Here is a 57671-nt window from a genome sequence, read left to right on the forward strand (position 1 = left end):
TCCGCCTCCACCCATACGCGATCATCATCATGAACAGCCGTTCGTTTGGGCGGTCGGTTCCTCGCGCCTAAAGCATTGACAACGGACATCAGAGCGCTGTCGCCCTAGCACATTGGCAATGATGCATTCTGCCGTTTGAAGGTCGCCGCGACGTCAGGCAATTTGAGTGTTTACCTGGATCTCGTATCGGCGATGTTAGTGTTGACCTTCATGCCGGTTTGGCGGTCACAATGAGTTGCCGACAGGCAATGGCCTGTTGCGCCGGCGCAATGGCTGTCCGTCGGATTGGAGGAGGCCGAAGCTTTGGCAGCTAATGCCGGGTGTCCAGAAGCGGTTTGTCGTCGTCGAAATTGCCGTTGCTGAATGCGGTGAGGCCACGGCCCCACCTCGGGTTCCGTATGCGGTCAACTGCACCATCACGGCCTTCGCTCTTTCGAGGGCTTCATCAGCGCTGACTGCGTGCTCGTCGGCGACCTTTACAGAGACGGCGTGGCCGTCATCTCCGATGAAATCGATCTTCCAGCCGCCGGCGTGGTGCTCGATCCTCGTATCTGCCAGATGCATGTCATCCCGCCCTCTTGTTTTTGAGATCTGTTGCCACCGACTTGCGAAGTGCCTCCATGATGTTCACCACGTTCGAAGCAGGAGCGGCTTCCTCCTTCCTACCCCTGGCGGCCTTCTTCGGCTTGAGGAGCTTCTTCTTCTCGTCGATGAGCCGCAGCAGGCTCTCCTGGATTGGATCGCTGACCATGTCCGGAGACCAACGCGCGGCCTTCTGCTTGATGAGCTGCTGCACAAGGGGAATGAGATCCGGATCGGCCTGCTCGTCGATGTCTTCGAAATAGTTCTGTTCCGGCCGAACCTCGTCGCCGAAACGCAGCGTCCAGAGCACGATGCCTTCACCGCGCGGTTCCAGGACGACCGCCCGCTCTCGGCGGCCCATCACGAGCTTCGACACGCCGAAAACCTTGTCGGCCTTCATGGCATCCCTGATCACCGCGAAGGCCTCGTTGCCGACGGCGTCGTCCGGCATCAGGTAATGCGGCTTCTCAAGGTAGATCCACTCGATGCTGTCGGCCGGGACGAACTTGTCGATGTCGATCGTCTTTACCGTGTCGAGCGCAACGGCATCCAGGTCGTCCTCGGTGAGAATAACGTAGTCGTTCTCCCCGCGGGCGTAGCCCTTGGCTTCGTTCTCGTCCTTGACGGGCTTGCCCGTGACGGAATCGATGTACCGAGAGACGACGCGGTTGCCCGTCTCCTTGTTGAGTGTATGGAAGCGAACCTTCTCGCTCTCGCTGGTGGCCGGGGTCATGGCCACGGGGCAGGTGACGAGGGAAAGTTTGAGATAGCCTTTCCAGTAATATTTCGGAGCCATGATCTATCCCCCTAGCTGGCCTTGCGCCGCGGAGCGGCCCCGGAAGAGGCGGCTTTCGAAGCCACTCCGCGCGCGGCGCGCTGCCTGCCAGTGCCTTGATTGGCATTGGCCGCAGTGCGTTTCGGTTTGTCGTCAGCGGCCCTCATCATGCCAGCACTCTCGCGGAGCGCGGCCAGCAGATCGTTGGGCTTCGAGACCTGCACCTTCTTCGGCTTCGGAAGCGACTTGCCTTCCAGCTTCGCCTTCACCAGGTCCGCAAGGGCGGCTTCGTAGCGGTCGTCGAAGGTCGCCGGATCGAACTCGCCCTTCTTGGTGCTGATGATGTGCTTGGCCAGATCGAGCATCTCGCCCTGGATCTTCAGCTTGGGCATCTCCTCGAAAGCCTTCTCGGAGGAACGAACCTCGTAGTCGTAGTTGAGCGTGCTGGCGATCAGGCCCTTGCCATGCGGCCGTATCAGCACCGTACGCATTCGACGGAATAGGACGGTGCGGGCGATGGCCGCGACCATCGACTTCTTCATCGCATCGCGGAGAGCCGCGAACGCGTCTCCGCCCATCTTGTCGGGCGTGAGGTAGTAAGGCTTGTCGAAGTAGACGTCGTCGACGTCGGAGCAGGGGATGAACGCCTCAATCTCGAGCGTCTTGTTGCTCTCAGGGATCGCGGCGGAAACTTCCTCAGGATCGATGATGATGTACTGGCCGTTCTCGATCTCGAAGCCCTTGGTCTGGGCTTCCTTCGGCACCGGATCCTCGGTCTCGCTGTCGATGAAGATGCGGTTGACGCGGTTGCCCGTGGCCTTGTTGATGGTGTTGAAGGTGATGCGGTCGCTAGTCGAGGCTGCCGTGTAGAGAGCGACGCCGCAGCTTACCTCGCCGAACTTCAGAAAGCCTTTCCACTGTGCACGCTGTCCTGACGGCATGACAAATACTCCGAATCATTAATCCGCGACTCAAAGACGTGTCAGGGTGATTCGTTCCGACTCAAAACGAATCATTTTTCAATACTTTACAGAATTTCTCTCCCAAATTGATTCCACCGTCTCCGCTGCGTCGAATTGCGCCCGGCAGTAGTGGAAAGCGGTGGAGATTGTTTAGTTCGAGAGCCACAGCAACCTGCTTCCTCCAGCACCATGCCGGGGACCTCGCTTAGGGAATTCCTCAGCTGGTTCAAGCGCAATCATCATTCACTATCTCTCGGGAACCGCCGAAATCGTTGTGAGTTTCTACTGCGGACGTTTCACTCGAAGGAGAAGCCCGATGGCACAGACACCGACATCCCGAGGCCGCGCACAGGATCGAGCCCGCGTGGCCGGCGGCCAGGATCACGAGGTCGAGTACGAAGCAAAGAAGGAGGGCGTCTCGAAAGATGCCGTCAAGAAGGCCGTGAAGAGCGCTGGCAACTCAAGGCAGAAGGCCGAGGCCGAGATTGACCGCCGTTAGGCGGCCGAACGACGTTGCTCCGTCCACGGAGGAGGCAGGTCCCGGGGGTCTCCTGGCTTTCCTAAACTGGGATCATGGCGACGCCGCTATCTCGTAACGAACAGTCATAGCCACGCAAGCCTGCCGCCTCCATGTCTGGGGTAACGCATGTCCAAGTGCATAGAGAACGACCACCTGCTGATGTCGAAGGCGGTCCGTGAATGGTATCGGTACTACGAGGTGGAGTGGGACGATCAAGCGTCCTCGTTTTTGTGTGATGCCGCCATTGAACTCTACAACGAGGGCTGTCGCTCGGTAGAGGAGATGGCGACCGTCCTGATCGGCACTTACGTCGGGCTGGCCGCCACGCGCGTAAACGCGCCATCTTCGAGCTCAGTGCATTGACGGGCCAAATCAGATCGGGCTGAAGTCGATGAATTCGCACTGCGTGTGATCCGACCGCGTGTTCTTGCAGTCGTCGACATATTCCCCTTGGTCGATTGCCGAGCAGCTCATTCCAGGCAACATGGTACCGGCGGGATTGGTCGCTAGCCTCAGGATACGCCGCATCTTGTGACCTACTAAGCGTGCAAAGAATCCTTGCTACGACTCGTTCTGGTGCCTAGCTTTTCAGTGCTCGCGCTGTCGCGCCGTTGCATAGGCCGCTTCGCTGCCGCAACATTGTCTCCGGGCATGCTCTTCCTGAACTGACGAGGATCCGACATGCTTGCTGAACGTCATATGACACCGGAATCAACCCCATCGACGCAGCTATGGCCTGGCACGGGTGATCCACGCGCAACCATCGATGCTCTGCTCCAGGATCGTGAACGGCTGTGCTAACAGCTCGCAATCGCTCGGGCATGCATCAGCAAAGGCTATACGCGCGGTTGGCTGCCCGGCGCTGAATTCGAGGGACGATGACGATAACCGCGGAGACGAGCAGAGTCCCCGGGGTTCGTCCAGAACTCGTAAGGGAGGCGAATGAAGTCGACCGCCTGACCGCGGTCGAAATCGAGAGTTTATTACTTCGTGCGATCACCACGGTACGCGCTCTGCGCGAGCAAGCTGGCATCCCTGGCAGTGGTACCGAAGATGATGCGATCGTCCGCCTGGACATCGTGGCAAAAGGCGTCGTCACATTTTCCCAAGCGAATATCTCGGCAACCCTTCGCGAAGTGGCAGATATTGATCGATCCCAGTAACGATGGGCCTGACGGATGGGGCAATCTCTCGACGCCATCACGCGCTTCAACGGCGTAGCCTGCCCGTCTGGGGATAGCTGGAAACTGAGCGGGCAATAGGAGTAGTGCTCGACGTCCGGTCTCACGCCGGCGGTCTTGCCCTATTTCTACGCCAGCGCGGTGACCGCCTGATAGCGAAGCGGGTCCTGCGGATCCTGGCCTTCCTGCACCCAGTGGCGCTTGACGCCGCCGATCGGCGCCCATGCCTGGGTGACGATGCCGAGCTTGCGGTGCGCTCGGTTAGAGCCTTCGGGACGAAGAAGGATGCAGTTCGACCTGTAGAGCCGACGACCAGTCAGGGGCCGTGAACTCCCTGTTCGCCAGCGCGATCAGGCATTGGGCGATATCAGCGGCAACAGCAGTTCACATTTGTTCAACAAATGTTGCAATGCAATATGCTGTGGGGCTCTTCTTTTGCTCTCGTCTTGTCCTTTATTGTGCACGTGCGAACAGATCGCTTCTGCAACCCGCCGGACGAGACAATCCTCCCACTGTCCGGCCAGAAAGAGGATCCGAATATGGGTGATCTCCTGAAAGGCATCTCCAGCTTTCGCGGCGCCGTGTTCCCGAGTCATTCGGCGCTTTACCGCAAGCTGGCGCGCGAGGGCCAGCAGCCACATGCCCTGATGATATCTTGTGCCGACAGCCGCGTGATGCCGGAAACCATAACGCAGTCCGGACCCGGCGATCTCTTCGTCTGCCGTAATGCCGGCAATATCGTTCCCCCCTTCTCGACCCTCAATGGTGGGGTCTCTTCCGCAATCGAATATGCCATCCTGGCGCTCGGCGTCAGCGACATTGTTGTCTGCGGTCACTCCGATTGCGGGGCGAAGAAAGGGCTGTGCCACCCACAAATGCTGGAACCAATGCCGAATGTCGCGGCCTGGCTGCGGCACAGCCACGCCGCTTATTCGATTGTTTGCCAGGCCTATCCCGACGATCTCTCCGAAGGTGACCGCGTGCGAGCGGTAGCAATGGAAAACGTCCTTGTGCAGCTCGACCATCTAAAGACCCATCCGTCGGTAGCTGCGAAGCTTGCGACCAACGAGATCACGCTGCACGGCTGGTTCTTCGACATCGGGACGGGCGAGGTCCTAGTCTATGACGGGGTTCTGGCGAGGTTCACGGAGGCTCAGGAGGGGGAACCGCTGCCGGTCGCCTTCACAGGACGGGGCCATCCGCATGTCATGCCGCGGATTGCCGCAGCGCTTGCCGGGGAGTAGCGCCATGACAAAAAACGTTTCTGAATTCGCGCGCGACCTCGCTTCGTCTCTGGTGGTTTTCCTTGTCGCCATTCCGCTCTGCTTGGGAATTGCGATCGCCTCCGGGGTTCCAGTGGCCATGGGGCTTATCTCCGGTATCATAGGAGGGCTGTTCGTGGGCCTGCTGGCAGGCTCGCCTCTTCAGGTCTCCGGGCCGGCCGCCGGTCTAGCCGTCATCGTCTTCGGCTTCGTCGAACAGCATGGCATTGCCATGCTCGGTCCTGTGCTGCTCGTTGTCGGACTTCTGCAGATCGTGGCGGGGTTCCTGAGAGTTGGCTCCTGGTTCAGAGCGATTTCTCCGGCGGTGGTTCATGGGATGCTGGCCGGCATCGGCATTTTGATCATCCTGGGACAGATCCATGTTCTCATGGGTGCCATGCCCGCAGCAGGTGGCATAGAGAACGTCACCGCCATCGACGAGAGCGTCAGCCGGTTAACAGGCCCCAATGTCACCAGCGAGGCCCTCGCACTGTTGGTCGGCCTTATCGCTCTCCTTGCGATGGTGTGTTGGGAGAAATTCCGCCCGAAATCACTGTCGCTCGTCCCGGGAGCTCTTGTCGGTGTTGCTGCCGCTACAATCTTGACAACCACGCTTGCACTCCCGATCGCCCGCGTGGACTTGCCCGCCTCTCTAGTTGATAGCATATCCTTTCCGACGGCCGGGAATATGGCCCAGCTTGTGCAGCCGGGCATTATTTTAATGACGTTGATGATTGCCGTCATTGCAAGCGCCGAAACCCTTCTTTCCGCGGCCGCCGTCGACCGAATGCACGATGGAGAACGTACCCGCTTCAACAAGGAACTATTCGCCCAAGGCGTCGGTAACGGCCTTTGTGGATTGCTCGGGGCATTGCCGATCACGGGTGTCATTGTTCGATCATCGGCCAATATCCAGGCCGGAGCTCGCACGCGCACCTCGGCAATATTACATGGCGTTTGGATCCTGGCGTTGGTCGCGCTTTTACCGGGCGTGTTGGGAATGGTGCCGTTGACGGCGCTTGCCGCCGTACTGCTCGTCACTGGCTGGAGGCTGATCAGTCTCCACCATGTGCGTCACTTGTTCGAGCACCATGGTCTTGTACCGGTCGGGATCTGGGCAGTGACGGTGGCAATGGTCGTCCTGCAGGATTTGCTGGTCGGCGTGGCGCTGGGCCTTGCGCTGTCGATTCTGGAAATTCTCCCCTATCTGCGCCGAAAGCTTGTGATCAGGCATGCTGAGATCGACGACGAAATTCATATCCGTTTGCGCGGAGCGGTAACCTGCAAAGACGTGCCGGCGCTCCTCAGCACGTTCGAAGGGCTACCCGACGGCCGCAAAGTAAATATCATCGGCAAACACCTATTTTACATGGATCACACGAGTGCTGAGACGATTAGCGAATGGCTCCGGCGCGAGACGAAATCTGGCCGAATCGTCGAGATCCACCCGCCCCGGGCCGCCCGTCATCCCCGCCTCAAGCCGCTGTTTGACCGATTCTCAGCCGAAGCCGCCTGAACCTGCGAGGAGGGCAAATCCAATGCCCTTCCGCCCAGCAGCGTGGAAATCAATTCCTTAGCGCGACTCGTCACGTAGACGATTACTTTGACTTCAAGGGAAATCGACAAGCCTCCGGCAATCGTCTCCGGCGCGACCTCGCTATCTGATGTTAACATCTCGATGAGCGGCACGCGGCACCCCACTCGAACCTCATATGACGAATTGAGGCGGCAATGAACGAGGTCAGCACCAAAATTCGTGACATTCGTCGCCAAGGAAGAAATTGGGGCGCCCCACCGGTCGGCGGCTTGCCGTGCAAACATGCCCGCCGCATCGCTTTTCAACAAGAATACCTGCCGGAATACTCATGACCGGGGCACTGGACATCCTTCATTGAGCAGATATACGGCCGGGCGAAAATCGATCTCCCTTCGGGCCTGCCTTGTCGAACGATCACGATCAAATGTTAGCGAAACTGCGTCTGATCTAATATTTGCACGCCCGGAACACACCTAGCCAATCGTGGACAGGCCGGCAGTTCAAATCCACTGGCAAGGCGGAGCGCAGACGGCTTTGCGAGAGCGGGCCTATTCAGCGCCTATCCGTCATCCGAGCACCGAAAAGCCCATCTGCCAAGCTGGACCCATACGTACAATTGGCATCGCCCGCGCGGCATAAACACCCATCAGTCGCCTCGACCTCAACCGAGACAACTTCTTGAGCATGCCGCCCACTAGTGCCTCACCGCTCTCGCTGCCCTATCAAGTCGAGCACCGGCTTCTGCGACACAATCAATGAAGCTGCGACGAGGCGCATCGAGTAAAGACCTCTCACGGAAGAACACGGCTATATCTCGGCTTAGAATTCGCGATGTGATCGGAAGAGCGACAAGCCTGCCTTCAAGGAGTTCCGTCGCGACAGCATGTTCAGGAAGCATGCCGAGATTGTCGGAATTTTCAATCATCGTTATCATAAAGCTCACGGAATTGCATTCGCTAAGCTGATTTGGAACGCTCACACCTTCATCAAAGGTAACCTGTTCCACCGGCGAGATGTTACGACCGACGAGGTGGGTCACCCACGGATACTTGATCAACTCTGGCCAAGCAATAAGCCCTCTTAGGGCAGGATGGTTCGGTCTGCAGAGGACAACGAGGCGATCCCTGAACAAGACGCGTTGCTTGATGCCTTCGACGTTTTCGAAACAGCCCGTTTGTGCGATGATAAAATCAAGTTCCGTACGCTGCAGTCCGACCAACAGCTCGGGATGCGCGTTTTCGAAAATTCTGAGTGGAACTGAAGGATACTGGGCGCGCCACTTGCAGACGGCGCGGGGAACGACGTTGGCGACAAGGCTGACAATTGCACCAACGGTGAGACGTCGTGGGATCCCACATCGATCTTCGAGGATCTGCTTTTCTGCCACATCCATCTCGTCTTGGATAAACCAGGCTCGAGAATAAAGCAGCTCACCGGCGGACGTCGGAATCACACCCATCGGACCACGTTCGAGGAGCTTAACGCCAAGCGAAGCTTCCAACCTGTCCATTGAAGAACAGAGTGCTGGTTGGGATAATTGCAGCTCTTTGGCTGCTTTTCTGAAACTGCCGTGCTCAACAACGGACTTCATATATAGAAGCTTTTTGGGATCCATTGTGTTTCTCCTCCATACACAATGAGCTCTGTCAAACTGCACTTCCTTATTTTGTTTGCTATCCCACAATATGGGACTACTCATATTCCTCGTACGGGCTCGTTGCAGTGGAACACAACATCAGTGTTGGTGACGCTCCATTTGAATGGAGCGTCACGTCTGTCATTCCCCAAGATGCGGACGGAGCAGAGAGAGGTCTGCTTCGCTGAGACGGTCACGCGCATTTAGCTGGTGCCAGTAAGGATAGATCAGTGGCTGCTGACTGATGAGATCCAATCTGGCGCGTTCTTCAACGGAAAGTTTGAAGTCAGCCGCCGCGAGGTTGTCGGCAAACTGGGCTTCAGTTCGCCCGCCCGCGATCACCGAGGTGACGCCAGGTCGTCCAAGCGTCCAAGCGAGGGCCACCTGAGCGGCCGAGACGCCTCGACTTTCACCAATATTGACCAGTTCATCGACGATATTCCAGAGGCGATTTTCGTCGCGGATCGGCGGTTCTGTCCAGCCGGCAAATTGCCGCGTGCCCGCCGGCGTTTCCTGATTTCGCCGATGCTTACCTGAAAGCAAGCCTCCGGCAATCGGCGCCCACACAAGGACACCTAGACCTTGATCGATACTAATCGGGAGAAGCTCATATTCCGCATCGCGGGACTCAAGAGTGTAGTGGATTTGCTGGCTGGCAAATCGGGCTCGCCTATCGCGCTCACTGATACCAAGAGCCTTCATGATATGCCAGCCGGAGAAGTTGGAGCAGCCGATATAGCGCACCTTGCCCTGGCGAACGAGTGTATCCAGAGCCTCCATCGTTTCTTCCAGAGGCGTCAATCCGTCCCGTTCGTGCAACTGGTAGAGATCGATAACATCCGTTTTCAGGCGCTTCAGACTGGCTTCGCATGCGTTAATAAGGTGATATCGAGAAGCCCCAGCGTCGTTCGGACTTGCTCCCATTTGGAACCGCGCCTTTGTTGCAATCAACACGCCGTTCTTGCGGGGGCCGCCAATAATTTCACCCAGGATCTCTTCGCACGTTCCATCGGAGTAGATATCGGCCGTGTCAATTAAGTTCACACCCGCATCCAAGCACATATCGACCAGACGGCGTGCCTCATTGACACCAAGATCGCCCGTCATTTTGGCCCAGTTCTTCCCGCCGATAGTCATCGTGCCCATTGTAATGGTCGAGACTTTGAGACCTGTTTGTCCAAGTAATCGGTATTCCATAAGAACCTCCCTTTCTTCCCACCTATTTAGATCGCGTTACTGCCCAGTTACACTCTCATTAGATCAACACCCTTTATCGGATGTATGCCAAGAGCACGGATATGGCACTTGTCACACAGCCTTTACCGAGATGGATCCCCCAAATTCACTTTGAGCTTCCGACGGTTCCTTCGGCGCGCGGCAGCTCTTCGCTTGTCTGGAAAGCATGAACGCTAAAAGTCGCCCGTACGGGTTCTGTAGTTAATCTCTTATTATGGGATATAATGTTAAGTCAAGCCGCGGTCGAGACAAACGAGCATTTTCATCACGCCTAGTGCAAGCCAGTGCACACGGCTATTAGCGGATGAGGCTGTTACTGCACATGTTCTATGAAAAATCTAATGGCGGGCCGATTATGAGGGATGAGATGAAAGTACCGGGCTACAAGTCGATCCGAACAAAGATCGTAATTGCGATGAGTCTTTTGCTTGCCGTGACCCTGGTTCCGGCTGGCAGTTTTGTATGGCTCAGCTCCAAATCTAACTTGGAAAGCATGTCCGGCGAAATAATGAGGCAGGAGGCTGCGCAAGCGTCCAATCAGGTCAAAGCGCTTATCGCTGAATATAAAGGCCTTACCGCCGCTACGGTTGCGTTGCTCGGCATGCAATACGAACAAGGAATTCTTGATCCAGTTTCAATAAGAAACGCCATGCAAGCACAGATGGAAACCTTCCCCGAGCGATACAATGCCTGGTTCCTGTCCTTGCCGGGCTCGAAGTTTGCTCAAAGCCCGGGCAATACTACGGAGCATGCGCCCATTAACAAAGAAGGCCTGGTTTCCATCGCTATAAGCCGTGAAGAAAGCGGCTCTCTAACTTATACCGTATTCGAGCGCGTAGAGAGCGCGGACTGGTATCGGATCCCAGTTGAGACGCCGCAGAAATGGATTCTGACCGAGCCGTGGATTTCTCCAATTGCGAGCCATCCGGTCATCATCACGTCCGGGCGGGTGATTGTCGCTAACGATCGCAAAGTAGCACTGCAGGGCTACGATTTAAATTTGGCACAACTGTCCAGCAACATCGCACAAATGGCCCCAATGGGAACCGGCAGAATTTCCCTCCTGTCGCAAACAGGCAATTGGGTGGTTAATTCTGATAATGGTCTCCTAGCGAAACCGTACGAAGAGGCGCAAGGACGCGCTCAACTGGACGCCGCTCTGGCCACGGGCTCTCCACAATTTGTGGAGGATTACATGTGGAAAGACGGGACGGCAGTACGGCGCATGTTCTTCCCATTTAAAATACCAGATTTCAACACCAGTTGGGTTGCTGTCGTGGATGTACCGGTAGCGACGATCAATGCACCACTCCATCGGCAGCTTGTTGCCATAGGCATAGCCTTCCTAGCAGTCCTCGTTCTTGTTCTTCTTCTCGGATGGCTCATTAACAGGATGGTGGTGAAGCCCATTCAGAGACTTTCATCCACTATGGGAAGTTTGGCAAATGGAGTTTTGAATGAAGATTTCGATGCTAATACGAGAAGAGACGAGATTGGAGATATGGTGAAAGCCGTCCAAGTCTTTCGCTCCAATGCGATCGAACGCCAAACGTTGCAGGAGGGAGCGGATGCCAGCCGTAAGCTGGCCGATAAACAGCGGGTAGATCGTGAGGAGCAAAAGGCGAGAGAGGCATCCGAACTGCAATTCGCCGTTGAGAACCTCGCCGTTGGACTTCTGCAATTGTCGGAAGGCAATCTAGCATATCGGATAAGCGACTCCTTCGTAGAAAGCCTAGTCTCGGCCCGTGACAACTTCAATATCACCGCCGAAAAACTGGAGGCAGCTCTCTCACAGGTCGTGCAAAGCACCATGAACATTGATGGGGAGGCGAAGGATATTCGATCCGCAGCTGATAATCTTGCGAGGCGCACGGAACAGCAAGCCGCCGCTGTTGAACAAACCGCAGCCGCGCTCGAAGAAGTCACGACGACCGTAAAGACATCAGCGGCAAGCGCACAGGGGGCCGGTCGCCTTGTTTTACGCACGAAGAATAACGCTGAGAATTCTGGAGAAATCGTGCGCCACGCTGTCACCGCGATGGAGCGGATTGAGAAATCCTCTTCAGAGATTTCAAATATCATTGGCGTGATCGATGAGATTGCGTTTCAAACGAACCTTTTGGCGTTGAATGCTGGGGTCGAAGCTGCGCGCGCCGGAGATGCGGGTAAAGGGTTTGCCGTCGTTGCACAGGAGGTGCGGGAGCTGGCACAGAGATCGGCCAATGCAGCCAAAGAAATCAAGATCTTGATCAATACATCAAATGAGCAAGTCGGGCAGGGGGTGCACCTTGTGCGCGAAACGGGACATGCACTCGAGAATATCGTGTCTGAGGTACAGGAAATTAGTTTTCATGTTGCCGCGATCGTAGAAACTGCTCAGGAGCAGTCCTCTGGCCTTCAGCAAATAAACATCGCTGTGAACCAGATGGATCAAGATACTCAGCAAAACGCCGCAATGGTTGAAGAGACTACGGCGGCCACCCATGGCCTGGCTCAGGAAGTGGCTGCTTTGCACGAACTGGTGTCCCAGTTCCGGTTGTCCCACCGCCGCACCGAGGGGCCTACGATCTCGCAAAGCCTCGGTAGAGAGGGAGCCAAGCGTCGGTACGGATGACGTCACGCTGGCGCCAATCGAGAAGCTGTTGGTGGGCCTTCTTGCTCATCAACTATAATGGCTTATCCCGTTCGCACAGGTGGCCACAATTAGTTGTGCCGGTGTGCCTGTCGAAGAAATCGACAGCGAAAATGAATTTGCTGTCTTTGATCCGAACTCTTGAAGCACTAACGAGCCGATTCTCTCCAAAGAGTCTCTGTTGGCGTTCCGCAGAATATTTGCATTCACAGGTGGTTCAGCTTGATGTGGCGCTTAACGTGCCGTTGCCGATTCAGCGCATGCAGTGGTTGAAATTTTACATGCACTACGAAGACACCCCTGCAGGAGGAGTGTTAGATGCCTCAGGTTGCGGACTATCGGCACCATCAAAATTTCGGTCCAATTATAGCTGTTCGGACATGGAATGCGTGGTGGAAAGACGCGGGTCTTCATCTTTCCGACATTACACATCATCTGACCGAAATGGTCGGTGATCGCTCTTCCGACGGCGCTCGTTGCTCATGACGAAAGCGGCTATCTCGGATCAGCCTTCCTCATCGATTGCGATTTGGAGGAGCGGCAACAATACAAGCCATGGATAGCGGCCGTTTGGGTGGAGGAGAATTAACGCAAACGTGGGGGAGGAAAATCACTCGTCGATGCAGCGGCAAAAGCTGCTGCCGATCTGGGATATCGGGTCTCGTACATATGCTGCCATCAAGAGTTGGAAACCTTTTACACCGCTTTTGGCTGGAGCGTTTTGGAACGTGATGTCGGCCCGCATAAGTTAAGCGTATTGTCCTCTGAGGCCTAAAGCATAGTGTCGGCCGTGTGCGGTGAGGCGGTCCGACCACCCGTGATCTTCGAGCCAACGGGAATATGGCGGAGATAGCCTTTCGCGATCTCCGTTGGTGCTAGGCGTGGTGGGTGGACGTACCGCCTCGTGTTCCTCTCCTCGCCCATCCGCCTCGGCGGGAACGCGGAGCGCTTCGGTTTCCTTCGTCCGTACCGCCAACGCTTCTCCTGCCGTCTGACCTCGTCGAGGGCGTCTAAATACCGCAACCGTGTTCCACGGCGTAGTCCTTGGCGCGGTCGAGCCTCTCGGGCCGGACCATGTCGAGAATCTGGTCCTCGTGTGCGGCCTTCCATTCCCGCGTGTCGCCGACGATATCGCGCCAGGTTGATCGGCCGATTCGCTGTCCGAGACCAAGGCTGGTATCGACGTTGGTCTGGAAATGCCGTCGGCGATTCCGACGTAAGACGAACTCGTTGGCGTAGATGTCGACGTGCTTATCGCGGACGCCATGGTAGGTTCCGTAGCTCCATCTCTTGAAGTTGGAGAAGAGCCGATGCACCCAGGGTAGGACTTCATGCGCAAGTGGTGCATCCACTGCGCTCAGGTTGATCGCTTGATGACCCCGATCTTCCGTACACGGTGGGGAGCGCGGACAATGGCACACTGATCATCAATCCGGTCGTCTACCCTAAAATCCAATACGACCCTGACCGAGATTTCCGCCCGGTCGGAATGTACGCCGGCATCAATCTCTTGCTTTGCGTTCCAAACAACTCGCCGATTAAACGCCGAATATCTGATAAAGCTAGGGGTGCGCCAGAACCGATCCTTCACGCAAGCCCCGGGATCGGCACGCCACTCCACCTCGCGATGGAGCGTCTCGCCCGCGACGCAAACGCGCATCTCAAGCACGTGGCATACAAGGGCATAGCTCCCGCGTTGAATGACGTCCTAGCCGGTATTGTTGACAGTATCGTGATCGACTACACGACGGCCAATTCGCAAATCAAGGATGGCAAAATCCGAGCGATCGCCGTCTTCTCGGAAAAGCGCCTGACGGTGCTTCCTGACGTTCCGACGATGGCGGAGCAGGGCGTGCCCGGCTTCAGGCTGGGGCTTGGCACTCGCTGATTGTGCCCAAGGCTACGCCGGACGACGTGGTCGCAACCCTGTCTCAGGCACTCGGCAAGGCTTTGCAGGACCCGTTGGTGAAGACCCGCTATGCCGAGCTTGGTCTCGACATGCCTCCGAGCTACCCCGAAACCATGGCTCAGCGATGGGCAAGCGATAAAGCCACCTGGCAGCCTCTGATCCGTTCGCTGAACATCAAGCTCGACGGCTGAATTCAAATGGTGTGTCCGGGCATCTGGCCCGGGCACACGCTCACGCCACACGAACTCAGTTAATCGATCTCGTGCGTTGCCGATCCATCTCAGGAACACCATGAACGCTGACGCGCCGGCGGGCAGGATGGCTAAAGCTTCCGAAATTGCGAGCGTCGCGCTCGGCCTCGCAGGTTGTGAGGCGAGCCTCGTCCATTGGTTGGTCTATACCGCTGACGGGGGTGGCTCATCCGATGAGCATGCCGGGCACGTGGTCAGCGAATTTATGCCGTCGCCGGTTGCTCGTTATCGCGTCCGATTGATGAGCGTGTTCGATAACCGTTAGCAAGATATCGTACCTAATCATTTTTTTCAGCAGCCCTACCTTGGGAGACGGCGTTTCTCGGAATGCGCCAGGCCATCAGCAACGAATGGAGCTGGAGATGAGAGATCACTCACATTTGGAACTTTCACGTCGAGACTTGCTTGTCTCTTCGGCGGCGGCACTCGCCGTTACTGGAGTTGCTGCAAAAGGGGCAGCGGCACAATCCTCGGGGAAAGAAATGAATTTCAACACAAGCGTTTCCTTCAAGGTGAACGGCGAGCTGCGCGATCTCAAGGTCGACAATCGTACGACCTTGCTCGATGCCTTACGCGAGCACCTTCATCTGACAGGCACGAAGAAGGGCTGCGATCACGGCCAGTGCGGCGCATGCACCGTAATGGTGGACGGACGTCGGATCAATTCCTGCCTGACATTGGCCGTCATGCACGAGGGTGACGAGGTCACAACCATCGAAGGCCTCGGACATCCCGGCGACCTTCACCCGATGCAAGCCGCATTCGTCAAACACGACGGCTTCCAGTGTGGTTACTGCACCCCCGGACAGATCTGTTCCTCCGTGGCGGTGTTGGAGGAAATCAAATCGAATATCCCTAGCCACGTGACCCAAGACATCTCGGCAAAGGTTGAACTCACCGCTGCGGAAGTCAGGGAGCGTATGAGCGGAAACATCTGTCGATGCGGCGCGTACTCCAACATTCTAGACGCAATCTCTGAAGTTGGGGGGATTAAGGCATGAGACCCTTCACCTATGAACGCGCCACGACGGTGCAGGCGGCAGCGACAGCAGCCGCAGCCAATCCGGAAGCGAAATTCATCGCTGGCGGCACCAATCTTCTGGACTTGATGAAGCTCGAAATCGAGCAGCCCCCGCATCTCATTGACGTAAACGGCATTGGCCTCGATAAAATTGTACCGACGTCCGAAGGGGGGCTGCGCATCGGCGCTTTGGTTCGCAACACTGATCTGGCAAGTGACGCAAGCGTCCGCCGGGATTACGGTTTGCTTACGCGCGCTCTTGTCGCTGGGGCATCCGGCCAGCTGCGCAACAAAGCCACTACGGCAGGCAACCTCCTGCAACGCACACGCTGTCCGTATTTCTACGACACCAATCAACCCTGCAACAAAAGGCAGCCGGGCAGTGGATGTTCTGCAATCGGTGGGTTCTCCCGCCAACATGCAGTCGTTGGAAGCAGCCAATCCTGTATTGCCACCCATCCCAGCGACATGGCGGTCGCAATGCGGGCGCTCGACGCGACGGTCGAAACAGTCAAAAGACACGGCGGTAGCCGATCGATCCCAATCGCAGACTTCCACAGGCTTCCGGGCGATACGCCTCACATCGAGACAGTGCTTGAGCCCGGCGAGTTCATAACTGCAGTAACGCTTCCCAAGCCGATTGGCGGCAAGCATATCTATCGTAAAGTGCGCGATCGCGCCTCTTACGCGTTTGCGCTCGTATCCGTCGCCGCAGTGATCGAACCGGATGGAACCGGCCGCGTTGCTGTCGGCGGCATCGCTCACAAGCCATGGCGGACAGAGTCAGGGGACCAGCAGCTGAAGAGCGGGGCAAAAGCCGCGAGCGCAGCACTGCTCGCCGACGCACGCCCAACGGAGCAAAATCGCTTCAAGGTGACCCTTGTGGAACGAACGATCGGCTCGGTGATCGCAGAGGCAAGGGGATAACGACCATGAAATTCGACACACCAGCAGTCAACAATCCCATCGATCAAATGAAGGTCGTCGGACAGCCCATCCCCCGCATTGACGGTCAACTGAAGACGACCGGCCGAGCGATGTATGCCTATGAGTGGCATGATCCGAAGGTCCCCTATGCCTACGGTTATCCAGTCGGTTCCTCGATCGCTAAGGGCCGAATCCGGTCAATGAACATCGATGCCGCAAAGCGGTCCCCCGGCGTTCTAGCGGTTGTGACCACTTTGGACGTGGGAAAGCGCGAAAAGGGCAAGTTCAACACGGCCAATCTCTTCGGAGGCGATGAAGTCCAGCACTATCACCAGGCGGTGGCGGTGGTGGTCGCCGAAACCTTTGAGCAGGCGCGCTTTGCCGCTTCGCTCATCAAGATCGATTACGAAACCGCGATGGGGAGTTTCGACCTGGCGAAGGCCAAGGACAGCGCCGTCAAGCCCGACGAGAAGCAGCAGCCCGACACAGCCGTCGGCGATTTCGAGGGGGCCTTCACGAACGCCTCCGTGACCTTGGACCAGTCCTACACGACCCCCGACCAGTCCCACTCGATGATGGAGCCGCACGCTTCGATCGCCGCTTGGGACGGCGACAAGGTGACCGTGTGGACTTCCAGCCAGATGATTGATTGGTGGCGATCCGATCTGGCGACCACTCTTGGCATAGACAAGGACAATATTCATCTGATGTCGCCGTTCATCGGCGGCGGGTTCGGGGGCAAGCTGTTTCTGCGAGCCGATGCCGTGCTGGCCGCCTTCGGAGCAAAGGCCGCAGGCAGACCGGTCAAGGTCGCGCTGCCGCGTCCTTTCATGCCGAACAACACGACCCATCGGCCAGCGACCATCCAGCGTATCCGCATCGGCACGTCCCGGGATGGAAAGATCACCGCGATTGCCCATGAAAGCTGGTCTGGCGACCAGAAGGGAGGCCAGCTGGAAACGGCAGTCAATCAAACCCGGCTGCTTTACGCCGGCGAGAACCGCATGACGGCGATGAGGTTGGCGACACTTGATCTGCCGGAAGGCAATGCGATGCGAGCGCCGGGCGAAGCACCCGGATTGATGGCGCTCGAGATCGCAATCGACGAGATCGCCGAAAAGGTGGGCGTCGACCCTGTCGAATTCCGCATTCTCAACGATACTCAGGTCGATCCTGAGAAGCCCGAACGACCATTCACACAGCGGAACCTGGTCGGTTGTCTCAAGCTCGGCGCGGAACGCTTCGGTTGGAGCCAACGCGGGAAGCCAGGTTCGCGTCGGGAAGGAAATTGGCTCATCGGCTTGGGTGTCGCAGCGGCTTTCCGGAACAATCTTCTACTCCCGTCTGCGGCCCGGGTTCGGCTCGGCGCGGACGGAATAGCAACGGTCGAAACCGATATGACGGATATAGGTACAGGCAGTTACACCATCATCGCGCAGACGGCGGCTGAGATGCTGGGTCTCCCGGTGGATCGGGTGGCCGTTCAGCTCGGCGACTCGCGGTTTCCGGTTTCAGCGGGTTCCGGCGGGCAGTTCGGGGCGAACTGTTCCACCTCGGGCGTCTATGCCGCGTGCGTGAAGCTCCGTGAGGCGGTAGCACAGAAACTCGGCTTCAACACGGATGACGCGGTGTTCGAGAATGGACAGGTACGATCGGGCGACCGTTCGGTCGCACTCGCCGAAGCAGCCGGTCCCGACGGGCTGATTGGCGAAGACAATATGGAATGGGGTGATCTGGCTGACACGCATCAACAGTCGACCTTTGGTGCCCACTTCGTGGAAGTCGGCGTCGACGTCGCCACGGGTGAAACGCGCATTCGGCGTATGCTGGCAGTCTGCGCCGCCGGCCGAATCCTCAACCCCATAACTGCTCGCAGCCAGGTCATCGGTGCCATGACGATGGGGGTAGGTGGAGCCCTGTCCGAGGAACTGGCGGTCGATACCAAGCAGGGTTTCTTCGTCAACCACGATCTTGCGGGCTATGAAGTTCCTGTCCATGCCGACATTCCCCACCAGGAAGTGGTGTTCATGGATGAGGCAGATCCGATGTCGTCGCCGATGAAGGCCAAGGGCGTTGGCGAACTCGGACTTTGTGGTGTTTCGGCCGCCGTCGCGAACGCGATCTATAACGCTACCGGGGTGAGAGTGCGTCACTATCCTATGACCCTCGACAAAATCATAGGCGGGTTGCCGGATGTTGCATGAGGATATCACCGCACTCCCGGATATCCATCCGCACGAGGTCAGCGAAGCTGTAGTAAGGCCGACGCCGGTCCGATCGTTGCTCACTGATGATGTGGAAGAGATATTTCGCTTTGCGATCAGGGAGCTTGCTCGGGGCAGGGTGGCGCTTGCCACCCTGGTCGAAATCAGGGGAGGAGCCGCGCGCGCACTCGGATCCCACGTCGTCATTGCGGCTGATGGACGTTTCTGTGGCTATGTGTCCGGTGGCTGCATAGAAGCGGCGGTTGCTGCCGAGGCGCTCGACGCGCTCAGTGAAAACAAAGACCGGGAGGTTAAGTACGGAGAAGGCTCTCCCTTTTTCGATATTGTCCTGCCGTGTGGTGGCGGGATCACGGTGTCGATTCACGTGCTGCACGGCACTAAGGTGCTGAGCCAGGTCATTGCAGAGCTTGACCAACGCCGGAGTGCGGGCCTGCGCTACACGAGATCACGAGAACAGCTTGAGATTATTGAACCGCCGGAAAGGGCCGGCTGTGTCGATGACGCCTTCGAAACAATTTATCGGCCCCGCACGCGTGTTTTGATCTCCGGTCAGAGCGTCGAGGCCGAGCGGGTCGCTTCTATCGCCAATTCATCCGGGCATGAGGTCGTCGCATACACGACAAGGGAAAGTGGCCTGCCCGATATCGATCAGTACACCGCCGTAGTTCTTCTCCACCACGACCTCGATGCGGAGCAGAGGGTTCTCCACGCAGCACTGCGCTCGAACGCGTTTTACATCGGTGCGTTGGGAAGTACTCGCACCCACCGCAAAAGAGTAGATAGGCTCGACAGTTCCGGGTTCTCGAAGGCGCAAATCCGTCGGATAAAAGCGCCGATCGGTGTGTTCGGACCAACTCGTGACGCCAACTCACTTGGCCTGTCCGTCTTGGCCGATGTTGCAGCTACGCGCTTGTCCATCTACGCGTGAGGCACCATGGCACCGCTCCAGAATGCGCTGATTTCGGTTGCGGTCGTTGTCCTAGCGGCAGGGAGATCGAGCAGAATGGAGCGCTCCGGACACAAGCTCCTGGCGCGATTTCGTGGCGTGACCCTAGTTCGCTTGGCTGCTTTGGCCGCGACCGGTTGCGAGAGTGGCTCGGTCGTGATGGTGACCGGATATCGAGGTACTGACATCGAGGCCGAAATTGCGGGGCTCGAATTGAGCGTTGTAAGAAATCTCCACTACGCTGATGGCATGGCAAGTTCGATCGTGCTCGGCGTCAGGCGCGCCGCCGATTTCGATCCCGATGGCATCATGATCATGCTTGCAGACATGCCGCTACTCAAAACAAAGGACCTCGTCACGCTCATTGGTGCTTTTCGGACGAGCAGTGCCAAGGCCATCGTCCGAGCGGCATGCGACGGGGTCCCGGGCAATCCTGTTATTTTCCCACGCTCGGCCTTTGCGGCACTCCAAGGTCTTCGCGGTGACAACGGCGCTCGTGCGATAATTTCGCAGTTTGCTCTCGACGTAATCGACGTTGAGATCGGCGTGAGCGCAAAGATGGACATCGACACCGCAGAGCAACTATTTGCTTTTGGCGCGCAGCCGGAAGCCAACTAATGGACGAGATTTCTTCTCGTCCGAGCGCCTCTGCGTATTCGCTGCCGATTGATGAAATACCCTCATAACGTCAAACGGTTGTGGGCTCTAATCCCAGCCTGTCGTCTTTGCTATTTGTTGTCTGGCCGCCTCCTGATCGCAGATCTTCCAAGCTCCTGTAAGCAGTGTTTCCATCCGTAACGAGCAGGCTGCCGACAACGGTGTTGTCCCGGATGAAGGCGTGTAGGCTCTCGCGATTGATGTTGACGATTCGCTGCAGACGGCATCGTGCTGGATATTTTCCAGCCTCAACTTCAACCGCCCCAATCATGAAAATCTTGCCGATGGACTGCGTCCCTGACCACCGCCTTCTGGCTCATCCTTACGGCGGAACGGAACATTCGTCTCGTCGATCTCGATCATGCCGCGAAGTGGACGCCTGTCCGGATCGATCATCGCCCTGCGGAGCTTGTTCTACGTCCATGGAAAAGAGCGAGAAGCGAACTGCCATCTTCGATGGTCGCGCGCGGCGGAGTTATCGATGGCAAGCCGGCTGGAACCTGGGAGGCGATGATCAGGGAGCATCACGAAGGTTACATCACCTGGGACGACTGCGAGCGCAACCCAACAGCAACTCGCGCTCAATAATTATGGCCCGCGCCGGCGGGGTCAAATCGGGCCGCGGCGGCAAAGCGCTTCGGGATGCCGCGACTCGGGACTGTTCTGGAAATAAGATACGGCACCATGCATATCGATCGCAGAAGCGACTAGCTCTGCGATCAATTTTACAGGTGGCCAAGAGCGCCGACGTAGCGTAGTGCGGTAGACGCAAGTGGCCTGCTTACGCCACCCCTATCCCGCCGTAGCTATGCCGCGCCTCAGCTTCCTTACTTGGCAAGTCGTTGGCTGAAACGCCGATCGAATATGAACTCTGCCATTCGATTCTTCATCATCTCAACCGAACCGCCCGCAATCATCCACCCCTTTGTGCGCAGCATGCAGTATTCGGCGAGAGTCTCTCGGCTATACCCCATCCCACCCATGATCTGGACTGCCTCACAGGCGACCTCGAAGCCGACCTGATTGCACGCCAATTTTGCAAGCGTCGTGTCATATGCCGACGGTAATCCCGTATCTGCCCCGACCGCTGCCTTATATAAGAGTAACTGTGCGGACTCGAGCTTCATAGCCATATCGGCGAATTTCCATTGCATACCCTGGAATTCGCACAGTGGGCGGCCAAATTGCTTTCGTTCGATGGCATAATCCCGCGCAAGATTGTAGGCATGGCGGCCAATCGCGAGCGAGCGCGCGGTGTTGCCAATCCGCTCTACATTGAATGCCGCAATCTGCTGTTTGAAGCCGCCGGGCCCAAGAAGAAGGTTCTTCTTTGGCACCCTAGCATTCTCGAAATAGAGTGGGCACCATTCTTCCCCGCTCATGAACTGCGACGGCTCACCGACAGTGAACCCGGGCGCGTCGCGCTCTACGATAATCGAGCCGATACCATCAAGCCCGGGGGCAAAACGGCAGTAGACGAGAAACAAGGACGCATCTCGGCTGTGCGTGCCAAAAACCTTCTGACCATTGATGAGATAATCGTCGCCGTCTTCTTTCACTGATGTCCGAAGGTCAGTGGCGGCCGAACCGGCCTCGGGCTCACTCATGCCGAGTGAAATGACCATTTCCCCCGACAACAGCTTCCCCAGCCATTTCTTCTTTTGATCATTATTCGCATATTCGGCGAAGGTACGGATCGCCCCGAAGTTGCCGGCCTGAATGATGTCGGCGCTTTTCGGGCATATGAGCGCCATCTGCTCAATAGCAATAACAGCATCCATCAGCGTTCCGCCCATTCCGCCGTCTTCGGGCTTAATGGTAATGCCGAGAAGTCCCTGGTTGGCGATCATTTTCGCCTCCTCCCAAGGATATTCGTTTGAATGAGCGCGCTTAAGAGCGCCCTCCTTGAATTTGTCGGTCGCAAACCGTCTTACACTATCTGCAAAAAGCTGCTGCTCATCCGTCAGGGCGAAATCCATCGTTCCTCCAATTCGCTACATCCTGATGTTGCATCAGGATTTAAGGAAAAATTAAACAGGGTCCGCATTAATCTAATACAAACTTATCCCAGATGATAGGACAGGTTTACAAAACTCCGAACATTTTTATTGTAAAGGATTGAAACCAGTCCCTGTCCTACCTCCCCACGCATCGTGGCAAAGTTCCGCAGAGCCCCATAACTCCCTCAAAACACGCTTCGAAACGCAATCAACGGCGCCGATCATCCTACGACCGCCGCGGAATATCAGACTTTTCAATTTGACAAAAATCCGGAATGGTGGGAACTCTTTATTGCATATGTGGGATTCGTCGGCGTGCTGGTTGATGTTGTCGCAAAGAAAAGTCATTTGAAGCCTGACATGTCGTGGCTACCGAGGCAAAGCTTCAAGCGAATGGACAGGACACAAAGGCTACCACCGCAAAACATCAGACGCGGTGTCGGAGAAGATGGACGCCAATAGAATAAGCGTCGGTTATGATTGGGAGTGTCAAATGGATCTGGGAATAGCAGGCAAGCGAGCGGTCGTGATAGGCGGGAGTTCAGGGCTAGGCTACGCGGTTTGCGAGAGATTGGCCGCGGAAGGAGTCGAGCTAGTCATATTCGCACGTAATGCGGAAAAGCTGCACAAGGCTCGTGAAGAGCTGCTCCAGATCCCCGGCGCGAAAGTGGAAACGGTTGAAGGCGACATTACAAACTCCGACGACGTCGAACGGCTTAGGGATGAACTCGTAAAAGGTGGTGGGATGCAAATCCTGGTGCTCAATACGCCGCCTCCGCCGCGACCGATGTTTGATTTCCTGGCAGAGCAAGACGACCAGCGTTGGGAGGATGCCTATCAGGGACAGCTAAAAGGTGCCCTGCTGATACTGCGTAAACTCGCTCCATTGCTTATTGGTCCGGGGTGGGGGCGCATTGTGGCCATCACATCAGCATCTATCAAACAACCTCTACCAAATCACGCTCTTTCAACTGTCTATCGTGCGGGAGTGCTGGCGGCTCTGAAACATCTGTCCATGGAAATGGCCGAACATGGCGTAACCGTCAATTCGGTTGCGCCGGCTGTGGTAGTGACATCTACTTACCACACTGTCCATAATATCGAAGAAAGAGTTAGCCGAATTCCTCTAAAAAGGGCCGGCAAACCCGAGGAGCTAGCCGCCACCGTTGCGTTTTTTGCGTCCGATCTCGCTGGTTTTATTACAGGCGAGAATGTGCAGGTGGACGGTGGCTTCACTAGATCACTTTACTAACCAGGGATCCGAAGCCTGGGCAGGTCTAATTGATTTTTCGATGGGACCTGACCAACGCGATTCTAAAGCCGCGGCGACGTCGCGTGCGCACTAGCAAGTCCAATACGAACGCTTCCTTGTAGGATCCTTGGATAATTTATGCCGCGCGCCCAATCCCCATTCGCGCTACTCAGGAGACGCCCGTTTCTTGTCTATTGGCTCGCGGGGTTGTCAGCAAATTTCGGATGGCAAATCCAATTGGTTGCGGCTTCCTGGCTTATGACTACCCTCGATGGCTCGCCCGAGCTTGTCGCTTCGGTTCAAGCATCCGTTGCCCTTCCCGTCATGTTGCTATCGCTCCCGGGAGGAGCCATTTCTGACATGATTGGCGAGCGCAAGCTGGTTCTTTGGTCGCAATCTTTCCTGATGTCGGTATGTATTGTTCTTGCGATATGCGCTTACCTGGAAATACTCACACCGCTGCTCCTCTTAACCTGTACTTTTCTTATCGGCAGCGGGAGGGCGTTGTATTACCCAGGGTGGCAAGCGATGATCTTTGAGTTCGTCTCGAAGACTGACGCTGTCCCGGCAATCGCCTTGAATTCGAGCAGCCTGAATATTGCGCGCAGTCTTGGGCCAGCCATAGGCGGTGCTTTAGTTACGATAGCTGGTGCCTTTGTGGCCTTCGTCATCAGTGCCCTGAGCAATCTAAGCGTGGTAGACGTCGCCAGGCGATGGCCCGCCCATAGAAAATCAGGCACGCTGCCGCCCGAGCCGTTCGCCAGCGCCATGTTGGCGGGGGTACGATATGTCGCGCTTTCGCCGATGCTAGTGGTGATCATGCTGCGCTCGGCGGTCTTCAATGTAGCCGCGATAGCAGTCCTCGCCCTGTTGCCGCTCGTCGCAAAGGATTTGTTGCACGGAGGGCCTGAGTCATTCGGCATTCTATTGGGTGCCTTCGGGGCCGGTGCGGTAGCAGGTGCAGTCGTCATCGATGACTTGAGGCAAAAGGTATCGATTGAGCCATTCATAGCAATTGGTTTCTTGGGTTTTGCCCTCTCGGCTGCAACTTTGGCCTGGAGCCACTTCCTTCCTTTGTCGATGGCCGGCGCCGCGATTGGGGGCCTATCCTGGGTCCTCGTGCAGGTAACGCTATACTCCACGGCTCAGGTTTCCTCACCGCGGTGGGTACTCAGCCGTAGCATAGCTATATATCAGATGTTCGTTTTCGGCGGAAATGCCCTCGGCAGCGTAATTTGGGGACTTGTCGCAGGGCAGTCCGGAACCAGTGTTGCCTTGCTGGCTTCGGCGGTCGTGATGGCAATTGGCTCCAGTTTCGGCCTAGCTTTCCGAATTCGAGAACCTGACAGCGATAAACTCGATCAAGATTCGGAATGGTCAGCGCCACAACCAAACCTCGATATGGTACTAACGAGCGGGCCGATCATGACGACCGTTACATACCGGATTAGGGAGGAGGATGCTTCTCAGTTCGTCGACGCGATGCGAGAAAAGCGACGAAACCGGATCCGGGATGGTGCCTTTCGATGGACTCTATCAAGAGATATACAAGATCCTACCGTCTGGTTCGAGCGGTTTAAGGTCGCAACTTGGGCAGAGGCGCAGCGTCTTCACGCCCGCCGCACTGTCGCCGGTGCACAAGTTATCGCGTACCTGCGCAACTTGCATCAGGGTCCAGGACTGCCCGAGGTGCATTATGAACTCATCCGTGATCCAAGCGCCGGCACCTGGCGAAGTTCTTTTCCTCCGCGAATGGATCACTAGAGAACATGCCCAAAGCCACTTCGTTGGGCTGAGCAGCGCCGGTTAGCGCGATTCCGCCAGTGCGACATAAAAGAGCTAAGGATACTAGCCTACTGCACGCGCCGGCCGGTCGGTTCCAACCGCGATGACACCAACGCGATCAGTGACTTGCCGACCAGCGTCCTTTACGATCGCGACAACGCGTTCGACATCGTCCCGGTTAAACTTCGATTCGGCTCCAGCAACGCCGATACTACCCAAAATTTGCCCCGCTTTATTGAAAATTGGCGCTGCAATACCAATCACATCAGGATTAAACTCGCCAACCGACTTGGCAAAGCCGGCTCGTCTAATCTCCGCCAGGTTCTCTCGAAAAGAGTCCCAATCTGCCCCAAGTCCCGAGGTTGCGATTGTTCCTTTGTGCTTGGCGTAGATGCTGCGCAGTTGATGAGGACCCAAATGCGCCAGAATGATTTTCGACGCGGCGCCTCGAAAGAGCGGCCGCCGCTGGCCCCTTGAAAACAAGTGCGCAGGGCTATCTGGAGCAAGTTCCTCCCTGACGCAGAGCACCGAGCCACTGAACAAGGCGCACAAAATCGCCGAAAGTGCTGATTCACTCGCCATTTTCTTAAGCACCGGACCAGCGGCCTTATAGAGAGGATCACAATGCCGAATCTGAAGATCCAGCTCAATAATTCGAGGTCCTAGCGTGTAATAACCATTTGCTACAGGCGCCAGCATTCCGATATCAGCCAGCGCCTTAATGTAGCGATAGCCCGTGGATCGCGATGTTCCCAACGCAAGGATTAGAGCATCGCTGGACCAAGCTGGTGCAGCAGCCGTGAAAAGATCTAAAAGGCTGAGCATTCGCACGAGACTGTTCGATCCCATGTCGTCGGTGGCAGCCTTGGCGCTCTGTTTCGATGGAACTGCTGAGGGGCGGTTCGCGAGGGGATTAGATGGGGTTTTCGCCATTGCACTCGGATCTTAGGAAAACGGTTCTCGCGGCTTCTGCCGAAAGTTTTCTGCTAGTATAAAGAGTGTCACATTATTAGAAAATCCACGGGTCTGTCCAGAACCCCAGACGCGCGAACTGGCAAATCTCTGTACTTTTCCATTGTCTTTCCGTACCTTGAGGCCGCGCACAACTAGGGGTGCGCCAGGAAAAGACAATTCCATATCATTCATCGACAATCTCCGACCAGCTCCCAAAACGCTAGGACAATGCCGGGGTAAATCGCAGCAAACGCGTTAAAGACGAGATCGGGGTTTCTGGGTCAAGGAGATCGATAAGATCAAAAAGCTCAGCCGCACGCCCTGCGCCCATGACGTCTTGAGTCAGTTCGTCTAGTTTCGCGCGATGTTCTTTTTCGGTAAAGGGATTATTTGGCATCCCCTTCGCGCCCTCCATGAAGATACTTTGCTTGGTGCCACCCTTGTAGGTCACAGTAACTTCTCCGACGAAATTAAAAGGATAGCGCTCATCGAGTTCTGGCGAGTGAATGACGCGAACGCGTCGCGCGAAAGCCACGACGTCTGTATCGCCGCGAAGTTCGAATGCACCATCAAGAAAGGCCCGGTGCGTTGCGTAACCGTTGCCTTTTCCCAGCGCGGCAAGTGCCATCTGCAGGGCGAGACTGAACTGCAGTTCTTCAATGTTGGTCGTACCATTCTCTTGCGCTTGCGGATTGTCGCCAAGGGTGCGGGTCATTGCCTGGACAATAGCGTCAACAGATTCGATCTCGCTAACGCGGTGACGAAGACTGTTCATCGCGTCGATATAGGCATGATGAGCGCCACAGCAGCAATAGGCCTTGAGCCAGATGTCCTTTAGTCGTTGATTCCTCACGGACTGGAATGCTTCAACCGCAGCGGATTCGACTACCGGCCGACGAATGAAGTTTAGAAAGAAGCCTTTCGGCCCGGTCAGATACCGTCGTGGTCCAGTAATACCCACACGTGCAAGATTGACGGCTTCGATGCCGTTGCGTACCGCGATGCCAGCATGCACACGTTTGATAGACCCACCACTTTTCGTGTACTCGGTTGTTCCAGACGCATGGCTGAGCGCAATGGCCATCGCGTGCCGGACCTCATCCGCTTTGAGTCGATGCAGTTTTGCTGCAACTGCCGCGGCTCCGAAATTCGCCAGCACTGAATGTGCGTGCCAACCCGCATTGACGAGGTCCGGAGCAGCAAGGCGGCCCAGCCGCGCGTACACCTCATAGCCCGTCACGATGGCCTCGACGACCTCGCCGAGCGTCGCTCCCACCTCCTCACCCACCGCAATCGCGGTGGGAATAACGCAACATCCTGGATGACCATTGCTTGCTACGTCGTCGTATTCGAAGCCATGGCCATATGTAGCATTGATATAGGCAGCATCTGCTGCATCGATTGTTTGTTCTTCAGAAACAACCGTCGAGGTTCCCGAGCGAGGCTTGCTCAAAAAGCGTCTGGCATCGCGAGACCACGGCAAGTCTACCGCCCCGACCTGTAGCGCGAACTGGTCCTTCAGGAGTGCCTTTACAGCAGCCTGGGACGATGGCTCGATATCCGACCATTTAAAGTCGACTACGAACTTCGCAACTGCCATTTCAAGGTCACTGCTGGTCTCGGGTTGATGGGGCATTTCGTTCCTCTAGATTGGGCGGCTGGCACGCCTCTTCGCCGGGCGTGTGAAAGGCTTAACCGCAGTCGTAAACGAACAGTCACAGCTGCAGCGCGCGGTTTTCGGCAAATTATCCTGTCATACGGGATTATGCAATACATCGAGAACGGAATGCTGATAGCATTTCTGCGGTTGTCACGTTTATGTCCACACGGGTCATGCTTTTCTTTAACTTGAGCGGAAACTCATTTGCCGACTCCAGCGTTTGCGGAGTGAGACGCGCTCTCCCACATTGACAATTATCTCACAATGTCGGACTAGTTTACATGGTCATGTTGGGTGGCCCCTCGGTAACACGACTGACCGTTCGCATAATTGCTCATCCGATCTGCCTTGACGGTGCGCGCGCCACATAACGCAAAGGAAAACTCCATGACTGAGATTGGAACCGACGTTGTGCTGATGAAGGAAACGGCGAGCGGTGTGTTTCTCGTCACAATTAATCGGCCAGACCGTCGAAACGCATTGAATTTCGAAATCAAAACTAGGCTCGCGGAAATACTGGAGACCCTGGATCACGATCCCGCGGTGCGCGTCATTGTACTGACCGGTGCAAATAAATGTTTCGTGGCAGGGACAGATCTGGGCGAGATGGCCTCGATGACACCGACGGACCATACCATCCTTGTCACTGATCGCGTTTTCACGGTGATGCGCCGATGCTCAAAGCCGCTAATCGCTGCTGTTGAAGGTTTTGCGCTTGGAGGCGGCTGCGAGATTGCACTGGCGTGCGATATGATCGTGGCAGGAGAGGGGGCCAAGTTTGCCTTGCCGGAAGTTCGTGTGGGTGTCATGCCTGGAGCTGGTGGCACACAGCGTCTACTGAGAACTATTGGTAAGTACCTCACCATGCGCATGGTTCTGACAGGAGAGCATATTGGTGCACGCGAAGCCTTTTCCATGGGCTTTCTGTCACTCGTTACAAGTGACGGTAGCGCACTGCAGGGCGCGCTCGACCTCGCCGACAAAATTGTCGCTATGCCGCCGCTTGCGATAAAGGCGATCAAGGAGGTTATGCAAATCGGGGGCGATGCGTCGCTAGAGACCGCGCTGCTTCTCGAGCGCAAGGCATTTCAGGTTCTCTTTGATTCGCAGGACCAATCCGAAGGTATGCGCGCGTTTATGGAAAAGCGGACTCCGGAGTTTTCAGGACACTGAATTGTCAAACTTGTTCATGGTCGGAAAAGACCTGGCAACCGGTAGGGCTACGCGTCCAAGCACCTGAATCTGGGCAGATCCGTGTCAGTTTTTAAAAGCTAGCTTCGCCACATACGGTGCTCGAAGTCAACTTGCGCGCGTCGGTATGAAACCCCTCCCAAATTTCGACCTGTTGCACCCTTGCGACGCTCAACTTTGTCACGCTTGGCACATGATGGGGCTTCTTTTACCGCGAAAGCGCTTGACAAACACCGCCTGATACCAATTAATGTCAATATATGGGATTAACTTACGCCGTCAGAATGATAGATGAGTTAGTTTGCCGAAGCCTTCCCACGGAAGTCCAGAACCACGGAGAATGGCGCGATCGCGCTGGCATGGGGCAAGTCATTTCCGGCTTGTATTTGACTGAGGACAACACGGGGCCGGGCTTGGATCGTCGTGTGAAAGAGAGAATCCGAGATGGTAGAACTTACTGCAGACGTGGGCCGCTTCCTCGCAAATATCAGGTTTGAGCACCTGCCCCCCGATACGATACAAGTCGTAAGGGACGCGTTTGCAGATACGGTCGGCGTTGTTATGGCCGGCGTAGATCAGCGCTTATCTGTCATCCTGCGCAAGACGTTGGTGGAACCGTCAGGCCGGCAAGAATCCCGCGCCTGTCTTTCGACAAGGCTGGTGGCCGGACCCGACGCGGCACTTTTGGCTGGAGCTATCGCGCACGCACTGGACTATGGGTGCCAGACGATGTCGGGCCATCCCGGAGGCGTGATCATCCCGGCAATTCTTGCCGAGGCTGAAGTCCTCGGATCCACGGGCGAGGAGATGGTCACAGCGTTCGTTGCCGGCTACGAGGTGTGGTGCGAGGTTTGGCGGCGCAACAAATCGTATCACCAAGCCGGTTGGCATCCGACCGCTCTGCTCGGTCCCCTAGCCACGGCTTCAGCCTGTGCGGTTTTGCGAAAACTATCGGCCGAAAAGGCGCAGATGGCTGTCGCTATAGCGGCCAGCCACTCTGGCGGCCTATTTTCGAACTTTGGCTCCATGACCAAGGGCTATCATTCAGGCATGGCATCGAGGAGCGGCGTCATCGCAGCGCGCCTTGCAGAAGCCGGCATGACGGGTGGAGCAGATGCGCTTGAAAATGAGCAAGGCTTTCTAACCGCCTTTTCGTCGGGCGGAACGCCTGATCGGGACTCTCCCTCGCAGCTGGGAAAAGAATGGTACCTGCCGCGCTACAAGCTGCAGTTCAAGATGCATCCAAGCTGTTTCTTTATGCATCGCTCGTTCGAAGGCACTCTTAAGATGCTCGGAGACCGAAAAATTGATCCCGATGAGGTGGAATCGGTCGAAGTCGAAATGGGACGCGGTCAAGTGACCGTACTTGTTCATAATCAACCAAAGAATCAGTACCAAGCTCAGTTCAGCGGGCAGTTTGGAATCGCTGCGGCCGTCATCCTCGGCAAATTTGGTGTTCCGGAAATCGCCGACGAGGTTGTGCAACGACCGGATATGCAAGCCTTCTACCCGAAAGTGAAGCTGAAAGCGGTCGAAGCATTCGATCCGCGGGATCCGGTTTTTTCACCAACGGAATCGGTGGTCATGAAGCTGAAGAGCGGAGAGATCATCGAGAGTGGCCCGATCGCCACGATCCCGGGCTATGCCGCCGAGCCACTCACGCACGATGAGCTGTGGGGCAAGTTTCGCGAGTGCACGCAACAGACACACACTAATGCGCAAGCGTTCGAGCTGTTCGATCTTCTTCAACAGATAGAGAAGCTACCTTCGGCACACGCACTTCCGACCTGCACCACCATATTCCAAGATTAAATACCCAGTGACCCGCGCCGCGCGGGACAAAACGAACACATGAGGAGGACATATCCATGGAAAAGAAAATGATCACCGTCTCACAGGCGATCGCGAAATTGCTCGAACAAATGGGCACGGAATTCGTCTACGGGTTGAATGGCCATGGAAACTGGGGGCTGCTCGATGCCCTGGTCTATGACACCAAGATTAGCTGCATCGGCGCCCGCATGGAAGATCAGGCAGTGGAGTTGGCAGACGGCTATTGGCGCTACAAGCGCGGCGGCCCGCTGCCAATTGTGACCACAAGCGTCGGTCCCGGCAATGCCAACATCATGCCGGCTGTCGCCACCGCCTTCTACGAATCTATCGCTATGCTGGTCCTGGTCGGTGTAGGTGCAACACATTGGTTCGACCGCGGCGGAATCGAGGAGGCTTATCGACAAGGCCCTGAGGATTTTTCCGGCGCCATCAGGCCGATGTGCAAAAGATCAGTCATGGCGACGCGACCCGACACCTGCATCGATATGTTCCTGCGCGCCTATAAAACTGCACTCACGGGGCGTCCGGGTCCAGTTGTCATGGCCATTCCTTTCGATATCCAGCATGCATTGATTCCAGAAGATAGCCTTCCTGACCCCCGCCCTTACATGCGTGTACGCCGCCCAGGCCCAGATCCAGAGGGTGTGACCGTTGCAGTCGAGCTTCTGAAGTCCGCCGAGCGACCACTCGTCGTTTTCGGTAGCGGTATCGCTAACAGCGGCGCGCATCAGGCGCTCCTGGATTTCGCCGAGGCGACAGGCACCCCGGTCGTCGCGACTTCGGCCGGGAAGGCTGCCTTCCCTGAGACACATAGACTATCGGCTGGTACAGTCGGGCGAGCTGGGACATTGCATGGGAATCACCTTGCAAGACGTTCTGACCTTATCATTGGGGTCGGCACACACTTTACGGACATTGACTCGGGCGGCTGGACCTTATTCGACATTCCTGGAAACGCAAAGCTGATCCACATCGATATCGATGAGAATGAGCTAGGGCGCGCTTATCCGACCGAGGTCGCTCTTAACTCGGACGCACGACTAGCTCTGGAGGCGTTGACCAAGGAAGCGAAAGCCTCAGGGGTCGCGGAGAAGGCCGCCTGGACGGCCGAACTCGGTCGCGAACGTATCGCGTTCAATGAAGCGGTAGAGCCCCTTCGCACTTCGAACATCTCTCCTCTCCACTATGCCCGGGTGTGCGAGGATGTCAGCCAAGTCGTCGAAGAGAGGTGCCCTGACGCTATCCTCACTTTCGATACGGGCCACATGCTCAGCTTTGGTCCTGGGTTCTTGCGGGCTTCTTCGCGCAACATCTACCACAGCAGTTTCATGCATCGCATGGGGTGGAGCGCGTCAGCCGCCATCGGCGCCAGCATGGCAAGTGGGGGCAAGCCAGCGATTGCACTATTGGGCGATGGTGCTTTCATTATGCGCGCCACTGTCATGCTGACGGCAGTTGAGCAAAAATTGCCCGTTATTGCCATCGTCTTCGACAACAAATCCTTGCAGATCGAACGCGAGGCGATGCTGAAAATCTACGGCCGTGAATCCCTTTGCGACTATCGAAAGAAGGATGAGGAAGAGCTGTGGGGACCGGATTTCGTCAAAATGGCTGAAGGAATGGGCTGCGTCGGCGTGCGGGTCGACAAAGCTGAGGACTTCAAGCAGGCATTCGAGACCGCCTTGGCGAGTGGACAGCCCACGGTAATCAGTGTTGCGACTGAAATCGAAACCCCACAATACCGTTCTGCCTGGTATCCATACCCGAAGAATTGGAACGAAACTTGGACCCCAGGTCCGGTTACTGGCCCAGAAGCAGCCAAAGGCTTTGTCATGCCGACATTCGAAAAGAACGAAAGCTAGTGAGGTTTTGACTATGGACGGCTTAAATCTCAAAGACCCACAGTTGCTACGCTCCCAAGCGTTTGTGAATGGAGAATGGATCGACGCAGACAGCGGTGGCACCATTGCGGTGAATAATCCCGCGACAGGACAACCTGTCGGAACCGTACCGATGATGGGTGCCGCCGAGGCGCGTAGAGCGATCGAAGGTGCAGACATAGCGCTGTCCACCTGGCGAAAGACGCTTGCAAAGGAACGCGGGCGTTTGCTTCGCAAGTGGTTCGACTTGATTATCGACAACGCCGATGACCTGGCCCTAATTTTGACCTCCGAGCAGGGAAAAACCCTTGCGGAGGCGAAAAGCGAAGTCGTTGGGGGTGCCGCATTTATTGAATGGTTTGCCGAAGAAGCGCGGCGAACCTATGGCGAAACGATCCCAACGCCAGCCCAGGACCGGCGAGTCGTCGTAATCAAACAGCCTATCGGTGTTTGCGTCGCGATCACTCCATGGAACTTTCCAAATACGATTATCACTCGCAAGGCCGGCGCAGCTCTTGCTGCGGGCTGCACCATCGTCGTAAGGCCCGCAAGCACGACACCATTTACTGCCCTTGCCCTGGCGCATTTGGCAGCGCGCGCTGGAATTCCGCCGGGTGTATTCAGCGTCGTGACAGGAGGATCACGAGACATAGGAGCGGAATTTACATCCAACCCGATTGTGCGAAAGATCTCCTTCACCGGCTCGACGCAAGTCGGCCGTGCCTTGATGGCCCAGTCCGCAGGAACGATCAAGAAACTCGCCCTCGAACTGGGGGGTAATGCTCCGTTCATTGTGTTCGAAGATGCGGACATCGACGCAGCTGTAACAGGCGCCATGGGTTCCAAATTCCGCAACTCGGGCCAAGCCTGCGTCGGCACAAACAGGTTCTATATTCACGACAGCGTTTACGACGCCTTCGTGTCGAAGTTTCTCGCCGAAGTCGCAAAGTTGAAGGTTGGAAACGGCGTCGAGCCGGATGTCACGTTCGGGCCGGTCCATGACATTGGCGGAGTACGCAAAACAGAGGACCATATCGCCGACGCGCTAGCGAAGGGTGCTCAACTTCTTGCAGGGGGGAAGCGACACGCCCTTGGAGGAACATTCTTCGAGCCGACAGTGATTGGCGAAGCCAATGCTTCTATGAAAGTAGCAAGCGAAGAGACTTTTGGTCCCCTCGCATCCATCTTCCGCTTTCACGACGAAGACGAGTTGATCAAAGCCGCAAACGACACGGAACTTGGGCTTGCATCATACTTTTACAGCCGGGACATTGGACGGATCTGGCGTGTTGCGGAGGCGCTGGAAACTGGAATGGTCGGCGTGAATATAGGGCTGATGGCCAACGAGGCGGTCCCCTTTGGCGGTATCAAGGAATCGGGAGTCGGACGGGAAGGGTCCCACTATGGCATCGAAGACTATATGGAAGTGAAATACATCTGTATGGCCGGGATCTGATCGAAGCGATAAGCCGACATGCGCCCCTAAACCGGACGCATTGGCTGATCCAGGCGTTGGGAAGCCTCAAGTCTCTAGGACCTGTGTCGGACGCTCGACCGCAGACGGGATCGCGTAGCATCCCACAATATGACATATCTTTTGAGAATTGAGAGATGCTTGCGCGTGTTGCTTTCACGCTTGCCGGGCAACGAGGACATAGAGGAGGAGCCACTGTGAACCCACAGGACAAGCGGCAGTTCGAAGCACTGTTCGCACCAACCACCATTGCGCTTATCGGTGCCTCCGGGGACCAATCCAAACATACGTCGCGGCCGCAAAGGACATTGCGCAAGCACGGCTATCAGGGCACGATCATCCCTATCAACCCAAATCGTGATGAGGTTGGTGGGGACAAGGCATACCCGTCCGTATTGGACGTACCAGGTAAAGTTGACCATGCGTTCATAATGGTGCCACGCAACGCGGTCGCAGACGCTATTGCACAGTGTGCCGAAAAAGGGGTTGCGGTCGCGACCATTTTTACAGATGGATTCGCCGAAACCGGCGATGACGGGCGTCGGCTCCAAGAGGAAATTGTGACCACAGCGCGAAATGGTGGTGTGCGGTTACTCGGACCAAACTGTAGCGGTATTTACAGTAGTAAGCCGTCCGTTGCTTTGTCTATCAACGCCGCTGTTGAGAAACTCGATATCGTCCCTGGCCCCTTGGCAATAATTTCGCAATCGGGAAGTATGACCGGCGGGCTGATGTCCCGTGGCCTTGGCCGCGGCGTCGGTTTCTCGAGAATCGTATCGATAGGCAATGAGTGCGATCTCTCGGTCGGGGAAATTTCAGAATGGCTTGTCGAAGACCCTGAGACAGGCGCGATTCTTCTATTTCTTGAAACATTTCGCATGGCCCCGCGCTTGGCACAAGCTGCCCGACGCGCCGTCGAGGCCGGTAAGCCCATTATCGCCTACAAACTCGGGCGTTCCGATGTAGGAAGAGACCTGGCCGCCTCGCATACCGGCGCCATGGCAGGCGGTGACGAAGTCGCAAACGCATTCTTCCGCGACAATGGCATTCTCCGTGTCGACTGCCTCGAAACGTTGTTCGAGCTACCAATCATGCTGCGTGGCCAACGCCCCTGCAAACAACACCGCGTGGCCGTGATGACCACCACGGGGGGAGGCGCCGCGACTGTCGTCGATCGCCTAGGAACCCTCGGCGTCGACGTTGTCCCCCCAAGCGAGACGGTAGTGGAAAAGCTTGCTCTGAAAGGAATAAACATCCCCACAGGTCGCCTGACCGATCTGACTCTGGCTGGAACCAGGACCGAAGTTTACAGCGCGGTTGCAGGCGCGCTGCTGGGCTCGGATCATTGCGATTTGCTTGTCGCGATTGCTGGGAGCTCGGCACAGTTTCAGCCGGAGATCACCGTCGGACCACTGGTCGAAGCCGACAAAAACGGTAAGCCACTTGCAGTCTTCATAGCACCGCACGCAAGGGTTGGGCTCGATCAGTTGGCTGAAGCCGGTATTGCCGGATTTCGCACGCCTGAAACCTGCGCCGACGCCGTTAATGCCTGGTCTAAATGGTCTACACCTATCGTTCGACCGGTCCCTGATCAAAAGTTAGTCGCGGCCGTGCAACGCACGATCGATGCCTTGGAAGGCCGCAGTCCAAATGAAGTTGACGCGGGAAAGGTATTCAAGGAGATCGGCGTCGCGACCGCCCCCACGCAGGTAATTCACTCGGTCGACGACACGATCGGGCTGAAATTTCCCGTTGTCGCCAAGGTCCTGTCCGCAGACGTCCCTCATAAGACCGATGCGGGTGGAGTGGTACTCGGCATCAAAGACGCGGCCGCACTTCCAGAAGCCGCCAAGGCAATCCTGAAAGGTGTCGGTTCAAAGCACCCGGAGGCTAAGATCGACGGGATCTTGGTCCAACAGATGGAACGTGGGGGTTTGGCCGAAGTCATTCTGGGTTTCCGGCGCGACCCGGAGGTCGGCCCAATTGTTGTTTTAGGCGTCGGCGGCATTCTTGCGGAGGTTTACAAGGACGCAGCGATCAGGATGGCCCCAACAACGCTCGAGGAGGCCCGATCGATGATCGACGAGGTCAAGGGCCTTGCTGTTATCCGCGGTTATAGGGGGCTGCCCCGTGGGGACTGTGATGCGCTTGCTCAAGCAGTTGTGTCGATGTCCCATCTCGCGTCGATCGCAAGCATCGCTGACGCAGAAATCAACCCTCTTTTCGTAAAGCCTGAGGGTGAAGGTGTCGTCGCCGTCGATGGCTTGATTGTACTAACCAACACAGAAACGAACGGTGGGCCGCGTTCGCCGCACGCACACTAGAGGAGATTAAAATGGAAACTGGTTTGGCCAGAAAGACAGCAATCGTCACAGGCGCCGGCAGCGGAATTGGCGCGGCCATTGCCTCCCGGCTGATTGCTGAAGGCGCAAACGTTGTTGTTGCCGATATTAATTTTGAAGCCGCCGAAGCTCAGGTTGAGGCGCTTCGAAGCGAGGGCGGCAACGCTCTGGCGGTTCGGGCCAACGTGGTTTACGAGGCGGAAGTTGTGGCGATGGTGGAGCAGACCGTCTCTACATTCGGGGCGGTGCACATTCTCGTCAACAATGCTGGACTGACGCGCGATATGCGCATTACGAAGATGACGGATGCCGACTGGGACATCGTTGTCGACGTGATCTTGAAAGGGTCATTCCACTGCACCAAAGCTGTCCTGCCGTACATGAACGAGCAAAAATGGGGGCGTATCATCAATATATCGTCGCGGGCCCATTTGGGAAATCCGGGCCAGGCGAACTACTCAGCCGCAAAAGCCGGCATCATCGGCTTCACGAGGGCAATGTCGCTAGAGGCGGGTCGCAATTTCATTACGGTGAATGCTGTAGCACCGGGCATCATTAATACGGAAATGATCCGCTCACTACCTCACTGGGACAAAATTCGCGAAAACGCCGAGAAAACGACCCCCATCCCACGTGTCGGCGAAGCCGAGGACGTTGCAGACGCCGTCGCCTTCCTGGCATCCGAACGCGCGAGCTATATCAGCGGCGACGTACTACACGTTACCGGCGGGCGCTACTAACAGGATAGAGAAAATGACAGAAGCTTATATCGTCGGTATTGGAATGACGCCGCTGGGCAAGCACTGGGATCAGAGCGTCAAGCAGCTTTCGGCGCGAGCCATCGACACGGCGCTTGCCGATGCTGGAGTTGAACTTGGAGCCATCGAGGGAGCGTGGTTTTGCAACACGCGGCTCGGCGTCTTGCAGGGCCAGCACAACATTCGCGGGCAGACTGTACTGCGCTCCTATGGTTTCGAGAATATTCCGATCTTCAACACCGACAACGCGTGTGCCAGCTCGAGCTCCGGCCTTGCTCAAGCATGGGCGGCAGTTCGGGCTGGAATTCACGATGTCGTTCTCGTGGTGGGCGCGGAGAAAATGAATTTCCGCGACAAGGAACAGCAGATGTTCGAAGCCTTCAAAGGCAGTTCGGACATCGAACTCTTTGATAGCCAGATGGAGGCGCTTCTGGCGCTGGGCGAGGAACTGCCTCTACCAGAAAAAGCTCTAGCGCAGGCCGGCCAGCGTTCTGTTTTTATGGATATCTATTCAGCGATGGCGCGCTATCACATGCACCGATTTGGTACCACAGAAGATCAGATAGCCGAGGTCGCGGCAAAGAACCATTGGCATTCCCAATGGAACGAGCTTGCGCAGTATCGGACGCCGATGACCCGAGGAGAGGTATTAGCGGACAAGTTGATTTCCTATCCGATGACGCGAGCAATGTGTGCACCGATGAGTGATGGTGCAGCCGCTTTGGTCATCGCGTCGGATCGAGTATTGGACCGTTTCGATCGCAGGCGCGCGGTGGGAATTCGGGCTGTCGCCGTTAGCAGTGGCAGCAACCGAAAGCCAGAAGAGATAGACAAACACTTGACCCGTACCGCCGCAAATCGCGCTTACCAAATTGCTGGGCTGGGACCTGAGGACGTTTCTGTTGCCGAACTGCATGATGCGACGGCGTTCGCCGAAATTATGCAAAGTGAACATTGCGGCTTTGCCGCCTACGGCGAAGGTGGGCCACTCGCTGAGAGTGGCGCCACTCGCCTTGGAGGGCGTTTGCCTATAAATGTGTCGGGGGGACTGCTTTCAAAAGGTCACCCCATCGGGGCCACGGGTGCGATCCAAGTCAACGAAATCGTTACCCAACTTCGAGGAGAGGCAGGTAAGCGTCAAGTGGAAGGTGCCCGTATCGGCCTTTGCGAAAACGGAGGCGGCTTCTACGGGTTCGAAGAAGCGGCGTGCGTGGTGTCGCTCTTTGAGGCCCCGGCGGGGGGCTGATCATGAGCATCGATGCAAAGCAACTTCTCGCCTACACTGTCGAGGATATTCATCAGACCTATACTCCAAAGGATTGCGCGTTCTACGCGCTTTCCGTCGGCTTGGGATTGGATCCCCTCGACGAGCGTCGCCTGGCATTCGTAGACCCGAATAGGGGCACCGGGCAGCTCGTACTGCCGTCAATGGCGCTCGTACTTGGTTACCCGGGGTTTTGGCTTGTGCGTCCCGATACTACCATTGACCCAACCCGCATCCTTCATGGCACTCAATCGCTGGTGTGGCATCGGCCGCTGCCGACAAAGGGCGACGTTACAGGAAAGACGCGTATTACCCAGCTTATAGACCGGGGCGAGGGCAAGCATGGTATGATCGTGTCCGAGCGCGACATCATTGATACAGCCACGGGCGAGCTCTACGCGACCCTCAAGCAGATCCATGTCTTGCGAGGACAAGGGGGCTTCGGCGGTGATACCGACCCACTTCCACCGCCCCATCAATTGCCGAGCATTGAGCCGGCGTGGTTCATTGATGTTCCAACAGGTCCAGACCAAGCACTGCTATACCGGCTCAACGGCGATCTCTTTGCGCTGCATGCCGATCCTGAAATGGCGCGCAAGTCCGGCTTCCAACGACCTATTCTTCATGGCATGTGCGTTGCCGGTATAGCCACCCAGGTGTTAATGCGCCTTCTTGCAAAGGATGATCCGTCACGTCTCAAATCCATCGAGATGAGGTTTTCGGCGCCCATTTATCCGGGAGAGACAGTTCGGATCGAGGCCTGGGCCGATGGTTCCTTTCGCGCTCGCTGTGTCGAGCGCGACGAGATCATTCTCGACAACGGTCTGATGCGATGCAACTGACGAGTGGGCGAGCGAGGCGGGTACTCGCTCACCCGGCCGCTCGCGTGAGGGAGGAATCGAAATGAGATCTAAACTTGTCGTGGTAAGTATGGCGTTGCTTTCCGCAATGGTCGCGCGGGCTCCCGTCTGGGCAGAGGATTATCCATCGCGGTCCGTGCAGGTGATCGTTCCTCAATCACCCGGCGGTCTCGGAGATATCGCAGTTCGAGTGTTGGCGCCAGAATTGAGTGCTTCGCTAGGCGTGCCGGTTGTTATCGAGAACAAACCAGGCGCTGGTGGAACCGTTGGAATGGCAGAGGCTAGGAGAGCAGCCGCAGACGGCTCCACGCTGGCGCTCGCCGCTGCAGGATCGTTTTCCATCAACCCGCACCTGCAAAAGAATCTTCCATACGATCCTTTGACAAATTTCGAGCCAGTCTGTCGAATTGGCGGAGCACCCAGCGTCTTGGTAGTGAACCCATCGCTGAATGTTAAATCACTGCCTGAACTACTCGCCAAAGCTAAGACCGATCCGGTTTCTTTTGCCTCAGGTGGCAATGGCACACCGTCACACTTAGCACAGGAGCTCCTGAAAGCCCGCGTGAAAGTACAGTTTCTGCACGTTCCATATCGCGGCACGTCCCAGGCTGTTACTGATACGATCGGAGGCCACTCACAAGCGCTGTTCGAAACGGCAGGTCCCCTACTCGGCGCCATCCGCGCCGGACAACTTATCGCATTGGGCGTCACAAGCCCCAATCGACTCCCGGCGTTGCCAAATGTACCCACATTTAAAGAATTGGGCATTCCTGACCTGGATTTGCTTGGTTGGAACGGACTGGTTGTGCCGGCCGGCACGCCTGAAACGATCATTGCGCGGTTATCCAAAGCATGCGAGCACGCGGTGTCGGCACCGGAATTTCTTACTTTCGCTAAGGCTAACGGTTATGTCATATCCTATGCGCCAGCTGCAGAGTTCCGTGATAACATCATCAGCCAGCTGAAAAAATGGGGAGAGCTCGTTCGTTTGTCTGGCGTCAAACCACAGTAGATCCAACCTTCAACAATCAAAAACTTGGCCGGTCGTTGCCGTTGGCAGCGGCCACATGGCTGCGAAATGCGACATCCGAGCATTCACACTGGATGTGGATGAATTCAGATATATGCAAATCACCAAGCGCAAGTCGAACGTAAGCGTCCGGTTAACTGGTTTTCCAAGTGCATGATGGCGTTTCCCGAGCCTGTAATGCTACGATAACAGCTCCGGCGTGAAGAGGTTGAGCTTGTGGTGCGTGCGATTGTTTTGCTTTTGATCGGGACTCTGGCAACGCCGAGTTACGGCCAGGGTCCGGCGGAGCTTGGACCGAATACAAACGAGCATCCTTTCCAGTGTGGAGCGGCCTTTGCGATCATGGCTAAGGTCTATCAGGAAGCCGGAGATGCCAACAAAGCCGGAGATTACCAAACAAAATTCGATAACCTAGCTATCCAGGCTGAAGGCATTTTCGAACAATCTCATCGACCTAAAAGCGATGCAGAAGCCTACATGCAGAAGCACGTAGATTCCTTGGCCGCTATCGCTGAGAAAGACGCCGCGCTCGTAATCAATTTTGCCCGACGTTGCGACCAGCGCTTTCCTGGTTAGATTCGGTTAGCTGCGGTGTTCCATGGCAATGGCTCATCGATTCTGTTGATGGGATGATCGGCGATGCGGGTAAGGATGTCCCGCAGATAGGCCTCTGGATCGAGACCATTGAGCTTTGCGGTTTCGATCAGTGACAGGATGGCGGCGGCCCGTTCTCCGCCTTTTTCTGATCCGACGAACAGCCAATTCTTGCGTCATGGCCCTTTCAGCGGCATTGTTGTCCATCTCGATACTGCCGTCATCAATGAAACGACAAAGCGATCGGGAAACCGCGTAGCGGATTGCCTCAGCTGTCCCGGATTTGTGTGGCAAGCGTTTGAGGTTATCGGTAAGCGGCAAGGAGACCCCATCTGGCGCTGCTGATGCTGGGCAGGGTATTTCGGACATACGACTTCTCTGAATGTGAGGATCTATGTCTAGGCCTGCGGCTAGCCTTGGATTGATGCGGATGATCGAGGCGGTGCCCGATCGTCTTGACGGCTCGCCGCGACAGTTGCGGCGGTTCTGGTCTGACGAGTTCAAGGCCACAGCGGTCGAGCAAGCCTGTCAGCCGGGTGTGAACGTCTCGGCAATTGCGCGGCAAATCGGGATCCTTCCGTCTCAGCTCTATCGCTGGCGCAGAGAACTGTCGGGGAGTGATGAGCTTGGGCAAGCTGCAGCGACAGTGGATCCACAGAGCGTTGTATCCGACCCCGTCGTGGAAATCATCATTGGCAATATCGTCGTGCGGGTGGGCCGGCATGTCGACGAGGCGCATATGCAGCGCGTGATCCGGGCGGTTCGTTCGGCATGATCCCAGCGGGTGTAAAGGTATTCCTCGCCAGTCATCCCATCGACTTCCGCAAAGGGCCGGACAGTTTGCTGTCGCTCGTGCGCGACGCCGGCAGTGATCCGTTCAACGGCTCGCTTTATGTCTTCCGGGCGAAACGGGCAGACCGGGTCAAGATCGTCTGGTGGGATGGATCAGGGGCTGCCTCTATTCCATGGCCGTCAGCCGATGACGGCACGGTGGTGATCACACCGGCCCAGCTCGGTTATCTGCTCGAAGGCATAGACTGGCGGATGCCGCAAAAGACCTGGCGGCCAACATCGGCAGGATGAGCAAAAGCACTGGAATGGCGGACTCGAATATGATTCCATCCTGCCATGAGCGACGCGACTGATGAGCTTCCGGACGACCTTGCCAGTGCGCTTGCACTGCTGGCCGAGGAGCGTGCCCGGCGTATCGCTGCCGAGGCAGAGGCAGCGACCGCCAAGGCGCAAGCCGCCAGCGCAAAGGCGCTCGTGTCGCATTCCGAAGCGCTGATCGCGCGGTTGAAGCTGGAGATCGAGAAGGTTCGCCGCGAACTTTACGGCAGCCGGTCAGAACGCAAGGCGCGACTCCTCGAACAGATGGAACTGCAGCTCGAGGAGCTGGAGGCTGACGCTGGCGAAGACGAACTGGCGGCAGAGGTTGCGGCCAAAGCCTCGACGGTCAGGGCTTTCGAGCGCAAGCGTCCATCACGGAAACCATTCCCTGAACATCTGCCGCGCGAGCGTGTCGTTATCGCGGCCCCGGCGACCTGCCCTTGTTGCGGTTCGGGCAAGCTGTCGAAGCTGGGCGAAGACATCACCGAGACCCTGGAGGTCATCCCGCGTCAGTGGAAGGTGATCCAAACGGTGCGGGAGAAGTTCACCTGCCGCGAATGCGAGAAGATCACCCAGCCACCAGCTCCTTTCCATGTGACGCCGCGGGGCTTTGCCGGGCCCAGCCTTCTGGCGATGATCCTGTTTGAGAAGTTCGCGCAGCATCAACCGCTGAACCGCCAGAGCGAGCGCTATGCCCGAGAGGGTATCGACCTCAGCCTGTCGACGTTGGCAGATCAGGTCGGCGCTTGCGCCGCGGCGCTGAAGCCACTCCATTCGTTGATGGAAGCGCATGTCCTGGCTGCCGAGCGGCTGCATGGCGACGACACCACAGTGCCGATCCTGGCGAAGGGAAAGACCGATACGGGTCGCATCTGGACCTATGTCCGAGATGACCGGCCGTTTGGCGGGCAATCGCCGCCGGCGGCTCTCTACTATGCTTCGCGAGATCGACGACAAGAGCATCCCGAGCGCCACTTGAAGACCTTCACCGGCATTCTGCAGGCTGATGCCTATGGCGGCTACAATCCGCTGTTCAAGGTAGACCGCGATCCGGGGCCGCTGACGCAGGCGCTCTGCTGGTCGCACGCGAGGCGCAAGTTCTTCGTGCTGGCCGACATCGCCACGAATGCCAAACGCGGCAGCCGCGCCGCGCCGATCTCGCCTATGGCGCTGGAAGCCGTCAAACGGATCGATGCGCTGTTCGACATCGAGCGTGAGATCAACGGGCTTGCCGCAGCGGAACGCCTGGAGCGCCGTCGCAAGCACAGTCTGCCGCTTGTCGGCGAACTGCACCGCTGGCTTCAAACCGAGCGGGCAAAACTGTCGCGCAGTTCTCCGGTCGCAGAGCCGATCGACTACATGCTGAAGCGCTGGAACGGCTTCGTGTCGTTCCTCGACGACGGCCGGATTTGTCTCACGAACAATGCCGCCGAGCGCGCGCTCAGGGGTTTTGCACTTGGAAGGAAGTCATGGCTCTTCGCCGGATCGGATCGCGGCGCTGATCGTGCTGCCTTGATAGTGACGCTGATCATGAGTGCCAAGCTCAACGACATCGATCCCCAGGCTTGGCTTGCTGACGTCCTGGCCCGCATCGCCGACACGCCAATCAGTAAGCTGGAGCAATTACTCCCGTGGAATTGGCAGCCACACGGACTTAACGCTCAAGCAGCCTAACCTGCGGCCCTCACCGGATGCATACGATGAACGAGGAGGTTTTGATTCGCAAAGAGAAGGCTGATCGTGAGACAGTTGAGACAAGTTCTTCGGCTTGCTGGAAGCGGGAAGAGTATTGGGAATGGCGTGCAGACTGTCGGAACTCGGCCTTTATAGTGTCACCGCAGCCTTCCAGGAGCTCCACGAACAATCCAGAGCGGGCGGCCTCGAGCATGGAGATGGCCTTATCGTGCTGCTTCGAACGAAAAACTACAATGCGCCGCCAGAAGCGCTTAGAGGCCCGAGCGAGGGCTGCCAAGCTGCTTCATGAAGCACAGATCGAGAATCCCGACTTTCGTGCAGCACGCGGTCTCGACTACATTCTGTTCATGGCGTTTGCCGGTCGCGACCTTCTTGTCACCGTGCCAGCCGGTGTTGAGCTTTTTGAAGTCGCTTGCGATGGCGCGTTACCGATTCCACGAAGTGCACGGAAGAACTTTTGCGTGTACCAGCACTGAGATTAGGCCCCACAGCAAACTTATTTTTAGGGCGAGAATGCAGAAAAAAGCGTCCGCCGAGGATTGGCGATCCTCGGCGGACATCACCAGCTAGGTCATTCAGGCTTTAATCCCGAACGTTGAACCAACTCGCCCCACTTATTCAGTTCGCTCGCGATATGCTTGCGGAATTCCTCGCGCGGCGCGTAGGCCACCAAAAGGCCTTGCTCGTCGGCGAGCTTTTGAAAGCCGGGCGAGAAAACAGCATCGTGGCAGGCTTTTTCGAGCTTATCGATGACTTCTGTGGGCGTGCCGGCGGGAACGACCAGTCCAATCCAACCAATGAGCTCCATGCCCTCGAAACCGAGCTCTTCAAAGGTTGGAACATCGGGCAAAGCGGGCAAGCGCTTCGGGCTCAAAATACCTAGACCAATGAGCTCTTTCGTGCGAACAGCGCCCGAGATGGCCCCCGGCGATTCGAACAGCAACTGGACATGACCGCCGATGGCATCTGTTACGGATTGCGAAGTACCGCGGTAAGGTACGTGCAGGAATTGAACGTTCGTGCGGGCCTTCAACAACTCCTGAGCCAAATGGCTCGGCGTGCCTGGCCCCGACGATGCGAATGACAAATTGCCGTCTTTTGCCTTCTCAATGAGTTCCTGGACACTTTTTACCCCCAGGGAAGGATGAGCTACTAAGACACTGGGGGAGCCTCCGATACGGCACACTGGCTCGAAGCTTTTGATCGGATCATAAGGCAGATTCTTGCGAAGATGCGGGTTGATTGAGAAAGACGACGCTGCGGCAAGCGCCACCGTGTACCCGTCTGGTGTGGCTTTTGCAGCAGCACCCGTTCCGAGTGTCGCGCCCGCACCGGGCTGATTTTCGATTACAACAGGCGCTCCCAAGGTTTTGCTCATGGAGGGTGCGAGCTTGCGCACAGCTATGTCGCTTACCCCCCCGGCCGACAACGGCACAATAATTTCGATTGCTCTATCAGGAAACTCCTGAGCGGAAACCGGGGCCTCTGCGGCGGCTATTAGGCCCAACATCGCCAGAGATGATGCAATGATTCTTGTTCTTGGTGGAATTCTCATTTGTGCTTCCTCCGATTTGGCTCGGCTCCTCCCTGGAACACGACTGCCAATGTTGCAAATTTATCCCGTATTATGAGATCGATCAATAACTGCGATCAACCGGCTCAGGTTTTCAGCCAGATATGTCTCTCTTAAACCTAATTATTTCTTCCCAAGCGGGCGCTGAAATCGCTACAAGGCAGCAAAAGCCCGTGCCACCTTTGCTAGTCGACAGGCCCATCACAGAGCGGCCTTCGCGATTATTCATCCTCGAAAGCCACTTCACGGGTTTTCCGCATTGACGGGACGGCAATCAAGAATACCGAGCCAAGTGCCAGGGCCAGTAAGGTTGCACTAATCGGTCGTTCGACAAAAACCATCGGATCACCATGGGCCAGCAACATTGCGCGGCGCAAGTTCTCTTCCATCATGGGTCCGAGCATGAACCCTAAAATCAGCGGCGCGGGTTCGCAATCAAGCTTTGCGAACAGGTAACCGACCAACCCAAAGAGCGCCAGTGTGCCAATATCGAAGCTCGAATTTCCAAGACTGTAGACGCCGATTCCGCAAAACACCAAGACGGCCGGAAAGAGCAAGTGGTAGGGCACGGTAAGCAGCCGCACCCAAATTCCAATCAGCGGAAGGTTAAGCACCACGAGAAACATATTGCCGATCCACATCGACACGATGACGCCCCAAAACAACTCGGGTTGCTCAACCATCACAGCGGGACCCGGCTGAATTCCTTGAATGATAAGCGCACCCATCATGAGTGCCATGAGAGGGTTAGACGGAATGCCCAAAGTCAACATAGGAATAAACGAGGTCTGCGCGCCGGCATTATTGGCACTTTCAGGGCCTGCAACGCCCTCAATTGCGCCATGGCCAAATTCTTCCGGATGTTTTGACATTTTCTTTTCAAGCGCATAGGAGGCGAAAGACGACAACATAGCCCCGCCGCCCGGCAACACACCCAACAATGAACCCAAGGCAGTTCCCCGAATCACGGGCATGATGATGCGCTTCAAGTCTTTGCGGCCTAGTCTTAACCCCTCCACCTTCGTAACCAATGTTTCGCGTGTTGCTTCGTGCTCAAGGTTCCGGATAATTTCGCTCAAGCCGAACATCCCCATCGCAACGATGACAAGATCGATACCATCTTCCAGATCGGGAAGTCCCAAGGTATAGCGAAGCGCGCCCGACGAAACGTCGGTCCCTACCAGGCCAAGGAGCAAACCAACCACGATCATCGCGATCGCCTTGACCAGCGACCCGCGAGCCAGAACGCAAGATGCAATAAGGCCGAGAACCATCATCGAAAAATATTCGGTCGGGCCGAATTTCAAAGCCATATGCGCTAGAGGCGTTGCAACGAGTACGAGGATGAAAGTCGCGACAGTGCCTGCAAAGAAGGATCCGAGTGCTGCTGTCGCGAGCGCTGTTCCAGCTCGCCCCTTTCGTGCCATTTGGTATCCGTCCAACGCCGTGACAACAGACGAAGACTCTCCGGGAAGGTTGATCAATATCGCGGTGGTCGAGCCACCATACTGCGCGCCGTAATATATTCCGGAAAGCATGATCAGCGCGGTGACCGGCGAGAGTGCAAAGGTGACCGGCAACAGCATTGCAATTGTTGGCATCGGGCCCAAGCCGGGGAGTACGCCGATCAGAGTGCCGAGAAAAACACCCAAAAAACAGTAGAGCAAGTTCGCGGGCGTAAGAACCGCTTCGAACCCGATGGAAAGGTTGGTTAAAAGTTCCAAGGTCTCTTCCTCCTACTGCAGCCAATAGCCGAGGACCGGAAAGGGCATTCCCAGCCCCCAATTGAAGATCACCAGGCAAAACACTGTAAGACCGACTGCCAGAAGTACCGCATTTCTGGCGCGAAATTGCATACTTGCGAATGCACCTAGCGCCGTCAAAACGAATACCGCGATCAACATTCCAGCCGGTCGGATCAAAATGCCGAAAAGAGCGGTCGCACCTATTACGAAAACGATGCCACGAAGGTTGACACTTTCTAAGCTCTCTCGAACGCCCGTGAGCGATTTTAGAGCGACGACTGCGCCAAGGGCGATCAGTAAGATCGCAAGCGACACGGGAAAGAAGCCTGGCCCCATCTCGCTAACTGTCCCGACTCGATAATCAAGGCCACCCCACAAGAACCCTAGCCCGATCGTGACGAACACCAAACCGGCTACTAGGTCCTTCGATAAGACGCGCGAGAATTCCACTGTTCAGTCCTCCCATTTGTCTGTCGCCAACAGCTCTTCGACGCCAGACGACTCTGTAGATCTCGAAGTCGGCAGCCCAGAGGAGCTCCAACACCAGATATCGATGGCGACTGCCCCCTCTGTTACGTCGACCTCTCGTGGGCGCGCTATTCGACGACGATCATTTTTGCTCATTGAATCTTCGCCGCGAGCCGCGTGAGCCGTCGTGTAATTTATCCCACAGTGTGACACTTTCGCAGGAGCGACGCAAGTAACCTGCGGATCATTGGTGAACTTCGAGCATCTCCCGGCCCGCTCTATAGCTCGGGAGCAAGTCGACACTCACGGCTTGCACGGACCAAATCTGTGTTTGCCAGCGTCGACGGTTAGGAAGCGAGTAGCAAGCACTCGACAGTCCTAGCGCCGAGACATGGGCGCCGGGCTTTGTGCCAACCGAGTGATATCAAGACGTACCGGCGGAATTGCCGCTGCCCCCATTGAGCCCCAATGGTCGCGGTAGCCCTGCACTATCAAGGGCGACAAACGTGAACGTCGCGTGCGTGACCTGTTCGCGTTCATCGGCGTATCGATCACGACGCCAAGCCTCCACAAAAATTCGCATCGAGGTCCGACCTGTCGAGAGAAGGCGGGCGTACAAGGATACCTCGTCTCCGACCCTCACAGGCCTAATAAATGACATCGCCTCCACCGCGACAGTTGCAGTGCGACCGCGCGCCACACGAGCAGCCATATTGCCAGCTGCCAGGTCCATCTGAGCCATCAACCATCCGCCAAAGATGTCACCCGCTGGATTGGTATCAGCAGGCATTGCAATGGCGCGGATCACCGCTTCGCTACTCTTGTTCTCGTCCGTCATGAAGAACCCTTACTTTATGGCGTCTAAGTTTGGCCTGTTTCGGTACCCCCTAAGGCACCTTGCAGTCATTTGAGGCCAAGTAGTCTTCGCGTGTTTTGTATCGCCGCACCGGGCGGCTACCATCCCAAGCCGTCGCGAGGTGCTTGATCCCTTCGAAATACCGATTACGCGCATATGAGTTTGGAGCGAGTTCGATGGCGACGCCGAAATGGGACGGTCCACTGAAATACTGGGAGCTAATCAAACCTGCCGTAGTCTCAATGGTGCATTCCTGGTTGAACCCCATTTCCTCAAGGCAAACGCACGATTTCTCGTAATCGTCTGGCCAAAATCCCAGGTGGTGCAAACCTTCGCGGCCACTGTGGAGAAAATCCGTCCACGGCGACGCATCTAAGCAAGTTGCCGCTATCAGTTCGATCTGGACGGCTCCAACATATGTAAAGGCAATCGACATTTTTACGGATGTCTTGTGGCCGCGATAGTTGATTATCCTATCGTCCGCCGCGTTTTCGATTACGACGAACGGCCCCGCACCTAGCTGTTCCGTCCAAAAGCGGAGAGTTGCGTCTAAATCGGCAACCACATAGGAGATCTGCATATTTCTGCCAAGTACCTGACCAAGCAATGAAATCTCGGAGGTTGGGATCATGGGTCTCTCCTGTTCGGCGGATGCAAATTGTTCCTCGCCAAGCCGTTGTCAGAAATGCTGTTTCCGACCATACCTTTGCTCTAGCCCGGTCAGGGCGCCTCGAAAGGGCCTGACAAACTGACAGGTCTGGGAGGAGCCCTGCCAACTTGCCAGGCTCTACGAGTAATGAATGCTCAATCCACCATCCACTACGACCGTCTCGCCCGTGATGTAACTTGCAAGATTTGACAGCAAGAACATCGCGACATTGGCGATTTCTTCGGGCTCGCCAACTCGCTTGATAGCGGCTCGCGCAGCCAAAGCCTCAACAAAGCCCGGCTCGGTCGAGGCGGCCTGAGCCTGTTGGATCGACGTTTTGACGAGACCAGGCGCAACACAGTTGACACGAATGTTGAGTTGGGCGAAGTCGAGCGCGAAAGCGCGCGTCATCTGAACAATCGCTGCTTTGGATGTCGTGTAGGCGGCGCGCTCTGGTTTAGAAAGAATGCCGCCGATCGAGGCCATCGTTACGATCGCTCCGCCACCATTATCCGTCATTTGACGAGCGGCGGCGCGGCAAATATGCAGGACACCGTTCACATTGACATCCAAAACACGCTTCCACTTGTCCTCCGGCATATCGAGAACGTTCCCGCGCCAGACAATTCCAGCGTTGGCAACGGCATGCGTTACTATGCCGTGGTCGCGGCGAATTTTCTCGAATGCCGCATCAACCGCAAGGGAATCGCTGACATCGACGAGATAGCCGAACTTTGCGCAATTCTCGTCGGGATAGAGCGTCGTGAGGGCTTTTTCGAGTTGATCCGCGTCAAAGTCGAGCGGCAAGGGGCGTGCGCCCTCTGATCGCAGCTGCCTGCAAATCGCCAACCCGATTCCGGATGCGCCACCGGACACCGGGACGATAGCCGATTTCAAATCGGTCATGATCATAAAGCGTTCCTAATTTCAGTTCGAGGAACTTGACATGCCAGCCGGTGACATTTCTGCGGGCCGCATCAAGCGTTATAAGTGGTTTGCACTCACAAACGCTCAACCGATACCAGCGCTCTGGCCACCATCGATGTTCAAAGCCGCACCGGTAATGAACGCGCCGTCGTCTGAGCACAGCCACATTGTCGCCCGTGCCATCTCTTCCGGACGGGCAAAGCGTCCTACTGGTTCCTGCCCAATGAGCCGTGTGCGACCTGCCTCTGTTCCGCCCGATACTCGCTCAATCATCGGCGTGTCAGTGATGCCCGGGCACAGTGCGTTAATGCGAATCTTTGCGCCGGCGACCTCAAGCGCGGTCGATTTGGTAAGAGCAACCACTGCATATTTTGTCGCGCAGTATGAGCCCTGGTTGCGGATCGAAAGGACACCGGCCGTTGAAGCGGTGTTGACGATCACCCCACCGCCCGATTTATCCATGACCGGAATTTGGTGTTTCATGCAGAGATATACACCCTTGACATTGATCGCAAACAGCCTGTCAAAGAGTTCCTCACTTACTTCAGTTAGCGGGACGACACCCTGTTCGATCCCGGCATTGTTGAAGGCGAAATTCAGTGCTCCAAACGCTTGTACGCAACGATCAACGGCTGCCTTCACCTGATCGCTGTTCGTTACATCGCATGCAATAGCGGTCGCTTTTCCGCCAGACTCTTCTATCCGCTTCACAGTCTCCGCTGCTGCAGTGGGGTTGATGTCGACCACAGCCACATTTGCACCAGCATCTGCAAAGGCGAAGGCGGTTGCGCGACCGATGCCGCTCCCGGCTCCCGTTATAAAAGCTGTTTTACCAGCAAATTTATAGTTCTGTGCGTTACTCACCCTAGATCCTCCTCGATCTTATAGACGGTCACTCTGAGTTAATCGTTGTCTCTGGACCGCCAAGTCATCAAGCCGACATGCAACAGGCTTGGCTGATGCCAAGCCCTACTCCGAGGGAGCAGGGACATCGACCACAACGGTATGAATTAGTCCCAAGCGCTTGTGTTGCATTTGATCCGGGTATGTCCCGCTGTAAGTGGTACAAAACAGCGTTTGGCCATCCGGTCCGCCCAGTTCGCAGGCGATGGCGCTCCCTTCGAATTCGATTCTATCGGTGATTTCGCCGCCGTCCAGAACACGCAAGACTTCACCGGTGTTGAACGAAGACACCCAAATCGCTCCCTCCGCATCAGCGCAGATGCCGTCAGGATGACGTCCAGACAAATCCGCAAATTGCCTGCGATTGGATAGGGCTCCAGTTACCAAGTCACGATCAAATGACGAAATCCTCCCGCACCAAGTTTCCGACACAATCAACGTTCTGCCGCTATTGATGAGGACCGTCCCATTTGGAAATTCCATGTCGGTGGCCGCAACGCTTACACGTCCGTCCGGTTCTACCGTATGAATCGAAGTCAGCTTGATTGGTTCGCCAGCAAATATGTCGTACCCGAAGTTTCCGACGTACAGCCGACCACTGTCGTCAATCCCGAAGTCATTTAGATCGCCAGTCGCGAAATTCGACAGATCAACATAAAGCTCAAGCTTCCCGTCAACAATTTTGTTAATGTGCCGAGCAACCGATGATACAATGATCGGCGTCCCGTCCGGTAAAAAATTAAAACTGTTGGGGCGCGGCGGAAGATCGCGGACAACGACCTCCTTTTTCCCCTGCATGTCGACCCGGTAAAGGATGCTGTCAAAGACGTCGGGCGCCCAAACGGCGCCGTCCTTCCAGCGCGGGGCTTCCAGAAAAATAAAGTCGGACGCCAGTAGTTTGGCCTCACGTATTTGCATTGTCACTTCCTCCCAATGATCGCTTTGCGGATGATTTTAGTGCGACATGCCTAGATCTAAGGCGCCCTTTCGCTAGTGTGCCTGCAATCCTCCGCATGGCTCCGCTACGCGAGGCACCCGACGATCCTCCTCCTCGACCACCGACCAGCCTTGGTAAAAGTATCAGTCATATAAGAACATGTCAATTGGCGGGATTTTTTATCTGTCAGCAACGCAGTCTTCCGATTAAGTGTGAGGGGCCAGCCTCAGCGACCGCTATCGGAGACGATCTTTGCGCAATTTTCCCATCAAAAATAAATTGGTTGCATAATGTGGGATTGTTTGACAGCTTCGGCATACCGCGCTACTTAGCTGTTGGGATAAAGGCTGGCGGCGTTAAACCCTACGAGCCTACAGTTTGCGGTGAGCCGCATCGGGCGGCTGCACTCCAGCCGTACTGCCAGCTCGCCTTCGTTAGCAGGGAGGCTACGAAGGCCAGCGGTAATGTCGACGCGGCTCAAAGTCGAGCGGGTTGGCAACTGCCGCTCGTCTAAAGGTTGGACCATGGAAGTTTACGACTATATCATTGTCGGCGCGGGATCGAGCGGAAATCCCGTCGCGCGTGCGTTGTCCGAAGATTCGTCGGTCAAGGTACTTCTTCTCGAGGCAGGTCCACATGCGGACCGCTTCTGGGTCAATACGCCGGCTGGCATGGCAAAACTTTATTTTGATAAGCTGCTGAACTGGAACTACCATACGGAGCCCATGGCAAAGCTCGAGGGCCGGAGCATGTATTGGCCACGGGGAAAGGCACTGGGCGGGTCAAGCTCCATCAATGGCATGGTTTTTATCCGGGGACACCGTAACGATTTCGACAGTTGGCGCGACCTCGGTAACCCAGGATGGGGATATGAAGACCTGCTACCGTACTTTCGAGACATGGAGCATTTCGAGCGTCGCAGCGACAAGTGGCGCGGGCAAGGCGGCCCCCTTTGGGTCAGCGACCCGGTCGTCAAGTTGAAATCCAGTTATGATTTTATTGAGGCCGCAACGCGTCTGGAAATTCCCGAAAGAGAAGATATGAACGGCGCCGAGCACGACGGCGTTGGTTTCATGCAGCATACTATCAAGAATGGCCGCCGCTTTTCAGCTTATTCGGCCTTCACCAGACCAGTCACCGGCCGACCAAACTTGACTATCCGCACCGCGGTCGAGGTCCAGCGGGTGCTATTTGAGGGACATACCGCAACAGGGGTCGAGGTTCTGGAAAATGGCAGTCTTCGAAAGATCGAGGCCGCAAGAGAGATTATACTGTCTTGCGGGGCGATAAACACTCCGAAGCTTCTCATGCTATCTGGTGTCGGACCCGCGAGCGAAATCATCCCGCACGGAATTCCACTCGTCCTCGAGCGCCCGGGAGTCGGACGAAATCTTCAAGATCATTTCTACATTCACACCGGATGGCGCTCTACCGCCGACAGCTCTTATAACGCCAGCCTTGTCGGCCTTTGGAAATATTGGGAGGGCTTCAAGTACCTGATGACGCACAAGGGCTACCTGGCCCTCGGATCGTCACAAGTGGCGGCATTCGTCAAAAGCCGCCCGGAAGAGCCTTACGCTGACCTGCAAATCAGTTTTCGCCCAATGACATTTCAGTTCTTACCAAGCGGAGAGGCCCGGGTGGAAAAAGAGCCTGGTTTGGGAGTATCGGTTTACCAACTTCGTCCGCGCACCACGGGCACCGTAACGCTTCGATCTGCGCATGCATCCGACAAGGCGGTTTGTACGCCAAATTTCTTAAACCACGGCGACGACGTTGAGGCGATGATTAGCGGCATCAAGAAAATCCGGGAAATTATGAACACGGAACCCATCCGTTCTCGTGTTCTTGGCGAGGATGTTCCTGGCTCAAACGTCAAAACAGACGAGGACATCTATCGGTTCATGGAAAAGACCGGCAATTCCGCGCATCATCAAGTCGGCACTTGCAAGATGGGCAGCGACGCGATGTCCGTGGTTGATGAGCGTCTACGTTTCCGAGGTTTGGAGCGATTACGCGTCGTAGACGCTTCGGTCATGCCGCACCTCACGTCCGGAAACACCAACGCTCCCTCGATCATGATCGGCGTAAAAGGCGCCCACATGATCAAGGCTGATGCCGTTTGTCGTAGAACGAGTCACGGCTGAACGCCTCAGGTGAGATTACCGCAGCCGCCTTAAGTTCTGGCTGACGTTTAGATCAACGAGCATGGGCAAAACTGCGATGCGTATCGCATTATTTATGCAAATCAGACCGAAAGGACCCGGCACATGAGAGAAATAAACTCGCGCCCATCTGAGGGTTTTGAGTCAACCCTTTACCCTAGAATTGGCCTTTATATCGGCGGCAATTGGATTTACGACCGCGACCGTTGGATCGATGTTCGCAATCCAAGTACCGGTAACGCTCTGGGGCCCGTGCCGAACGCGACGCCCGCCGACTTGCACAACGCGCTGGAGGCGGCAGAAGCCGGATTTCGAATTTGGCGCGATACCCAACCTCTCGAACGCTCACGGATTATCATGAAAGCAGTTGCCCTGATCCGGGAGCGTGCGCGCGATATCGCGAAAGTACTTACCCTGGAGCACGGCAAAACGCTTGCCGCGGCCGAAGGAGAAATCATACGCAGCTGCCGTTTCTACGACTGGGAGGCAGGGCAAGCGCTTCGCAGCTATGGCTGGATCTTGCCAGCCGCCGATCAAATGCAGAAGCGCATTTTGCGCCTGCCCATTGGACCAGTTGTCGCATTCACGCCCTGGAACGTCCCAATGAGTGCGTTTGCGCGCAAAACGTCGGCGGCCCTTGCTGCAGGATGCTCGATTATCGTGAAAGCCGCGAACGAAACACCCGGCACAGCCGTGGAATTGGTCAAATGTTTTGAAGAGGCGGGCCTTCCGCCAGGCGTTCTCAATCTCGTCCTCGGGGATCCGGCAGTCATATCATCTACATTGATCGGTTCACCGATCTCAAGGCTAGTGACCTTCACGGGCTCTACCGGTGTGGGCAAGCATCTGACGGAGCTAGCAGCCCGCGCCATGAAGCCCGCCCTGATGGAACTTGGGGGTCATGCTCCCGTTATCGTCGGCCGCGATGTGGATGCCAAGGCAATCGGCCTTTTGGCTGCTGAAGCCAAGACACGCGCCTCGGGCCAAATCTGCGCATCGGCTTCGCGGTTTATTGTTGATGAAAGCGTCTACAAACCTTTCGTCGATTCATTTGCCGGCGCCCTCAACGACCTCCGCATCGGCGACGGTTTCGATCCGCAAGCTCAAATGGGTCCGCTGGCCAACGATCGCCGTCTTGGTGCAGCGGAGACAATGGTTCAAAATGCTATCGCGCGGGGGGCTCGCGTGGCGGCCGGTGGAAACCGCATTGGCAACAGAGGTTTCTATTTCGAGCCCACCCTTTTGGTCGACGTACCTCTAGACGCCGATTCGATGACCGTTGAGCCGTTTAACCCGATCGGCTCATGTATATCGGTCCCTAACCTGGATGCAGCTCTCAAGATCGCCAACAACCTTCATGTAGGATTGGCTGGGTATGCATTTACCAACAATCTGACAGATGCCGAGCGAATTCAGCGCGAGTTGGAGGTTGGTGCATTGTCGATCAACCACTTCGACACCCCAGATTCCGATACGCCCTTCGGCGGGGTGAAAGACAGCGGTATAGGTCGGGAGGGTGGCCCTACGTCACTGGACGCTTACATGGTGCAGAAGACAGTGTTGCAGTTTTCCGGTACAATCTAGGCGGAAGAGAGGCCGAGCCCGATCGGCGGGTCTCTCTTCACTCGGATGCAACCACGCGCGATGGAATGCTGCATTATAGCTCTTCGACAGTCGCTCAATGGTAAGATTTTGCGATTCCAATTGCGCCCAGGATATTACCAGCCGCCATCGCAACTGATGTTCTGTCCGGATATGAGGTCAGCCTGAGGCGAAGACAAAAAAACTGCAAGATTAGCGACGTCGACAGCTTCGATCCGGCGTTTGAGGCATTGATGGTCAAGTATCCACCGATGGTAGGCTTCACGCCTGTCACCAAACAGCTTCCATTCCGCATCGGATAGCACCGCGCCCGGTGAGATACCGTTTACATTAACGCCGTGCCTTCCCAATTCGCGCGCCAATGACTTGACCAAGCCATACATGGCCCCCTTTGACGCTACGTATGGTACGAATCCGTCCCACTGACCGTTCAGTGTTAGCGACGTCAGGCAAATGATTTTGCCAGATCTGACTTCCTTCATGTGAGCGCTGCAAACTCGTGATACAACGAAAGCAGCCGAGGAGTTGATGCGGATCTCCTTCTCATACTCGGCGATGGTGTAGTCTTCGTGCGGTCGGTTCGTGATAAAGGCTGCGTTGTTTATTAGGATGTCGATGCCACCTACGTCCTGTGCGAGCTTGCCGACCGTCTGCTCCGTTTCGACAAGGTCACCTAAATCGCAACCACAATAACGTACATTGCCTGACGCACCAGAAAGGACCGCCTCGCCATCCAACCCGGGAAGATCAAGTGCAATGGCGCTTGCTCCCTCCTGTTGAAAGCGGGCGACCAAGGCTCGGCCAATCGTGCCGAGTGCACCGGTGATCAAAGCGGTTTTACCGGAAAGGGACGCCATCGTTACTCCACAATCCAAGGCTTCGCGCAACTTGGCGCAAGTCAATGGCGCCGCGCCAGCGTTGCGTCGCTGGCGCGCGCCATTTCTACAGGAATCTCACCATTGTGGCTTGCAGCTATCGGCATTCTCAGCCGTATAGATCGGCGGCGGAATGCTAACCAGCGCGCCCTTCGGGGTTTTCGCATCCGTTGCAGCCTTGTAAAGCGTGTCGGCTCCGGCAGCTCCATATTCTCGCCAGAGCTCACAAACCGACGCGGTGATCTGTCCGGATTTTACATACGGCATGCCAGCGGCCAGGCCACCAGCCGCTGTCACGACTTTCGCTTTTGAACCGGCGTCGCTGATAGCATCGGCGCAGCCGACAGCCATCGTTTCCGCGTGTGCATAAAACACGTCGATATCCGGGTTAGCGACAAGAGCATTCTGGCAGACTTCTTGACCCTTTGCTTGCGTCCAATCGGTGGGCTGCGACGAAACGATTTCATACTTTGCGCCAGCCTTTTCCAGCCCGGCCTTGAAACCATTCGTCAGGTTGACGACAGTTGAATACCCAGCCATGCCTTCTACGATGCCGATTTTGGCAGTTCGATCCGTAGGCAACTGCTTTGCAGCAAAGCCGGCGAGGTCCTCGCCCGTCTGGAAATCGTCACGCCCGACGAGCGAGGCAAGTCCAGGATATACATCTGTCCACTTGGCAGTCGGTTCGCCAACTTGGACCAGCACGGCTGTGAACGGTATTCCAGCCGCGTTTGCCTTGTCCACCCATGTCTTTGCCACTGCACTGTCGAGAACGATCGCGGCGATACCGTCGACCTTCTGAGCAATTGCGTCGTCGATCGCGTTTGATTGCTTTTCAACGCTGCCCTTTGAGTCCATCAGGACGACTTTCGCACCCAGCTTTTCACCTTCTGCCTTAAAGCCATCCGCCTGGCTGACTTCGGCAACATTTTGGAAATTTGTAACGACAAAAGCGAGCGTGACGTCCTTCGCGTACGCGCCGGGCCCCACGCTCATCAGCGCGGTCGAAAGCCCCAGTACTGTTAGGAAA

The 57671-nt window shown here is 56.3% G+C and carries 47 protein-coding genes and 6 pseudogenes (1 of these 53 running past the window's edge); 33 read left to right on the forward strand and 20 right to left on the reverse strand.

The features are described from left to right. Positions 1-310: 310 nt before the first annotated feature. From FHX14_RS26140 to FHX14_RS26150, 3 genes and pseudogenes are all read right to left on the reverse strand, one after another. Positions 311-564, reverse strand: a pseudogene (locus FHX14_RS26140) (hypothetical protein). 1 nt (position 565) lies between these two features. After that, positions 566-1378: a Ku protein gene (locus FHX14_RS26145; protein WP_184379704.1), complete on the reverse strand. Its 813-nt coding sequence runs from the start codon at positions 1376-1378 to the stop codon at positions 566-568. 11 nt (positions 1379-1389) lie between these two features. After that, entirely contained in the window at positions 1390-2298 is a 909-nt protein-coding gene (locus tag FHX14_RS26150) for a Ku protein (RefSeq protein WP_184379706.1), read from the reverse strand. A 337-nt stretch (positions 2299-2635) separates the two neighbouring features. Between FHX14_RS26150 and FHX14_RS26155 the strand changes: the two genes are divergently transcribed. The 7 genes and pseudogenes from FHX14_RS26155 to FHX14_RS26185 all read left to right on the forward strand — a co-directional run. After that, complete coding sequence (locus tag FHX14_RS26155; RefSeq protein WP_184379708.1) at positions 2636-2818, forward strand: DUF3606 domain-containing protein; 183 nt, start codon at positions 2636-2638, stop codon at positions 2816-2818. A 147-nt stretch (positions 2819-2965) separates the two neighbouring features. Continuing rightward, entirely contained in the window at positions 2966-3202 is a 237-nt protein-coding gene (locus tag FHX14_RS26160) for a hypothetical protein (RefSeq protein WP_184379710.1), read from the forward strand. 515 nt (positions 3203-3717) lie between these two features. Then, positions 3718-4002: a hypothetical protein gene (locus tag FHX14_RS26165; RefSeq protein WP_246713457.1), complete on the forward strand. Its 285-nt coding sequence runs from the start codon at positions 3718-3720 to the stop codon at positions 4000-4002. Between the two features lie 557 nt (positions 4003-4559). Next, entirely contained in the window at positions 4560-5264 is a 705-nt protein-coding gene (locus FHX14_RS26170; protein ID WP_184380024.1) for a carbonic anhydrase, read from the forward strand. Between the two features lie 4 nt (positions 5265-5268). Next, positions 5269-6798, forward strand: coding sequence for a SulP family inorganic anion transporter (locus FHX14_RS26175; RefSeq protein ID WP_184379712.1), 1530 nt, complete (start codon positions 5269-5271; stop codon positions 6796-6798). A gap of 215 nt (positions 6799-7013) precedes the next feature. Continuing rightward, positions 7014-7151: a hypothetical protein gene (locus FHX14_RS26180; protein WP_184379714.1), complete on the forward strand. Its 138-nt coding sequence runs from the start codon at positions 7014-7016 to the stop codon at positions 7149-7151. A gap of 193 nt (positions 7152-7344) precedes the next feature. Next, positions 7345-7506, forward strand: a pseudogene (locus FHX14_RS26185) (IS481 family transposase); the annotation flags it as partial. A 7-nt stretch (positions 7507-7513) separates the two neighbouring features. Here FHX14_RS26185 and FHX14_RS26190 read toward each other — a convergent pair. Together FHX14_RS26190 and FHX14_RS26195 are read right to left on the reverse strand one after the other, a co-directional pair. Continuing rightward, complete coding sequence (locus FHX14_RS26190) at positions 7514-8434, reverse strand: LysR family transcriptional regulator (protein WP_184379716.1); 921 nt, start codon at positions 8432-8434, stop codon at positions 7514-7516. A 162-nt stretch (positions 8435-8596) separates the two neighbouring features. Further along, positions 8597-9652, reverse strand: coding sequence for an aldo/keto reductase (locus FHX14_RS26195; protein ID WP_184379718.1), 1056 nt, complete (start codon positions 9650-9652; stop codon positions 8597-8599). Between the two features lie 361 nt (positions 9653-10013). Between FHX14_RS26195 and FHX14_RS26200 the strand changes: the two genes are divergently transcribed. Further along, on the forward strand, positions 10014-12305 hold the full coding sequence (locus FHX14_RS26200; RefSeq protein ID WP_246713458.1) for a methyl-accepting chemotaxis protein: 2292 nt from the start codon (positions 10014-10016) through the stop codon (positions 12303-12305). Positions 12306-13522: 1217 nt separating this feature from the next. On the opposite strand, the pseudogene FHX14_RS33155 reads toward FHX14_RS26200, so the two are convergent. Continuing rightward, positions 13523-13744: pseudogene (locus tag FHX14_RS33155) on the reverse strand (transposase); the annotation flags it as partial. On the opposite strand from FHX14_RS33155, the pseudogene FHX14_RS26210 reads away from it, so the two are divergent. From FHX14_RS26210 to FHX14_RS33160, 7 genes and pseudogenes are all read left to right on the forward strand, one after another. After that, positions 13720-14423 (forward strand): annotated as a pseudogene (locus FHX14_RS26210) (tripartite tricarboxylate transporter substrate binding protein). The pseudogenes FHX14_RS33155 and FHX14_RS26210 overlap by 25 nt on opposite strands. Positions 14424-14845: 422 nt before the next feature. Further along, on the forward strand, positions 14846-15484 hold the full coding sequence (gene paoA, locus FHX14_RS26215; protein WP_184379722.1) for an aldehyde dehydrogenase iron-sulfur subunit PaoA: 639 nt from the start codon (positions 14846-14848) through the stop codon (positions 15482-15484). Beyond that, positions 15481-16431, forward strand: coding sequence for a xanthine dehydrogenase family protein subunit M (locus FHX14_RS26220; protein ID WP_184379724.1), 951 nt, complete (start codon positions 15481-15483; stop codon positions 16429-16431). Before paoA ends, FHX14_RS26220 begins: the two co-directional genes overlap by 4 nt. Before the next feature lie 5 nt (positions 16432-16436). After that, positions 16437-18635 carry an aldehyde oxidoreductase molybdenum-binding subunit PaoC gene (gene paoC / locus FHX14_RS26225; RefSeq protein WP_184379726.1) on the forward strand — a complete coding sequence of 733 codons (2199 nt, stop codon included), beginning with the start codon at positions 16437-16439 and terminating at the stop codon, positions 18633-18635. Continuing rightward, the gene (locus FHX14_RS26230) at positions 18625-19584 is read left to right on the forward strand and encodes an XdhC family protein (protein ID WP_184379728.1); all 960 of its coding nucleotides are present in this window, start codon (positions 18625-18627) and stop codon (positions 19582-19584) included. The genes paoC and FHX14_RS26230 overlap by 11 nt, the downstream gene beginning before the upstream one ends. 6 nt (positions 19585-19590) lie before the next feature. Further along, complete coding sequence (locus tag FHX14_RS26235) at positions 19591-20220, forward strand: nucleotidyltransferase family protein (RefSeq protein WP_184379730.1); 630 nt, start codon at positions 19591-19593, stop codon at positions 20218-20220. A 467-nt stretch (positions 20221-20687) separates the two neighbouring features. After that, a pseudogene (locus FHX14_RS33160) lies at positions 20688-20897 on the forward strand (serine recombinase); the annotation flags it as partial. 189 nt (positions 20898-21086) lie between these two features. Here the strand turns inward: FHX14_RS33160 and FHX14_RS26245 are convergent. Then, positions 21087-22238, reverse strand: a complete 1152-nt coding sequence (locus tag FHX14_RS26245; RefSeq protein ID WP_132575143.1) for an acyl-CoA dehydrogenase family protein — start codon at positions 22236-22238, stop codon at positions 21087-21089. Between the two features lie 469 nt (positions 22239-22707). Between FHX14_RS26245 and FHX14_RS26250 the strand changes: the two genes are divergently transcribed. Together FHX14_RS26250 and FHX14_RS26255 are read left to right on the forward strand one after the other, a co-directional pair. Beyond that, on the forward strand, positions 22708-23511 hold the full coding sequence (locus tag FHX14_RS26250; RefSeq protein ID WP_130815653.1) for an SDR family oxidoreductase: 804 nt from the start codon (positions 22708-22710) through the stop codon (positions 23509-23511). 138 nt (positions 23512-23649) lie between these two features. Beyond that, the gene (locus tag FHX14_RS26255; RefSeq protein ID WP_184379734.1) at positions 23650-25275 is read left to right on the forward strand and encodes an MFS transporter; all 1626 of its coding nucleotides are present in this window, start codon (positions 23650-23652) and stop codon (positions 25273-25275) included. Positions 25276-25359: 84 nt separating this feature from the next. Here FHX14_RS26255 and FHX14_RS26260 read toward each other — a convergent pair whose 3' ends face one another. Both FHX14_RS26260 and FHX14_RS26265 read right to left on the reverse strand, forming a co-directional pair. Beyond that, positions 25360-26229: an IclR family transcriptional regulator gene (locus FHX14_RS26260; protein ID WP_130815655.1), complete on the reverse strand. Its 870-nt coding sequence runs from the start codon at positions 26227-26229 to the stop codon at positions 25360-25362. Between the two features lie 241 nt (positions 26230-26470). Further along, a complete protein-coding gene (locus tag FHX14_RS26265; protein ID WP_130815656.1) occupies positions 26471-27886 on the reverse strand; it encodes an MmgE/PrpD family protein in 1416 nt (471 codons plus the stop codon). Between the two features lie 411 nt (positions 27887-28297). Between FHX14_RS26265 and FHX14_RS26270 the strand changes: the two genes are divergently transcribed. The 10 genes from FHX14_RS26270 (at position 28298) to FHX14_RS26315 (ending at position 41118) form a co-directional block, all read left to right on the forward strand. Next, on the forward strand, positions 28298-29083 hold the full coding sequence (locus FHX14_RS26270; protein WP_130815657.1) for an enoyl-CoA hydratase-related protein: 786 nt from the start codon (positions 28298-28300) through the stop codon (positions 29081-29083). Between the two features lie 462 nt (positions 29084-29545). After that, positions 29546-30913, forward strand: coding sequence for an MmgE/PrpD family protein (locus tag FHX14_RS26275; protein ID WP_184379736.1), 1368 nt, complete (start codon positions 29546-29548; stop codon positions 30911-30913). A 56-nt stretch (positions 30914-30969) separates the two neighbouring features. After that, positions 30970-32796, forward strand: a complete 1827-nt coding sequence (locus tag FHX14_RS26280) for a thiamine pyrophosphate-binding protein (RefSeq protein ID WP_184379738.1) — start codon at positions 30970-30972, stop codon at positions 32794-32796. Between the two features lie 13 nt (positions 32797-32809). Beyond that, positions 32810-34270, forward strand: a complete 1461-nt coding sequence (locus FHX14_RS26285; protein ID WP_130815660.1) for an NAD-dependent succinate-semialdehyde dehydrogenase — start codon at positions 32810-32812, stop codon at positions 34268-34270. 215 nt (positions 34271-34485) lie between these two features. Then, positions 34486-36612 carry an acetate--CoA ligase family protein gene (locus FHX14_RS26290; protein WP_210301143.1) on the forward strand — a complete coding sequence of 709 codons (2127 nt, stop codon included), beginning with the start codon at positions 34486-34488 and terminating at the stop codon, positions 36610-36612. An 11-nt stretch (positions 36613-36623) separates the two neighbouring features. Beyond that, a complete protein-coding gene (locus FHX14_RS26295; RefSeq protein ID WP_130815662.1) occupies positions 36624-37370 on the forward strand; it encodes an SDR family NAD(P)-dependent oxidoreductase in 747 nt (248 codons plus the stop codon). Positions 37371-37383: 13 nt separating this feature from the next. Further along, positions 37384-38634, forward strand: a complete 1251-nt coding sequence (locus FHX14_RS26300) for a thiolase family protein (protein WP_130815663.1) — start codon at positions 37384-37386, stop codon at positions 38632-38634. 2 nt (positions 38635-38636) lie between these two features. After that, positions 38637-39494, forward strand: a complete 858-nt coding sequence (locus FHX14_RS26305; protein ID WP_184379742.1) for a MaoC/PaaZ C-terminal domain-containing protein — start codon at positions 38637-38639, stop codon at positions 39492-39494. Positions 39495-39555: 61 nt separating this feature from the next. Next, the gene (locus FHX14_RS26310; RefSeq protein ID WP_184379744.1) at positions 39556-40524 is read left to right on the forward strand and encodes a tripartite tricarboxylate transporter substrate binding protein; all 969 of its coding nucleotides are present in this window, start codon (positions 39556-39558) and stop codon (positions 40522-40524) included. A gap of 234 nt (positions 40525-40758) precedes the next feature. Continuing rightward, on the forward strand, positions 40759-41118 hold the full coding sequence (locus FHX14_RS26315; RefSeq protein WP_184379746.1) for a hypothetical protein: 360 nt from the start codon (positions 40759-40761) through the stop codon (positions 41116-41118). Here the strand turns inward: FHX14_RS26315 and FHX14_RS26320 are convergent. Next, a pseudogene (locus FHX14_RS26320) lies at positions 41115-41421 on the reverse strand (transposase domain-containing protein); the annotation flags it as partial. The gene FHX14_RS26315 and the pseudogene FHX14_RS26320 sit on opposite strands and share 4 nt — an antisense overlap. A gap of 145 nt (positions 41422-41566) precedes the next feature. Between FHX14_RS26320 and FHX14_RS26325 the strand changes: the two are divergent. From FHX14_RS26325 to FHX14_RS26340, 4 genes are all read left to right on the forward strand, one after another. Further along, positions 41567-41911: a transposase gene (locus FHX14_RS26325; RefSeq protein ID WP_163856647.1), complete on the forward strand. Its 345-nt coding sequence runs from the start codon at positions 41567-41569 to the stop codon at positions 41909-41911. Then, positions 41908-42219 carry an IS66 family insertion sequence element accessory protein TnpB gene (gene tnpB / locus FHX14_RS26330; RefSeq protein WP_184379748.1) on the forward strand — a complete coding sequence of 104 codons (312 nt, stop codon included), beginning with the start codon at positions 41908-41910 and terminating at the stop codon, positions 42217-42219. Before FHX14_RS26325 ends, tnpB begins: the two co-directional genes overlap by 4 nt. A 45-nt stretch (positions 42220-42264) precedes the next feature. Then, positions 42265-43920: an IS66 family transposase gene (locus FHX14_RS26335; protein ID WP_184379750.1), complete on the forward strand. Its 1656-nt coding sequence runs from the start codon at positions 42265-42267 to the stop codon at positions 43918-43920. A 254-nt stretch (positions 43921-44174) separates the two neighbouring features. After that, complete coding sequence (locus FHX14_RS26340; protein ID WP_184379754.1) at positions 44175-44417, forward strand: hypothetical protein; 243 nt, start codon at positions 44175-44177, stop codon at positions 44415-44417. Positions 44418-44512: 95 nt separating this feature from the next. On the opposite strand, the gene FHX14_RS26345 is transcribed toward FHX14_RS26340, so the two are convergent. From FHX14_RS26345 to FHX14_RS26380, 8 genes are all read right to left on the reverse strand, one after another. Continuing rightward, the gene (locus tag FHX14_RS26345; RefSeq protein ID WP_184379756.1) at positions 44513-45496 is read right to left on the reverse strand and encodes a tripartite tricarboxylate transporter substrate binding protein; all 984 of its coding nucleotides are present in this window, start codon (positions 45494-45496) and stop codon (positions 44513-44515) included. A 239-nt stretch (positions 45497-45735) separates the two neighbouring features. Continuing rightward, the gene (locus tag FHX14_RS26350; protein ID WP_168275262.1) at positions 45736-47238 is read right to left on the reverse strand and encodes a tripartite tricarboxylate transporter permease; all 1503 of its coding nucleotides are present in this window, start codon (positions 47236-47238) and stop codon (positions 45736-45738) included. 12 nt (positions 47239-47250) lie between these two features. Further along, positions 47251-47709, reverse strand: a complete 459-nt coding sequence (locus FHX14_RS26355) for a tripartite tricarboxylate transporter TctB family protein (protein WP_130815667.1) — start codon at positions 47707-47709, stop codon at positions 47251-47253. Between the two features lie 442 nt (positions 47710-48151). Next, entirely contained in the window at positions 48152-48565 is a 414-nt protein-coding gene (locus FHX14_RS26360; protein WP_130815668.1) for an acyl-CoA thioesterase, read from the reverse strand. A gap of 49 nt (positions 48566-48614) precedes the next feature. Then, a complete protein-coding gene (locus FHX14_RS26365; RefSeq protein WP_184379758.1) occupies positions 48615-49214 on the reverse strand; it encodes a VOC family protein in 600 nt (199 codons plus the stop codon). Between the two features lie 156 nt (positions 49215-49370). Next, positions 49371-50144 carry an SDR family oxidoreductase gene (locus FHX14_RS26370; RefSeq protein WP_130815670.1) on the reverse strand — a complete coding sequence of 258 codons (774 nt, stop codon included), beginning with the start codon at positions 50142-50144 and terminating at the stop codon, positions 49371-49373. Between the two features lie 99 nt (positions 50145-50243). Then, on the reverse strand, positions 50244-51023 hold the full coding sequence (locus FHX14_RS26375) for a glucose 1-dehydrogenase (protein WP_130815671.1): 780 nt from the start codon (positions 51021-51023) through the stop codon (positions 50244-50246). 105 nt (positions 51024-51128) lie between these two features. Beyond that, a complete protein-coding gene (locus FHX14_RS26380) occupies positions 51129-51980 on the reverse strand; it encodes an SMP-30/gluconolactonase/LRE family protein (protein ID WP_184379761.1) in 852 nt (283 codons plus the stop codon). Between the two features lie 543 nt (positions 51981-52523). Here FHX14_RS26380 and FHX14_RS26385 point away from each other — a divergent pair. Together FHX14_RS26385 and FHX14_RS26390 are read left to right on the forward strand one after the other, a co-directional pair. After that, entirely contained in the window at positions 52524-54146 is a 1623-nt protein-coding gene (locus tag FHX14_RS26385) for a GMC family oxidoreductase N-terminal domain-containing protein (RefSeq protein WP_130815673.1), read from the forward strand. Between the two features lie 123 nt (positions 54147-54269). Then, complete coding sequence (locus FHX14_RS26390) at positions 54270-55748, forward strand: NAD-dependent succinate-semialdehyde dehydrogenase (protein ID WP_168275274.1); 1479 nt, start codon at positions 54270-54272, stop codon at positions 55746-55748. Between the two features lie 134 nt (positions 55749-55882). Here FHX14_RS26390 and FHX14_RS26395 read toward each other — a convergent pair whose 3' ends face one another. After that, positions 55883-56623 (reverse strand): SDR family oxidoreductase, encoded by a 741-nt coding sequence (locus tag FHX14_RS26395; protein ID WP_184379763.1) that lies wholly within the window; start codon positions 56621-56623, stop codon positions 55883-55885. Positions 56624-56719: 96 nt separating this feature from the next. Further along, positions 56720-57671, reverse strand: partial view of a sugar ABC transporter substrate-binding protein gene (locus tag FHX14_RS26400; RefSeq protein WP_130815675.1) — the 3' portion only. Its footprint extends 17 nt past the window's final position; 952 of the gene's 969 nt are visible here — the last part of the coding sequence; its start codon lies beyond the right edge, outside the window — the gene reads right to left on this strand; the stop codon is at positions 56720-56722.

Origin of the sequence: Rhizobium sp. BK619, assembly GCF_014195245.1 — a bacterium.
Lineage (GTDB): Bacteria > Pseudomonadota > Alphaproteobacteria > Rhizobiales > Rhizobiaceae > Rhizobium > Rhizobium acidisoli.

Coding starts and splice junctions, on each gene's coding strand:
- FHX14_RS26145 (WP_184379704.1), bottom strand. CDS start 1,378: ATGGCTCCGAAATATTACTGGAAAGGCTATCTCAAACTTTCCCTCGTC.
- FHX14_RS26150 (WP_184379706.1), bottom strand. CDS start 2,298: ATGCCGTCAGGACAGCGTGCACAGTGGAAAGGCTTTCTGAAGTTCGGC.
- FHX14_RS26155 (WP_184379708.1), top strand. CDS start 2,636: ATGGCACAGACACCGACATCCCGAGGCCGCGCACAGGATCGAGCCCGC.
- FHX14_RS26160 (WP_184379710.1), top strand. CDS start 2,966: ATGTCCAAGTGCATAGAGAACGACCACCTGCTGATGTCGAAGGCGGTC.
- FHX14_RS26165 (WP_246713457.1), top strand. CDS start 3,718: ATGACGATAACCGCGGAGACGAGCAGAGTCCCCGGGGTTCGTCCAGAA.
- FHX14_RS26170 (WP_184380024.1), top strand. CDS start 4,560: ATGGGTGATCTCCTGAAAGGCATCTCCAGCTTTCGCGGCGCCGTGTTC.
- FHX14_RS26175 (WP_184379712.1), top strand. CDS start 5,269: ATGACAAAAAACGTTTCTGAATTCGCGCGCGACCTCGCTTCGTCTCTG.
- FHX14_RS26180 (WP_184379714.1), top strand. CDS start 7,014: ATGAACGAGGTCAGCACCAAAATTCGTGACATTCGTCGCCAAGGAAGA.
- FHX14_RS26190 (WP_184379716.1), bottom strand. CDS start 8,434: ATGGATCCCAAAAAGCTTCTATATATGAAGTCCGTTGTTGAGCACGGC.
- FHX14_RS26195 (WP_184379718.1), bottom strand. CDS start 9,652: ATGGAATACCGATTACTTGGACAAACAGGTCTCAAAGTCTCGACCATT.
- FHX14_RS26200 (WP_246713458.1), top strand. CDS start 10,014: ATGTTCTATGAAAAATCTAATGGCGGGCCGATTATGAGGGATGAGATG.
- paoA (WP_184379722.1), top strand. CDS start 14,846: ATGAGAGATCACTCACATTTGGAACTTTCACGTCGAGACTTGCTTGTC.
- FHX14_RS26220 (WP_184379724.1), top strand. CDS start 15,481: ATGAGACCCTTCACCTATGAACGCGCCACGACGGTGCAGGCGGCAGCG.
- paoC (WP_184379726.1), top strand. CDS start 16,437: ATGAAATTCGACACACCAGCAGTCAACAATCCCATCGATCAAATGAAG.
- FHX14_RS26230 (WP_184379728.1), top strand. CDS start 18,625: ATGTTGCATGAGGATATCACCGCACTCCCGGATATCCATCCGCACGAG.
- FHX14_RS26235 (WP_184379730.1), top strand. CDS start 19,591: ATGGCACCGCTCCAGAATGCGCTGATTTCGGTTGCGGTCGTTGTCCTA.
- FHX14_RS26245 (WP_132575143.1), bottom strand. CDS start 22,238: ATGGATTTCGCCCTGACGGATGAGCAGCAGCTTTTTGCAGATAGTGTA.
- FHX14_RS26250 (WP_130815653.1), top strand. CDS start 22,708: ATGGACGCCAATAGAATAAGCGTCGGTTATGATTGGGAGTGTCAAATG.
- FHX14_RS26255 (WP_184379734.1), top strand. CDS start 23,650: ATGCCGCGCGCCCAATCCCCATTCGCGCTACTCAGGAGACGCCCGTTT.
- FHX14_RS26260 (WP_130815655.1), bottom strand. CDS start 26,229: ATGGCGAAAACCCCATCTAATCCCCTCGCGAACCGCCCCTCAGCAGTT.
- FHX14_RS26265 (WP_130815656.1), bottom strand. CDS start 27,886: ATGCCCCATCAACCCGAGACCAGCAGTGACCTTGAAATGGCAGTTGCG.
- FHX14_RS26270 (WP_130815657.1), top strand. CDS start 28,298: ATGACTGAGATTGGAACCGACGTTGTGCTGATGAAGGAAACGGCGAGC.
- FHX14_RS26275 (WP_184379736.1), top strand. CDS start 29,546: ATGGTAGAACTTACTGCAGACGTGGGCCGCTTCCTCGCAAATATCAGG.
- FHX14_RS26280 (WP_184379738.1), top strand. CDS start 30,970: ATGGAAAAGAAAATGATCACCGTCTCACAGGCGATCGCGAAATTGCTC.
- FHX14_RS26285 (WP_130815660.1), top strand. CDS start 32,810: ATGGACGGCTTAAATCTCAAAGACCCACAGTTGCTACGCTCCCAAGCG.
- FHX14_RS26295 (WP_130815662.1), top strand. CDS start 36,624: ATGGAAACTGGTTTGGCCAGAAAGACAGCAATCGTCACAGGCGCCGGC.
- FHX14_RS26300 (WP_130815663.1), top strand. CDS start 37,384: ATGACAGAAGCTTATATCGTCGGTATTGGAATGACGCCGCTGGGCAAG.
- FHX14_RS26305 (WP_184379742.1), top strand. CDS start 38,637: ATGAGCATCGATGCAAAGCAACTTCTCGCCTACACTGTCGAGGATATT.
- FHX14_RS26310 (WP_184379744.1), top strand. CDS start 39,556: ATGAGATCTAAACTTGTCGTGGTAAGTATGGCGTTGCTTTCCGCAATG.
- FHX14_RS26325 (WP_163856647.1), top strand. CDS start 41,567: ATGATCGAGGCGGTGCCCGATCGTCTTGACGGCTCGCCGCGACAGTTG.
- tnpB (WP_184379748.1), top strand. CDS start 41,908: ATGATCCCAGCGGGTGTAAAGGTATTCCTCGCCAGTCATCCCATCGAC.
- FHX14_RS26335 (WP_184379750.1), top strand. CDS start 42,265: ATGAGCGACGCGACTGATGAGCTTCCGGACGACCTTGCCAGTGCGCTT.
- FHX14_RS26340 (WP_184379754.1), top strand. CDS start 44,175: ATGCGCCGCCAGAAGCGCTTAGAGGCCCGAGCGAGGGCTGCCAAGCTG.
- FHX14_RS26345 (WP_184379756.1), bottom strand. CDS start 45,496: ATGAGAATTCCACCAAGAACAAGAATCATTGCATCATCTCTGGCGATG.
- FHX14_RS26360 (WP_130815668.1), bottom strand. CDS start 48,565: ATGACGGACGAGAACAAGAGTAGCGAAGCGGTGATCCGCGCCATTGCA.
- FHX14_RS26365 (WP_184379758.1), bottom strand. CDS start 49,214: ATGATCCCAACCTCCGAGATTTCATTGCTTGGTCAGGTACTTGGCAGA.
- FHX14_RS26370 (WP_130815670.1), bottom strand. CDS start 50,144: ATGATCATGACCGATTTGAAATCGGCTATCGTCCCGGTGTCCGGTGGC.
- FHX14_RS26380 (WP_184379761.1), bottom strand. CDS start 51,980: ATGCAAATACGTGAGGCCAAACTACTGGCGTCCGACTTTATTTTTCTG.
- FHX14_RS26385 (WP_130815673.1), top strand. CDS start 52,524: ATGGAAGTTTACGACTATATCATTGTCGGCGCGGGATCGAGCGGAAAT.
- FHX14_RS26390 (WP_168275274.1), top strand. CDS start 54,270: ATGAGAGAAATAAACTCGCGCCCATCTGAGGGTTTTGAGTCAACCCTT.
- FHX14_RS26395 (WP_184379763.1), bottom strand. CDS start 56,623: ATGGCGTCCCTTTCCGGTAAAACCGCTTTGATCACCGGTGCACTCGGC.